General features: G+C 75.1%; 41 protein-coding genes (1 of these 41 running past the window's edge). 25 read left to right on the top strand and 16 right to left on the bottom strand.

Going from position 1 to position 45,189, the window contains the following annotated elements; all coding sequences use genetic code 11:
• Positions 1-116 precede the first annotated feature (116 nt).
• The gene (icmF, locus tag ACI79D_RS16745; RefSeq protein WP_456919575.1) at positions 117-3,362 is read right to left on the bottom strand and encodes a fused isobutyryl-CoA mutase/GTPase IcmF; all 3,246 of its coding nucleotides are present in this window, start codon (positions 3,360-3,362) and stop codon (positions 117-119) included.
• 162 nt (positions 3,363-3,524) lie between these two features.
• Here icmF and ACI79D_RS16740 point away from each other — a divergent pair, with 162 nt between their 5' ends.
• The gene (locus ACI79D_RS16740; RefSeq protein ID WP_456919574.1) at positions 3,525-4,517 is read left to right on the top strand and encodes an NAD(P)H-dependent flavin oxidoreductase; all 993 of its coding nucleotides are present in this window, start codon (positions 3,525-3,527) and stop codon (positions 4,515-4,517) included.
• On the opposite strand, the gene ACI79D_RS16735 is transcribed toward ACI79D_RS16740, so the two are convergent.
• Together ACI79D_RS16735 and ACI79D_RS16730 are read right to left on the bottom strand one after the other, a co-directional pair.
• Positions 4,480-5,631, bottom strand: coding sequence for an acyl-CoA dehydrogenase family protein (locus tag ACI79D_RS16735; protein ID WP_456919573.1), 1,152 nt, complete (start codon positions 5,629-5,631; stop codon positions 4,480-4,482). The two genes, ACI79D_RS16740 and ACI79D_RS16735, sit on opposite strands and share 38 nt — an antisense overlap.
• A 14-nt stretch (positions 5,632-5,645) precedes the next feature.
• Complete coding sequence (locus ACI79D_RS16730; protein ID WP_456919572.1) at positions 5,646-6,185, bottom strand: N-acetyltransferase family protein; 540 nt, start codon at positions 6,183-6,185, stop codon at positions 5,646-5,648.
• A gap of 62 nt (positions 6,186-6,247) precedes the next feature.
• On the opposite strand from ACI79D_RS16730, the gene ACI79D_RS16725 reads away from it, so the two are divergent.
• On the top strand, positions 6,248-7,933 hold the full coding sequence (locus ACI79D_RS16725) for a ribonuclease J (RefSeq protein ID WP_456919571.1): 1,686 nt from the start codon (positions 6,248-6,250) through the stop codon (positions 7,931-7,933).
• 3 nt (positions 7,934-7,936) lie between these two features.
• Here ACI79D_RS16725 and ACI79D_RS16720 read toward each other — a convergent pair whose 3' ends face one another.
• Positions 7,937-8,395, bottom strand: a complete 459-nt coding sequence (locus tag ACI79D_RS16720; protein ID WP_456919570.1) for a GNAT family N-acetyltransferase — start codon at positions 8,393-8,395, stop codon at positions 7,937-7,939.
• A gap of 48 nt (positions 8,396-8,443) precedes the next feature.
• Here ACI79D_RS16720 and ACI79D_RS16715 point away from each other — a divergent pair, with 48 nt between their 5' ends.
• Positions 8,444-8,950: a TVP38/TMEM64 family protein gene (locus ACI79D_RS16715; protein ID WP_456919569.1), complete on the top strand. Its 507-nt coding sequence runs from the start codon at positions 8,444-8,446 to the stop codon at positions 8,948-8,950.
• Positions 8,951-9,215: 265 nt separating this feature from the next.
• Here the strand turns inward: ACI79D_RS16715 and ACI79D_RS16710 are convergent, their stop codons facing one another.
• A complete protein-coding gene (locus ACI79D_RS16710; protein ID WP_456919568.1) occupies positions 9,216-9,506 on the bottom strand; it encodes a hypothetical protein in 291 nt (96 codons plus the stop codon).
• A gap of 175 nt (positions 9,507-9,681) precedes the next feature.
• Between ACI79D_RS16710 and ACI79D_RS16705 the strand changes: the two genes are divergently transcribed.
• From ACI79D_RS16705 to ACI79D_RS16695, 3 genes are all read left to right on the top strand, one after another.
• On the top strand, positions 9,682-9,804 hold the full coding sequence (locus ACI79D_RS16705; protein WP_456919567.1) for a hypothetical protein: 123 nt from the start codon (positions 9,682-9,684) through the stop codon (positions 9,802-9,804).
• Between the two features lie 191 nt (positions 9,805-9,995).
• Positions 9,996-10,811, top strand: a complete 816-nt coding sequence (locus ACI79D_RS16700) for an alpha/beta fold hydrolase (RefSeq protein WP_456919566.1) — start codon at positions 9,996-9,998, stop codon at positions 10,809-10,811.
• Positions 10,812-10,833: 22 nt separating this feature from the next.
• Entirely contained in the window at positions 10,834-12,333 is a 1,500-nt protein-coding gene (locus ACI79D_RS16695) for a flavin-containing monooxygenase (RefSeq protein WP_456919565.1), read from the top strand.
• Positions 12,334-12,437: 104 nt separating this feature from the next.
• Here ACI79D_RS16695 and ACI79D_RS16690 read toward each other — a convergent pair whose 3' ends face one another.
• A complete protein-coding gene (locus tag ACI79D_RS16690) occupies positions 12,438-13,682 on the bottom strand; it encodes an MFS transporter (RefSeq protein WP_456919564.1) in 1,245 nt (414 codons plus the stop codon).
• Positions 13,683-13,808: 126 nt separating this feature from the next.
• Complete coding sequence (locus ACI79D_RS16685; protein WP_456919563.1) at positions 13,809-14,729, bottom strand: LysR family transcriptional regulator; 921 nt, start codon at positions 14,727-14,729, stop codon at positions 13,809-13,811.
• Positions 14,730-14,816: 87 nt separating this feature from the next.
• On the opposite strand from ACI79D_RS16685, the gene ACI79D_RS16680 reads away from it, so the two are divergent.
• From ACI79D_RS16680 to ACI79D_RS16645, 8 genes are all read left to right on the top strand, one after another.
• Complete coding sequence (locus ACI79D_RS16680) at positions 14,817-15,824, top strand: cyclase family protein (protein WP_456919562.1); 1,008 nt, start codon at positions 14,817-14,819, stop codon at positions 15,822-15,824.
• An 11-nt stretch (positions 15,825-15,835) separates the two neighbouring features.
• A complete protein-coding gene (locus ACI79D_RS16675; RefSeq protein ID WP_456919561.1) occupies positions 15,836-16,966 on the top strand; it encodes an FAD-dependent oxidoreductase in 1,131 nt (376 codons plus the stop codon).
• An 89-nt stretch (positions 16,967-17,055) separates the two neighbouring features.
• Positions 17,056-17,994, top strand: a complete 939-nt coding sequence (locus ACI79D_RS16670) for a VOC family protein (RefSeq protein ID WP_456919560.1) — start codon at positions 17,056-17,058, stop codon at positions 17,992-17,994.
• The gene (locus ACI79D_RS16665; RefSeq protein WP_456919559.1) at positions 17,994-18,956 is read left to right on the top strand and encodes a fumarylacetoacetate hydrolase family protein; all 963 of its coding nucleotides are present in this window, start codon (positions 17,994-17,996) and stop codon (positions 18,954-18,956) included. Before ACI79D_RS16670 ends, ACI79D_RS16665 begins: the two co-directional genes overlap by 1 nt.
• On the top strand, positions 18,953-19,705 hold the full coding sequence (locus tag ACI79D_RS16660) for an SDR family NAD(P)-dependent oxidoreductase (protein ID WP_456919558.1): 753 nt from the start codon (positions 18,953-18,955) through the stop codon (positions 19,703-19,705). The genes ACI79D_RS16665 and ACI79D_RS16660 overlap by 4 nt, the downstream gene beginning before the upstream one ends.
• A 22-nt stretch (positions 19,706-19,727) precedes the next feature.
• Positions 19,728-20,894 (top strand): alpha/beta hydrolase family protein, encoded by a 1,167-nt coding sequence (locus ACI79D_RS16655; RefSeq protein ID WP_456919557.1) that lies wholly within the window; start codon positions 19,728-19,730, stop codon positions 20,892-20,894.
• Positions 20,895-20,987: 93 nt separating this feature from the next.
• Positions 20,988-21,425, top strand: coding sequence for a VOC family protein (locus tag ACI79D_RS16650; protein WP_456919556.1), 438 nt, complete (start codon positions 20,988-20,990; stop codon positions 21,423-21,425).
• A gap of 145 nt (positions 21,426-21,570) precedes the next feature.
• The gene (locus ACI79D_RS16645; protein WP_456919555.1) at positions 21,571-23,193 is read left to right on the top strand and encodes a peptide chain release factor 3; all 1,623 of its coding nucleotides are present in this window, start codon (positions 21,571-21,573) and stop codon (positions 23,191-23,193) included.
• A 41-nt stretch (positions 23,194-23,234) separates the two neighbouring features.
• Here ACI79D_RS16645 and pgi read toward each other — a convergent pair whose 3' ends face one another.
• Together pgi and ACI79D_RS16635 are read right to left on the bottom strand one after the other, a co-directional pair.
• Entirely contained in the window at positions 23,235-24,893 is a 1,659-nt protein-coding gene (pgi, locus tag ACI79D_RS16640) for a glucose-6-phosphate isomerase (protein ID WP_456919554.1), read from the bottom strand.
• A gap of 64 nt (positions 24,894-24,957) precedes the next feature.
• The gene (locus ACI79D_RS16635; RefSeq protein ID WP_456919553.1) at positions 24,958-26,406 is read right to left on the bottom strand and encodes an FAD-binding oxidoreductase; all 1,449 of its coding nucleotides are present in this window, start codon (positions 26,404-26,406) and stop codon (positions 24,958-24,960) included.
• A gap of 296 nt (positions 26,407-26,702) precedes the next feature.
• On the opposite strand from ACI79D_RS16635, the gene ACI79D_RS16630 reads away from it, so the two are divergent.
• Complete coding sequence (locus ACI79D_RS16630; protein WP_456919552.1) at positions 26,703-27,089, top strand: DUF5655 domain-containing protein; 387 nt, start codon at positions 26,703-26,705, stop codon at positions 27,087-27,089.
• A 12-nt stretch (positions 27,090-27,101) separates the two neighbouring features.
• On the opposite strand, the gene ACI79D_RS16625 is transcribed toward ACI79D_RS16630, so the two are convergent.
• On the bottom strand, positions 27,102-28,820 hold the full coding sequence (locus tag ACI79D_RS16625) for an RIO1 family regulatory kinase/ATPase domain-containing protein (RefSeq protein ID WP_456919551.1): 1,719 nt from the start codon (positions 28,818-28,820) through the stop codon (positions 27,102-27,104).
• An 80-nt stretch (positions 28,821-28,900) separates the two neighbouring features.
• The gene (locus ACI79D_RS16620) at positions 28,901-30,433 is read right to left on the bottom strand and encodes a DUF4389 domain-containing protein (protein WP_456919550.1); all 1,533 of its coding nucleotides are present in this window, start codon (positions 30,431-30,433) and stop codon (positions 28,901-28,903) included.
• A gap of 182 nt (positions 30,434-30,615) precedes the next feature.
• Here ACI79D_RS16620 and ACI79D_RS16615 point away from each other — a divergent pair, with 182 nt between their 5' ends.
• Entirely contained in the window at positions 30,616-33,027 is a 2,412-nt protein-coding gene (locus tag ACI79D_RS16615) for a phosphatase PAP2 family protein (protein ID WP_456919549.1), read from the top strand.
• 51 nt (positions 33,028-33,078) lie between these two features.
• Here ACI79D_RS16615 and ACI79D_RS16610 read toward each other — a convergent pair whose 3' ends face one another.
• Complete coding sequence (locus ACI79D_RS16610; protein WP_456919548.1) at positions 33,079-34,077, bottom strand: zinc-dependent alcohol dehydrogenase family protein; 999 nt, start codon at positions 34,075-34,077, stop codon at positions 33,079-33,081.
• Positions 34,078-34,251: 174 nt separating this feature from the next.
• On the opposite strand from ACI79D_RS16610, the gene ACI79D_RS16605 reads away from it, so the two are divergent.
• From ACI79D_RS16605 to ACI79D_RS16590, 4 genes are all read left to right on the top strand, one after another.
• Positions 34,252-35,091 (top strand): universal stress protein, encoded by an 840-nt coding sequence (locus tag ACI79D_RS16605; protein ID WP_456919547.1) that lies wholly within the window; start codon positions 34,252-34,254, stop codon positions 35,089-35,091.
• A 119-nt stretch (positions 35,092-35,210) separates the two neighbouring features.
• Entirely contained in the window at positions 35,211-36,104 is an 894-nt protein-coding gene (locus ACI79D_RS16600; protein ID WP_456919546.1) for a universal stress protein, read from the top strand.
• Positions 36,105-36,326: 222 nt separating this feature from the next.
• On the top strand, positions 36,327-36,785 hold the full coding sequence (locus ACI79D_RS16595) for a pyridoxamine 5'-phosphate oxidase family protein (protein WP_456919545.1): 459 nt from the start codon (positions 36,327-36,329) through the stop codon (positions 36,783-36,785).
• 141 nt (positions 36,786-36,926) lie between these two features.
• Complete coding sequence (locus tag ACI79D_RS16590) at positions 36,927-38,582, top strand: GAF domain-containing protein (RefSeq protein WP_456919544.1); 1,656 nt, start codon at positions 36,927-36,929, stop codon at positions 38,580-38,582.
• Between the two features lie 54 nt (positions 38,583-38,636).
• Here the strand turns inward: ACI79D_RS16590 and ACI79D_RS16585 are convergent, their stop codons facing one another.
• Entirely contained in the window at positions 38,637-39,317 is a 681-nt protein-coding gene (locus tag ACI79D_RS16585) for a response regulator (RefSeq protein ID WP_456919543.1), read from the bottom strand.
• 262 nt (positions 39,318-39,579) lie between these two features.
• Here ACI79D_RS16585 and ACI79D_RS16580 point away from each other — a divergent pair, with 262 nt between their 5' ends.
• The 3 genes from ACI79D_RS16580 to ACI79D_RS16570 all read left to right on the top strand — a co-directional run bounded on the left by ACI79D_RS16580 (position 39,580) and on the right by ACI79D_RS16570 (position 41,869).
• Positions 39,580-40,176 carry a hypothetical protein gene (locus ACI79D_RS16580; RefSeq protein WP_456919542.1) on the top strand — a complete coding sequence of 199 codons (597 nt, stop codon included), beginning with the start codon at positions 39,580-39,582 and terminating at the stop codon, positions 40,174-40,176.
• 106 nt (positions 40,177-40,282) lie between these two features.
• Positions 40,283-41,239, top strand: a complete 957-nt coding sequence (locus ACI79D_RS16575; protein ID WP_456919541.1) for a hypothetical protein — start codon at positions 40,283-40,285, stop codon at positions 41,237-41,239.
• A gap of 24 nt (positions 41,240-41,263) precedes the next feature.
• A complete protein-coding gene (locus ACI79D_RS16570; RefSeq protein WP_456919540.1) occupies positions 41,264-41,869 on the top strand; it encodes a dihydrofolate reductase family protein in 606 nt (201 codons plus the stop codon).
• Positions 41,870-41,982: 113 nt separating this feature from the next.
• Here ACI79D_RS16570 and ACI79D_RS16565 read toward each other — a convergent pair whose 3' ends face one another.
• Positions 41,983-42,255, bottom strand: a complete 273-nt coding sequence (locus ACI79D_RS16565; RefSeq protein ID WP_456919539.1) for a hypothetical protein — start codon at positions 42,253-42,255, stop codon at positions 41,983-41,985.
• Positions 42,256-42,325: 70 nt separating this feature from the next.
• Here ACI79D_RS16565 and ACI79D_RS16560 point away from each other — a divergent pair, with 70 nt between their 5' ends.
• Positions 42,326-42,538 (top strand): hypothetical protein, encoded by a 213-nt coding sequence (locus tag ACI79D_RS16560; RefSeq protein ID WP_456919538.1) that lies wholly within the window; start codon positions 42,326-42,328, stop codon positions 42,536-42,538.
• A 66-nt stretch (positions 42,539-42,604) separates the two neighbouring features.
• On the top strand, positions 42,605-44,089 hold the full coding sequence (locus ACI79D_RS16555; protein ID WP_456919537.1) for an FAD-dependent monooxygenase: 1,485 nt from the start codon (positions 42,605-42,607) through the stop codon (positions 44,087-44,089).
• A 7-nt stretch (positions 44,090-44,096) separates the two neighbouring features.
• Here the strand turns inward: ACI79D_RS16555 and ACI79D_RS16550 are convergent, their stop codons facing one another.
• Positions 44,097-44,606: a hypothetical protein gene (locus tag ACI79D_RS16550; protein WP_456919536.1), complete on the bottom strand. Its 510-nt coding sequence runs from the start codon at positions 44,604-44,606 to the stop codon at positions 44,097-44,099.
• 119 nt (positions 44,607-44,725) lie between these two features.
• Positions 44,726-45,189 carry the 3' portion of a class I SAM-dependent methyltransferase gene (locus ACI79D_RS16545; RefSeq protein WP_456919535.1) on the bottom strand. The gene runs 181 nt beyond the window's last position, so only the last 464 of its 645 coding nucleotides appear in the window; the start codon falls outside the window, past its right edge; it ends in the stop codon at positions 44,726-44,728.

Here is a 45,189-nt window from a genome sequence, read left to right as displayed (position 1 = left end):
CCCCCCCCCCCCCCCCCCCCCCCCCCCCCCCCCCCCCCCCCCCCCCCCCCCCCCCCCCCCCCCCCCCCCCGCCCCCCCCCCCCCCCCCCCCCCCCCCCCCCCCCCCCGGGGCGCCATCAGACATTGCGCCGGTACTGGCCGCCCACCTCGAAGAACGCGTCGGAGATCTGGCCCAGCGAGCAGACCCGGACGGCGTCCATCAGCTCGGCGAAGACGTTGCCGCCCTCCATCGCCACCCGCTGCAGGCGGGCCAGCGCGGCCGGGGCCTCGACGGCGTGCCGGGCGTGGAAGTCCGCCAGCCGCTGCAGCTGCGACTGCTTCTCCGCCTCCGTGGCGCGGGCCAGCTCCAGCGGCTTCGGCGGGGTCTGGTCGCGGTGCGGGTCGAGGAAGGTGTTGACCCCGACGATCGGCAGGCTGCCGTCGTGCTTGCGGTGCTCGTAGAGCATCGACTCGTCCTGGATCTTGCCGCGCTGGTAGCCGGTCTCCATGGCGCCCAGCACGCCCCCGCGCTCGGCGATCCGGTCGAACTCGGCCAGCACCGCCTCCTCCACCAGGTCGGTGAGCTCGTCGATGACGAACGACCCCTGCAGCGGGTTCTCGTTGCCGGCCAGCCCCCACTCCCGGTCGATGATCATCTGGATGGCCAACGCCCGGCGGACCGAGTGCTCCGACGGCGTGGTCACCGCCTCGTCGTAGGCGTTGGTGTGCAGGCTGTTGGCGTTGTCGTAGATGGCGCAGAGCGCCTGCAGCGTCGTCCGGATGTCGTTGAAGTCCATCTCCTGGGCGTGCAGCGACCGGCCCGAGGTCTGCACGTGGTACTTCAGCTGCTGCGACCGGGGATTGGCCCCGTATCGCTCCTTCATCGCGACCGCCCAGATGCGGCGGGCGACCCGGCCGATCACCGAGTACTCGGCGTCCATGCCGTTGGAGAAGAAGAACGACAGGTTCGGCGCGAAGTCGTCGATGGCCATGCCGCGGGCGAGGTAGGACTCCACGTAGGTGAAGCCGTTGGCCAGGGTGAAGGCCAGCTGGCTGATCGGGTTCGCCCCTGCCTCGGCGATGTGGTAGCCGGAGATCGACACCGAGTAGAAGTTGCGCACCCCGTGGTCGATGAACCACTCCTGGATGTCGGCCATGCACCGCAGCGCGAACTCGGTGGAGAAGATGCAGGTGTTCTGGCCCTGGTCCTCCTTGAGGATGTCGGCCTGCACCGTGCCGCGGACGTTGGCCAGCACCCATGCGCGGATCTCGTCGGCCTCGGCCGCGTCGGGCTCGCGGCCCTCCTCGGCGCGGAAGGCGGCCAGCCGCTGGTCGATCGCGGTGTTGAGGAACATCGCGAGGATCGTCGGCGCCGGGCCGTTGATGGTCATCGACACCGACGTCGTCGGCGCGCAGAGGTCGAACCCGGAGTAGAGGACCTGCATGTCGTCCAGGGTCGCGATGGAGACCCCGGAGGTGCCGACCTTGCCGTAGACGTCGGGCCGCGGGTCGGGGTCGCGGCCGTAGAGGGTGACCGAGTCGAACGCCGTCGACAGCCGGGTCGCCTCGTTGCCGGCGGAGAGCAGCTTGAAGCGGCGGTTGGTGCGGAACGCGTCGCCCTCGCCGGCGAACATCCGGGCGGGGGCCTCGCCGGCCCGCTTGAACGGGAACACCCCGGCGGTGAACGGGTAGGAGCCGGGCAGGTTCTCCCGCCGCAGGAACCGCAGCAGGTCGGCCTCGTCGGTCGTCCTCGGCAGCGCGACCCGGCGGACGGCGTTGCCCGACAGCGTCTCCCGGGTGAGCGGCGTGCGGACCTCCCGGTCGCGGACGGAGTAGACGTACTCGTCGCCGGAGTAGGCCTCGACCCGGGCCGGCCACTCCTCCAGCAGCGTGCGCACCTCGGGGAGCAGTTCGGCGTCCGCGGCCTCCAGCAGCTCCCGCACCCGGCCGCCGGCCTGGTCGTCGCCCAGCAGGTCGGCGGTGTCGCGCAGCGACTGCCGGCGGCGGACGACGGCGGCCTGCTGCTCGGTCGCCGCGTGGTGGGCGCGCACGGCCTCGGCGATCTCGGACAGGTAGCGCGACCGCTGGGCCGGCACGACCGAGGTCAGCCCGGACGACGCCTTGACCTCCACCCGCGGCAGCACCCCGGCGCCGACCGGCAGCCCCTTGCCCGCGAGCAACCCGAGCAGGTGCTGGTAGAGCGCGGTGACGCCGTCGTCGTTGAACCGGGCGGCGCTGGTGCCGAAGACCGGCATCTGCTCCCACGGCTGCCCGAACGCCTCGCGGTTGCGCACCATCTGGCGGGCCACGTCACGGCGGGCGTCCTCGGCGCCGCGCCGCTCGTACTTGTTGATCGCCACCGCGTCGGCGAAGTCGAGCATGTCGATCTTCTCCAGCTGCGAGGCGGCGCCGAACTCCGGCGTCATCACGTACAGGGCGACGTCGGAGAACGGCACGATGCCGGCGTCGCCCTGCCCGATGCCCGGCGTCTCCACGACCACCAGGTCGAAGCCGGCCGCCTTCACCGCGCACAGCACGTCGTCGAGGTGCTCGGGCGTCTCCGCGCCGGCCGACCGGGTGGCCAGCGAGCGGAAGAAGGTGTGCGACCCGTCGCCGGTGTCGAGGGCGTTCATCCGGATCCGGTCGCCGAGCAGCGCCCCTCCCCCGCGCCGCCGGGTCGGGTCGATCGCCAGGACGGCGACCCGCAGCTTGTCCTCCTGGTCCAGCCGCAGCCGGCGCAGCAGCTCGTCGGTGAGCGAGGACTTGCCCGAGCCGCCGGTGCCGGTGATGCCCAGGACCGGCACCGTCCGCCCGGCCGCGGCCTCCCGCACCCGCGCGGCGAGCTCGGGGTCGCGCCCGGTCTCGAGCACGGTGATCGCCCGGGCCAGCGCCGCCGGCGACCCGGTGAGCAGCGCGTCCACGTCGGGCCCGTCGGCGGCCAGGTCGACGTCGCAGGCGCGGACGAGCTCGTTGACCATCCCGGGCAGGCCGAGGCGCTGGCCGTCGTCCGGGCTGAAGATGCGCACCCCCTGCTCGGCCAGCAGCGCGATCTCCTCGGACACGATCACGCCGCCACCGCCACCGAAGACCTGCACGTGCCCGGCGCCGGACGCGGCCAGCCGCTCCTTCAGGTAGGTGAAGTACTCGACGTGGCCGCCCTGGTAGGAGGAGACGGCCACGCCCTGCACGTCCTCCTCCAGCGCCGCCCGGACGACGCTGTCGACGCTGCGGTCGTGGCCGAGGTGCACGACCTCCGCGCCCTGGCTCTGCAGCAGCCGGCGCATCACGTTGATCGCCGCGTCGTGCCCGTCGAAGAGGCTGGCCGCGGTCACGAACCGGACCGGGTGGGCGGGGACGTGCAGGTCGGACGGCGTGCCGGGCATGCCACTCCCAGGGCTGCGGCCGGGCGTCGTCGCCGGGCCGAGATAGTTGGACGTCCTAGTATCTCGGGTAAGGGAAGCCTGTGTCCACTGCCGACCAAGGGCTCTGGACGGCGTCCCCGGGGGGCGGCACGGTCGGGTCCCGGCGCGGCACGAGGAGGCGCCATGGTCACCACCCGGTTCACCGAGCTCACCGGCTGCTCCGTCCCGGTCCAGCAGTCCCCGATGGGGCCGGTGGCCGGGCCGGCGCTGGTCGCCGCGGTGGCCGGGGCCGGCGCCGTCGGGACGCTGGGTGCGCTGGGCATGACGGCCGACCAGGTGGTGCGCGCGGTGGAGGCGACGCGGGCGCGCACCTCCGGCGTCCTCGCGGTCAACCTGCCCACCGAGGACGTCGACGAGGACGCGGTGGCCGCCGCCGCCGAGCGGGTCCGGCTGGTCGACTTCTCCTGGCTCAGGCCGCGCAGGCGGCTGGTGGAGCTGGCGCACTCCGCCGGGGCGCTGGTCGGCTGGCAGGTCGGCTCGTCGGAGGAGGCGCGCGCCGCGGAGGACGCCGGCTGCGACCTGGTGACGGCGCAGGGCATCGAGGCCGGCGGCCACGTCCGCGGCACGCAGCCGCTGGACGTGCTGCTGGACGAGGTGCTGGCCGCCGTGCGCGTCCCGGTCCTGGCGGCCGGGGGCATCGCGTCGGGCCGCGCCCTGGCCGCCGTGCTCGCCGCCGGGGCGGACGGCGCCCGGATCGGCACCCTGTTCATCGCCACCGAGGAGTCGGCGGCCCACCGCAGCTACAAGCGGGCGGTGCTCGCGGCCGGCCCCGACTCCACCGTGATCACCGGCGCGTTCGCCGTGGAGTGCCCGGTGTGCGCGACGAGCCCCCGTGCCCGGGTGCTGCGCGCCGCCGTCGACCGGCTCGGCGTCTTCGAGGGGGACGTCGTGGGCACGGTGCGCCGGGGCGGCGAGGACGTGCCCCTCCCCCGCGGGGCGGGCCTGCCGCCGGTGGCCGCGGTCTCCGGCACGGTCGACGCGATGGCGCTCTACGCGGGCACGGGCGTGGACGAGGTGACCTCGGTGCGGCCGGCCGGCGAGGTGGTCGCCGAGCTCGGGGCCGCCGCCGACCGGGCGCTCAGATCCGGTGCCGGGCGATCCACTGCGCGGCGATGACGGTGCGCTGGATCTCGTTGGTGCCCTCGCCCAGGATCATCAGCGGCGCGTCGCGGAAGTAGCGCTCGACGTCGAACTCCTTCGAGAAGCCGTAGCCGCCGTGCACCCGCATGGCGTCCAGGGCCACCTGCATCGCCGCCTCGGAGGCGAACAGCTTGGCCATGCCGGCCTCCATGTCGGCGCGCGCGCCGCCGTCGAGCCGCTCGGCGGCGTCGGCGGTGAGCAGGCGGGCGGCGGCCACCCGGGTGGCCATGTCGGCGATCAGGTTGCCCACCGACTGGTGCTGCCAGATGGGCTTGCCGAACGACTCCCGCTGCTGCGCGTACCGGGTGGCCGAGTCGAGCGCGGCCTGCGCGACGCCGACCGCGCGGGCGGCGACCTGGACCCGGCCCACCTCCAGGCCGCGCATCATCTGCGCCCAGCCCGCGCCCGGCTCCCCGCCCAGGACGGCGTCCGCGGGCACCCGCATGCCGTCGAACGCCAGCTCGCAGGCCTCCACGCCGCGGTAGCCGAGCTTGGGGATCTTCGGGCCGACCGTCAGCCCGTCGCCGGGCTCGACCAGGAGCACCCCCATGCCGGTGTGCGGCGGGTTGGCCTCGGGGTCGGTGCGGCACAGCAGCCCGATCAGGCCGGCGTGCTGGGCGTTGGAGATCCACGTCTTGCTGCCGGTGACCCGCCAGCCCGCGCCGTCCCGGACGGCGGTGGTGCGCATTGCCTGCAGGTCGCTGCCGCCGCCGGGCTCGGTCAGCGCCATGGTCGCCCGCAGCGAGCCGTCGGCCATCCGCGGCAGGTACGCCGCGCGCTGCTGGTCGGTGCCGAACGTACGGAGCAGGTAGGCGATCACCGAGTGCCCGCCGATCGCGCCGGCCAGGCTCATCCAGCCGCGCGCCAGCTCCTCGGTGACCCGGGCGAAGCAGGCGGCACTCACGTCGAGACCGCCGTGCTCCTCCGGCACCAGCAGGCCGAAGCAGCCGAGGGCCTTCATCTCCTCGACGAACTCCTCGGGGTAGCGGTCCTCGGCCTCGAACTCGGCGACCCGCGGGCGCACCCGCTCGTCGACGAACCGGGCGGTGAGCGCGACCATCTGCTGCTCGTCGTCGGCCAGCGTCGGCATGGCCCGAGGCTGCCTCAGCGGGGCGGTTCCGGCGCGCCGTCGTCGTCGGTCGCGTCGCCGAGCGGTCGCTGGCACCAGGCGACGTCGTGCCAGCGGCCCAGCTTCCAGCCGACCCGGCGGTAGGTGCCCGACGGCGCGAAGCCCAGCGCCCGGTGCAGGGCGACGCTGGCGTCGTTGGGCAGCACGATGCCGGCCAGCGCCGTCCGGTACCCGCGGGCGGCGAGCCGGTCGAACAGCGCGGTGTAGAGCGCCCGCCCGGCGCCGGGGCGGCGGTGGCCCCGCTCGGTGTAGACGCTGACCGACGTCGACCAGCGGTAGGCCGCCCGGGTCATGAACGGCCCGCCGTAGGCGTAGCCGGCCACCCGGCCGGCGTCCTCCAGCACCACCCAGGCGTGCCTGCCGACGGCGGCCGCGATCCGCGCGGCCATCTCGGCGGCGTCCGGCGGCTCGGTCTCGAAGGAGATCTCGGTGTCGCGGACGTAGGGCCGGTAGACCTCGGCGCACCCGGCGGCGTCCGCCTGCGTCGCGTCCCTGACCAGCCAGCCCTCCGCCACGGGCCCATCCAACCGGGCCGCCCGTGCAGGGGTCCGCCGGGGGACCGCCGTAGCGTTGAGGCATGAGCCACGCGCACCCGGACCTCCGCACTCCCCCGCCGTTGCCGGACGGCGGCCTGCGGGTGGTGGCCCTCGGCGGCCTGGGCGAGATCGGCCGCAACATGACCGTCTTCGAGCACGCCGGCCGGCTGCTCGTCGTCGACTGCGGCGTGCTGTTCCCCGAGGAGCACCAGCCGGGGGTCGACGTGATCCTCCCGGACTTCACCTCGATCCGGGACCGCATGGACGACGTCGAGGCGATCGTGCTCACCCACGGCCACGAGGACCACATCGGCGGGGTGCCCTACCTGCTGCGCGAGCGGCGCGACATCCCGCTGGTGGGCTCGAGGCTCACGCTGGCCTTCGTCGACGCCAAGCTCAAGGAGCACCGGATCCGGCCGGTGACCCGCCAGGTCGGCGAGGGGGACCGGTTGTCCTTCGGCCCGTTCGACTGCGAGTTCGTCGCGGTGAACCACTCGATCCCCGACGCACTCGCCGTGGCGATCCGCACCCCCGCCGGGATGGTGCTGCACACCGGCGACTTCAAGATGGACCAGTTCCCCCTCGACCGGCGGATCACCGACCTGCGCGCGTTCGCCCGGCTCGGCGAGGAGGGGGTGTCGCTGTTCCTCACCGACTCGACCAACGCCGAGGTCCCCGGGTTCACGACGTCCGAGGGCGAGCTGGTGCCGGCGATCGAGACGGTGTTCCGGACCGCGCCCAAGCGGGTCATCGTGTCCAGCTTCGCCAGCCACGTGCACCGCATCCAGCAGATCCTCGACGTCGCGCACGCGCACGGCCGCAAGGTGGCGTTCGTGGGCCGCTCGATGGTCCGCAACATGGGCATCGCCCGCGACCTGGGCTACCTGACGGTGCCCCCCGGGCTGCTCGTGGACATGAGGGAGCTGGAGAAGCTGCCCGCCGACCAGGTGTGCCTGATCTGCACCGGGTCACAGGGCGAGCCGATGGCGGCGCTGTCGCGGATGGCCAACCGCGACCACGTCATCCGCATCACCGAGGGCGACACCGTGCTGCTGGCCAGCTCGCTCATCCCGGGCAACGAGAACGCCGTCTACCGGGTGATCAACGAGCTCACCCGGTGGGGCGCGAACGTCGTCCACAAGGGCAACGCCAAGGTGCACGTCTCCGGCCACGCCAGCGCCGGCGAGCTCGCCTACTGCTACAACGTCGTCCGGCCGCGCAACGTGATGCCGGTGCACGGCGAGTGGCGGCACCTGCGGGCCAACGGCGACATCGCTGTCAAGACCGGGGTCCACCCGCGCGGCGTCGTCCTCGCCGAGGACGGCGTGGTGGTGGACCTGGTCGACAACAAGGTGCGGATCACCGGCAAGGTCCCCGCGGGCAACGTCTACGTCGACGGGACGACGGTCGGCGAGGCCACCGAGGCGCACCTGCGCGACCGCCGCACCCTGGCCCAGGAGGGCGTGATCACCGTGGTGGCGATCGTGGACGCCGACACCGGCCGGCTGGCCGAGGAGCCGGACTTCCTCGCCCGCGGCTTCGTGCACGACGAGGCGACGTTCGAGACGGCCATCCCGGTGATCGAGAAGGCGCTGGCCAAGGCGGCCGAGGAGGGCGTCGGCGGCGCGGTGCAGCTGGAGCAGCTGATCGCCCGCGCGGTCTCCGGCTGGGCGGACAAGACCTACCGGCGCCGGCCGATGATCATCCCGATCGTCGTCGACGCGTGAGCCTCACCCGGCATGCCGGTAGGTGGTGACCCAGAGCCCGGGCGCGACCTCCCGGTCCCCGGTCGGGGTGAAGCCGAGCCGCTCGTAGAGCGCCCGGGCGGGGGTGTTGGCCCGGCCGGTGGCGACGATGACGGGACGCCCGCCGGCCCGGCCGAGGACCGCCTCCACCAGCGCCGTCCCGATCCCCTGCCGGGCGGCGGCGGGGCGCACGACCAGCCGCTCCACGTCGACGAGTGCGCGGTCCTCGGTCCAGGCGATCGCGCCGGCCGGCCGGCCGTCGGCGCCGAGCGCGGCCAGCCAGCTGAGTCCGGCGCCGCGGAGGCCGGCGAGGTCCTCCCGCAGCGGCGGGATCCGGTCGTCGCCGATCAGCCCGGCCTCGACCGCGTAGGCGGCGGCCTGGACGGCGAGCAGCTCGCGGGCGAGGCCCTCGTCGGCGGCGGGGTCGACCGGCTCGATGCGCACGGCGGCGAGCCTGCCAGGGGGTGGCGCCGGCTCGTCGTCCTGGGGCTGGTGCTGGCGGGGGCCGTCGTCCTGGCGCTGACCGTCGAGCGGCCCGGGGTCCCGGCGCTGCGCAGCTGGCTGCACGACGCGGGCCCGGCCGGGTGGACCGCCGTCGTCCTGGCCTGCGCCGGCGCGCTGATGACGCCGGTGCCGCGGACGGCGCTGTCGGTGCTGCTCGGCGCCGCGGCCGGCTTCCCGGCCGGGCTGGCGGTGGCGGTCGCCGCCGGGTGGCTCGGCGGCATGGGCGGGTTCGCGGTGGCGCGCTCCCTGGGCCGGGACGCCGTCGCCCGGCTCGCCGGACGGCGGCTGGCGCGCGCCGACCGGCTGTTCCGGGACCGCGGCTTCCTCGCCGTGCTCGCCGCGCGCATGAGCCCGGTGCCGTTCTGGGTGGTCAGCTACGCGGCGGGGCTGTCCAGCGTGCGGTGGTGGCCGCACGCCCTGGGCACCGCGGCCGGGGTGGTGCCGGGGGCCGTGCTGCAGGTCGGCCTCGGAGCCTCCGTGCTGGGCTGGCTGTAGCCCGCCCGGAGCCGGTCGCGTGACGTCCCGCCCGGTGCGCCTCTCCCTTCGGCACTGCAGCACGGGGGGGGGGGGCGGTCGGGGTGGCGACATGCCCGCCGTCCCGGGGACCAAGCAGACCGACCGCGGCGCGTTCGCCAACGGCGTGCCGTTCCTGCGCTGGGGTGACGGCCCGAGGTCCATGGTGGTCCTCCAGGGCGGACCCGCGAGCGCGACGCCGTCGCCCCGGGAGGCGGACGTCGGCGAGCGCGCCGGGCGTGCCGACTCAGGGGGCGGCCGGGTTGAGCAGGACGAGAGCGCGCACCCGGTCGTCGGGTTCGACCGCGGCAGGGGCCGGCTGCCGGTCGGGGGTCTCGTGCGGGAACGCCCTGGGTCGCCCGCCCGCCACGGCGAGCGCGGTGTAGCCGCCGAGTGAGTGGCCGACGACGCCGCCCCCGGCAGTGAGCGCGTGGTGCCCGCCGACCTCGTCCATGACCGCCCGGACGTGGCCGGGCCGGTTGCGCAGGATCTCCGCGGTGCCGGCGAGGTCGTTGCGGTCGCGGTGGCCCTCGAGCACCTGCGTCCCCGCCGCGTACGCAACCTGGCCTCGCTCGCGCCCCGGCGCAACATGCCAGCCGGCGCGGACACGACGACGTAGTCGATAACGGATCGGTAACGGTTCGGCGGATCCGGACCGGTTCGTGCCGTTGGAGAGGGGAAGGTGAACAACAGGTGAACGAGAGGTGGCTGAGATGCGTACTGATTGCCCGCAGTGTCGTTGGGTCTTCGTGGTGGACGGCTCCGGCCGCCGGCACATGGAGATGCGCTGGACCGCGCCGGCGCCGACCGCCCAGCCGGTGCAGCGCGCCGCCTGACCCGAGAGACGCCAACAGCCCGTCCGGACGCCGTCCGGACGGGCTGTTCGCGTCTCTCGGGGGCCGTTCTGGGACGCGGCCCGGGCCGTCGTGGCGCACCGAGGCGCCGTGCAAGACTCAGCTATCGCCTGTGATCGTCGTCACAACCCCGGTGTCGCTGTCGGGCCGGGGCGGTCGACCCGAGGAGCGTCATGCCACAGCAGGCCGTCCGAACCGGCGTCAGGCTGAACTATGAGGTCACCGGGGAGGGCGACCCGGTCCTGCTCATCATGGGGACCTCGGGATCGATCGGCCTGTGGGCGGAGAAGGTGCCACGGCTGGCCGAGCGGCACCGGGTCATCGCCTTCGACAACCGGGGGCTGGGAGGCAGCGATCGCGGGGAGGGACCGATCACCTCGGCGTCGATGGCCGAGGACGCCGCCGCGTTGCTGGAGGCGCTGGAGATCCCTCGAGCGCACGTCCTGGGCTGGTCCCTGGGATCGGCCGCCGCCCAGGAGCTGGCACTGGCGCACCCACAGCAGATCGCCTCGACCGTCCTGTACGCCACCTGGGGACGCTGCGACGGCTTCCAGCGGAGCGTCTTCACCGCGCTGCGGTTGCCGTACGCGATCCGTGACATGGAGGCTGCACTCGCGATCGCCGGGCTGGCCTTCTCGCCCCGTCTCCTCGACCACCCCGACTTCCTGCAGCTCCTGGAGCCGCTGGCGCCCTTCTTCCCGCAGAACGAGGCCCAGATGCAGGTGACGACGGAGCAGTGGGACGCCGACCTGGCGCACGACACGCTCGACCGGCTCGGCGGGATCAGTGCGCCCACCCTGGTGGTCGTCGGCGAGGAAGACCTGTTGACCCCACCGCGGCAGTCCAAGGCGGTCGCCGACCGGATCCCGGGTGCCCGCTACGAACTGGTGCGTGGTCCCGGCTCCAGCCACTGCCTGCACCTCGAGCGACCGGAGGACCTCGTCTTCCTCGTGAGCGACTTCCTCGCCGAGCACCCGATCAAGCACTGACAACCGAACGAGGGGGAGAGCCGTGGACACGGAGGTCTACGAGGTCGCCATCCTGGGAGCCGGCCTGGCGGGGCTGGGGATGGGCATGAAGCTGAAGATGGCCGGCGAGGAGTCCTTCGTCATCCTGGAGAAGGAGGACCGGGTCGGCGGCACCTGGCGGGACAACAGCTACCCCGGCGCCAGCTGCGACGTGCAGTCCCACCTGTACTGGTTCTCCTTCGACGAGCAGCCGGACTGGAGCCGCGTCTATGCGTTCCAGCCGGAGATCCAGGCCAACATCGAGCGGCTGGTGGCCCGGCGTGGCCTCAACCACCACATCCGGCTGAACGCTGAGGTGACCGAGGCGGTGTGGCTGGAGGACGCCGGGCACTGGCTGATCACCACCCTCAGCGGCGAGCAGGTCCGGTCCCGGGCCTTCATCGCGGCGTGGGGCCAGCTCAACCGACCCAGCTTCAAGGGCATCGAGGGGCGGGAGCACTTCGACGGTGACTCCTGGCACTCGGCGCGGTGGCGGCACGACGTCGACCTGACCGGCAAGCGCGTCGCGAGCATCGGCAACGGCGCCAGCGCGGTGCAGTTCATCCCCGAGGTCGCCCAGGTCGCCGCGCACCTGACGGTGTTCCAGCGCACCCCGAACTACGTCGTCCCCCGGCTCGACCGCCCCTACACCGAGGAGGAGCGGCGGATGTTCCTGGGGGAACCGGCGAAGCTCCAGGAGAGCCGCGACGGCTTCTACTGGGAACACGAGGGGTGGATCGGAGCGATGAAGCTGGAGGACAACCCGGTCGCCCAGGAGTTCACGCGGGTCGCCCGGGAGCACCTCGAGACACAGGTCCCGGATCCCCAACTGCGCGAGAAGCTCTGGCCCGACTACCCCATCGGGTGCAAGCGGATCATCATCGCCGACACCTTCTACCCGACCTTCATGCGGGACGACGTCGAGCTGGTCACCGACCGCATCGAGCGCATTGAGTCCCGCGGAGTGCGGACGGAGGACGGCCGGCTGCACGAGATGGACGTGATCATCTACGCGACCGGCTTCGAGACGCTGTCGTTCATCGGCCACGTCGAGATCATCGGCCGCTCCCCCAAGAGCTGGCCGCCGCGCCGCGGGGAGGGCGTCTCGCTGCGGGACGCCTGGCGTGAGGCTCCGGAGGCCTACCTAGGGATGACCGTGTCCGGCTTCCCGAACCTCTTCATCCTCTACGGCCCCAACACCAACCTCGGCCACAACTCGATCATCGCGATGCTCGAGTGTCAGTTCGACTACGTGCTCAAGGCACTCGAGGTCGGCAAGCAGAAGGGAGCCGCGCTCGACCTGCGCCCAGAGGTCCTGGAGCACTACAACGCACAACTGCAGGACGAGCTCCGGAACAGCTCCTTCGCCGGTAGGTGCAACAGCTGGTACAAGACGCCGGACGGGCGCATCACCAACAACTGGTCCGGCAGCGTCGAGGACTACCGCCGGCGCACCGCCGAGCTCGATGTGGGGGACTACCAACTGGTGCCCGTCGCCGGCTGAGCCGCGCGCCGGGTGGGGTGACAGTGCTCCCCCGGCCGGCGGCAGTCGGCTCCTGGGTGAGGATGCCGACTGCCGCCGGCCGGGAGAAGCGAGCGCGGGAAGCGTCAGTGGGCGAGCGCCGGGTCGGCCGCCGCGGACGGCCGGGCCAGCCGCACACCCACCGCAGCGACCACGGCGAGGGCGCCGATGACCACGAGCGCCGACCCCAGCCCGCCGATCGCACCGCTGAGGCCGAGCACCACGAGCGGGCAGACGAACTGGCCGATGAACATCGCCGAGGTCCAGACGCCGGTGCCGCGGCCGCGCTGCTCGAAGGTCAGCGACCCGAGCGCCCAGCTGAGCATCGCGGGCAGCAGCAGCCCGTTGCCGAACCCGGTGACCACGGCGAACACCACCACCATCGGCACCGAGCTCGCGAGCCCGAGCCCGAGGAGCCCGACCCCGGAGAGGGCGAAGGCCGCCGGCACGGTGACGGCGGGGCCGAGGCGGGCGGCCCGGGCGAACAGGAACCCGCCGACCGCCGTGCCGAGCGAGGCGATGGCGCTGACCGCGCCGATGGTCCCGGTGGACTCCACACCGATGCCGTCCAGGACGAACGACAGCTCGACGATGAGGACGTAGAAGACCAGGCCACCGAAGAGGGTGACGCCGACCGGGCCGGCCAGCTGCCGCCACGGCATCGGCGGCAGCTTCTCGGTCCGCGCGACCGGCGTCGGCTGCCACACGTACTTCGCGGCGAGCACCGCCAGGGGCAGGCTGACCGCGTACAGCCAGAACGGCGTCCGCCAGTCCTGGGCGCCCAGGGCGCCGCCGAGACCGAAGAAGACGGTGGCCGCGACGGTGGTGAACACGACCTGCAGGCCGAAGTAGCGCTCCCGCTGCGAGCCGTGGAAGTAGTCCCCGAGCAGCGTGGTGCAGCAGGTCATGATCGCCGCCTCGGTCAGCCCGACGAGCACGCGGCTGGCCACGATCAGCTGCAGCGAGTCCAGCCACAGCGGCGCGGTGCCGGCGATCGCGTAGACGACCAGGGCGCCGACCAGCAGGCGCTTGCGGCCCACCCGGTCCACGATCCGGCCGGCCACCATCGCGGTCAGGCCGATGACCAGCGCCGGCGCGGTGAGCACGATCGGGGTCAGGGCCTCCACGCCCGGCGTGCCGGCGAAGGCGTCCTGGATGCGGGGCAGCACGGGGGCCAGCAGCACCGACCCCAGAACGCCGAGGCAGCTGGACAGCAGCAGGACCAGCGCCTGCGGCCGGCCGGCCGGTCGCCCCGTGGCGGGGTCGACGGCGACCTCGCCGGCCAGCGCCTCCGCGCTGGGCGCGGGCGAGTTGAGGACACGTTCCGACACGGGGCTCCTCCGGGAGGGCGGGGTGCCGGCCCGGTGACCGGCATCACTGGCGGAGGAGTGTGCGGATGCCGACGTGCATCAGGGAACGGCGAAGTCCTGATGCGCCCTATCAGCGAGGCTGATGCCTCACCCGACCGGGTCGGTCGCCTGGTGCGCCGCCCGCAGCACCAGGTCGCGGAAGAACGTGTGCTCCGGGTCGCCGTCGTACAGCGGGTGCCACCACATCGCCTCCAGCAGCGGCCCCACCTCGAACGGCGGCGCCAGCGCCCGGATGCCGGCGTCCAGCGGCAGCAACCGGACGAGTCGCTCCTGCAGCAGCGCGATCCGGCCGCTGCCGGCCACGAGCCCCGGCACGGTCAGGAAGCTCTCGGTCACCACCTGGACCCTCGGCTCGATGCCCAGCATCCGCATCTGCCGCGCGGCCGGGGTGGACGCCGTCGGCCCGTGGTACGTGGCCACCCACGGCATCGTCTGCAACTGCTCGACGGTGAGCGACTCCCCCACCTCGGCGTTGTCGGAGGAGACGACGAGCACCCACCGGTCGCGGTGCAGGTCGGCGTACGGCAGGTCCGAGAGGAAGCCGCGCGGCAGCACCATCAGGTCGGTGTTGAGCAACGTCTGGTGGGCCTGGTCGACCGCGTCCGGGGTGTTGTGCGCCAGCCGCAGCCGGGCCCCCGGCGCCTCCTCCTCCAGCAGCTGGGCCAGCGTGTCGCCCAGGACGGCGCAGCTGTAGTCGCTGATCAGCACCGAGAACTCACGGGTGGACTCAGCCGGGTCGAAGTCCGGCTGCGCGGTGAACACCCGCTCCACGCCGTCCAGGGCCAGCCGCACCCGCGGCCTGAGCTGCGCGGCCAGGGGCGTCAGCCGGTAGCTGTTGCCCACCCGCGACAGCAGCTCGTCGCCGAAGTGCCGACGCAACCGGGCCAGGGACGCCGACAGCGCGGGCTGGCTGAGCCCCAGCTGCTGTGCCGCCCGCGTGACGCTGCGCTGGCCGAGCAGCGCGTCCAGCGACACGAGCAGGTTGAGGTCGAGGTTGGCCAGGTTCACGGTCGCGCAGCCTATAGATGGCATCGATGACCGGCATCACCCTTTCGGTCTTCCCTGATACCCCGGTCGCCCGCGACCGTGGACGGCGTGACCCGCACCACCACCGACGTCCCGCCGCTGGACCCCGCCGACCCCGAGGGCGCCATCGCCGCCGCCGCCAAGCGCTGCTCCAACTGGGGCCGCTGGGGCGCCGACGACGTCCTCGGCACGCTGAACTTCCTCGACGAGGCCAAGCGGGTCGAGGGTGCCCGGCTGGTCCGTCGCGGCGTCAGCTTCTCGCTGGCGCAGCGCTTCGACACGGACGGCCCGCAGAAGGGCTGGCGGCGGCGCACCAACCCGGTGCACACCATGACCGACACCGGCGTGGACGCCGAACGCGGCAACCAGGGCTTCCCGCACGGGATCGGCGGGGCCGACGACGTCATCTTCATGCCGCTGCAGGCCTCCACCCAGTGGGACGGCCTCGGCCACATCTTCGACCACGGCATGGCCTACAACGGCCGCCGCGCCGGCGACGTCGTCACCAGCGAGGGCGACGCCGTCACCGGCATCGAGACCGTCGCCTCGCTGATCGCCGGCCGCGGGGTCCTGCTCGACGTCGGTCGCGCCCTCGGCACCGACGGCGAGCTGCCCGACGGCTTCGCCATCACCGCCGACCACCTCGAGGCGACGATCGCCGCCCAGGGTGAGAGCGCCCGGGTCGGCCGCGGCGACCTCCTGCTGGTGCGCACCGGCCGGCTCGCGCGCGCCCGCCGCGACATCGCCGAGGGCCGCGGCTGGGGCGACTACGCCGGCGGCGCCTCCCCCGGCCTGAGCTTCACCACCGCCGACTGGCTGCACGGCACCGAGATCGCCGGCGTCGCCACCGACACCTGGGGCTTCGAGGTCCGCCCCAACGAGTTCGACGTCGCCTTCCAGCCGCTGCACCAGGTCGCCATCCCGAACATGGGCCTGTTCATCGGCGAGATGTGGGACCTCGACGCGCTCGCGGCCGACTGCGCCGCCGACGGCCGGTGGGACTTCTTCCTCACCGCCGCGCCCCTGCCCGTGACCGGCGCCGTCGGCGCCCCGGTCAACCCGATCGCCGTGAAGTGAGGAGCACGCCCGTGCCCGCCGTGAACTCGGTCCTCGTGGTCGGCGCCGGCCTGGCCGGCACCGCCACCGCCATCCGCCTCGCCGAGGCCGGCGTCGCCGTGGACCTCGTGGAGATCAAGCCCGAGACCACCGCCCTCGGCTCCGGCATCACGTTGCAGGGCAACGCGCTGCGCGAGCTGCGCACCCTCGGCGTCTGGGAGCAGGTGCAGGCCGCCGGCTACGCCTTCGACGTCACCGGCATCCGCGCTCCCGACCCGGCCGGCACGGTGGTCGCCGAGATCCCGGACGCCAGGACCGGCGGCCCGGACCTGCCCGCCGCCATGGGCATGTCGCGCCCGGAGCTGGCCCGGATCCTCGTCGACCGCGCGGTCGCGGTCGGCGTCAAGGTCCGGTTCGGGACGACGCACACCGAGCTGCGCCAGGACGCGGACGGCGTCGACGTCTCCTTCGCCGACGGCTCGACCGGCCGCTACGAGCTGGTCGTCGGTGCCGACGGCGTCCGCTCCTGGACCCGCCGGGCGCTGGGCATCGACCTCGAGACGAAGTCGGTCGGCATGGGCATCTGGCGGGTCTTCGGCCCCCGGCCGGCGAGCGTCACCCGTACCGACCTGTTCTACGGCGGGCCCTCGTTCATCGCCGGCTACTGCCCCACCGGCGAGGACAGCCTCTACGCGTACATCGTCGAGCCCGCCCAGGACCGCTCTCCCCTGACGCCCGAGCAGCAGCTGGCCACGATGAAGGAGCTCTCGCAGGCCTACCACGGTCCGTGGGACGAGATCCGCGAGACGCTGACCGACCCGAGCCGGGTCAACTACACCTGGTTCGAGACCCACGTCCTCCCGGCGCCGTGGAACCGCGGCCGCGTCGTGCTCATCGGCGACGCCGCGCACACCTGCCCGCCCACCATCGCCCAGGGCGGTGCGCAGGCGCTCGAGGACGCCTACGCGCTCACCGACCTGCTGCTCACCCGCGACGCGGTCGACGACGACCTGTGGGACGCCTTCACCGCCCGCCGGTTCGACCGGGCGTGGACCGTCGTCCAGGCCTCCAACCAGGTCGCCCAGTGGCAGCTCGACCACGTCCAGGGCGACGTCCCCGGCGTGATGCGCCGCATCGCCCAGCTGACCAGCCAGCCCGCCTGAAGAAGGGACCCTCCTGCCCCCCAGCGCTCGCGAGCTCGCGCCGGGCCCCTGCGGGAGGGCCGTCATGATCGGAAGAAAGTGACATCACCATGCCCCAGCGCCTGATCACCCACCTGCGGCACGTCGACCTCGCCGTGCCCGACCTCGCCGTCCAGCGCGAGTTCTTCACCAACACCTGGGGCCTGAAGGAGGAGCACACCGACTCCGGCCTCACCTTCCTCGCCGCCGAGGGCAGCCCCGAGCAGTACGTCGTCCGGCTGCGGGAGTCCGCCGACAAGCGGATCGACCTGATCTCCTTCGGCGCGAAGGACGCCGCCGACGTCGACGCCCTCGCCGGCCGGCTGGCCGCCGACGGCGTGCAGCTGGTGGCCGAGCCCGGCACCCTGCAGACCCCCGGTGGCGGCTACGGCTTCCGGTTCTTCGACAACGAGGGCCGCACCATCGAGGTCAGCTCGGACGTCGCCGTGCGGCAGCACCGCCCGGTCGAGGCGGGCGAGTCGATCCCGGTGCGGCTGTCGCACGTGGTGGTCAACTCCGCCGACCCGGAGGGCACCGTCGCCTTCTACGACAGGCACCTGGGCTTCTCCCTGTCGGACACCCTCATGCACCCGCGGATGGGCAACATGATGTGGTTCCTGCGCACCAACGCCTGGCACCACTCGATGGCGATCGCCCGCGGCCCCCACCCGTCGCTGCACCACGCCAGCTTCGAGCTGCGCGGCATCGACGAGTACATGCGCGGCACCGGCCGGCTGCTGCGCGCCGGCGTCGAGAAGATCTGGGGCCCGGGCCGGCACATGGCCGGCAACAACACCTTCAGCTACTTCCTCGACCCGCACGGCAACACCGTCGAGTACACGACCGAGCTCGAGGTCCTCGACGAGGACACCTGGCACCCGCACGTCTACGACTTCACCCAGCCCGAGGTCTCCGACCAGTGGGGCACGGCCAACGCCATGAACGAGTTCGTCGCCGCGAAGTCGTTCAACGACCCGGACAAGGGCCTGTTCGTGGCCCCGCCGGTCTGATGCGGTTCGCCACCTGGGAGGCGGGCGGGCAGGTCCGCGCCGGCGTCGTGAGTGACGCCGGGCTGCACGAGCTCCCCGCGCGGACGACGGTGCTCGACCTCGTCCGCGCGGGGCTCCCCGCCGCGCTCGACCTCGGCGCGCTCGCCCTGGCGCGGCCGGCCGTGCCGATCGACGACGTCCGGCTGCTGCCGCCGCTGGCCGCACCGACGGTGCGCGACTTCGTCGCGTTCGAGGAGCACGTCGAGGGGATGGTCGCGCCCAGCGGTGAGACGGTCGCGCCGGAGTGGTACCAGGCGCCGACCTTCTACTTCACCAACCCGTACGCGCTCGTCGGCGCGTTCGACGACGTCGCCGTCCCGCCCGGCTCCCAGCGCTTCGACTTCGAACTCGAGGTGGCCGTCGTCGTCGGCCGGGACGGCGCGTCGCTGACGCCGGAGCAGGCCCGCGACCACGTCTTCGGCTACACGGTGCTCAACGACTGGTCGGCCCGCGACCTGCAGTTCCGGGAGATGGCGGTCAAGCTCGGCCCGGCCAAGGGCAAGGACTCCGCCACCACCCTCGGCCCGTGGCTGGTCACCGCCGACGAGCTGGAGCCCTACCGGGACGACGAGGGCTTCCTCGCCCTCGACCTGCGGGTGTCGGTCAACGGCACCGAGGTCGGCCAGGACCTGCTGTCCAACATGGGCTGGCCGTTCGAGGAGCTCATCGCCTACGCCTCGCGCGGCACCGAGGTCCGCGCCGGCGACGTGCTGGGCTCGGGCACCTGCGGCAACGGCGGGTGCCTGGCCGAGCTGTGGGGCCGCCGCGGCGAGGCCGCTCCTCCGCCGCTGCGACCGGGCGACGTCGTGGAGATGACCGTCGAGGGCATCGGCACGATCCGCAACCGCGTCGTCGAGGGCCTCGAGCTGCCCCCTGTCCGCCCCGCCCGGCCGCGGCCGCGCACCCGCAAGCGCCCGGCATGAGGCTGCGGGGCAAGGTCGTCGTCGTCACGGGCGCCGGCCAGGGGCAGGGCGCCGCCGAGGCGCGGCTGCTCGTGGCCGAGGGCGCCACGGTGGTCGGCTGCGACGTGGAGCCCGAGCCGGCCGAAGAGCTGCCGGGGGTCGAGTACCGGCAGCTCGACGTCACGGACGCCGGCGGCTGGGCCGCGCTCGCCGACGACCTGCGCGCCCGGTACGGCGTGGTCCACGGGCTGGTCGCCAACGCCGGGGTCACCTGGCGGGCGCGGCTGGCCGACCTCGACCCGGCCGACCTGGCGCGGGTCGCCGACGTCAACGTCACCGGCACCCTGCTGGGCATCCAGGCGCTCACCCCGCTGATGACCGCCGGCGGGTCGGTCGTCGCCGTCGGCTCGGTCGCCGCGCTGACCGGCCACTTCCCAGTCGCGTACACGGCGTCGAAGTGGGCGCTGCGCGGCCTGGCCAAGGCCGCGTGCCTGGAGCTCGGCCCGCACGGCATCCGGGTCAACACCGTGCACCCCGGCTACATCGAGACGCCGATGACCGCGTCGGCGGCCCCGGCGTTCCGCGCCGCCAACGTCGCCGAGACGCCCCTCGGCCGCACCGGCACCGTCGACGAGGTCGCCCCGCTGGTGGCCTTCCTGCTCAGCGACGAGTCCTCCTTCGTCACCGGTGCCGAGATCCCCGTCGACGGCGGGATGACCGCCCACGGCGGCGTGAAGAGCATCAGCGACGCCGTCCGCGCCGCCTCCTGAACCACCCGAGAGGAACCGCACCGTGTTCGAGTACTTCCCCACCGGCCCCTACACCTGGAACCTCAGCGTCGTCGCGACGCTGAACTCCGGCGGGCTGATCGACGAGGTCGACCGCGCCTGCCGGCCGATCAAGGACGCCGCGAACGCCGGGGAGGACGCCGGCACCCCGGACTTCCTCCGGGCCTGGACGGCGCTGACCGACCAGCTCGTCGGCCAGGCCGAGGAGGCCGAGAAGGCCGGCCACACCCGCACCGCCGGCCAGCTCTACTTCCGGGCGAGCAACTACCTGGCCCAGGCCGAGCGGATGCTCGCGCACTCCGACCCGAACCGGATCCCGACCTACCGGCGGCTGCTGGAGCTGGCGCAGAAGGCCTTCGAGCTGCACAGCCCCCGCGTCTCCCGCGTCGAGATCCCCTACGAGGGGACGACGCTGCCGGCCTACTTCAGCGCCGCGCCGGCCACGGACGACGGACCCGCCCCGGTGATGGTGCTGGTCAACGGGCTGGACTCCACCAAGGAGCACATGTACGCCTCCGACCACTGGGCCGAGCTCGCCGCCCGCGGCATCTCCTGCCTGATGCTCGACCAGCCCGGCACCGGCGAGGCGCTGCGGCTGCAGGGGCTGACCGCCCGCATCGACACCGAGGCCTGGGCCGGTGCGGCCGTCGACTGGCTGGAGCAGCGGCCCGACGTCGACGCCACGCGCATCGGCATCGTCGGCTGGTCCCTCGGCGGCTACTACGCCCCGCGCGCGGCCGCGTTCGAGAAGCGGTTCGCGCTCTGCGTGGCCTGGGGCGCCAACCACAACTGGGGCGCGGTGCAGCGCCGGCGCCTGGAGCGCGAGGGCGAGCGGCCGGTCCCCCACTACTGGGAGCACGTGCTGTGGGTGTGGGGACACGACGACCTGCAGCAGTTCGTCGAGTTCGCCGACGACGTCCACCTCGACGGCGTCGTCGAGAACATCACCGTGCCCTTCCTCGTCGCCCACGGCGCCAACGACCGGCAGATCCCGCTGGAGTACGCGCACCGCTCGTACGACCAGTCGGTCAACTCGCCCAAGCGCGAGCTGCGGGTGTTCACCCCCGAGGAGGGCGCGACCGAGCACATCGGGCTGGACCACCTGCCCTACGTGAGCACGTTCATCGCCGACTGGGTGGCCGACACCTTCGCCGAGCTCGGACGCGGCTGAGCCACGGGCGACGCACCCCGCCGCGCCCGCGGCGGGGTGCGTCGGTCCACCGGACGACGCCGGTCGGGTCCGCGCTCCCCTACGTTGCGGCGCATGACGATCCACCGGATGGACCACGTCGGCGTCGTGGTCGAGGACCTCCCGTCCGCCGTCGCGTTCTTCGTCGCCCTGGGCCTGGAACTGGAGGGCGAGACAGCGGTCGAGGGCGAATGGGTGGACCAGCTCGTCGGGCTGGACGGCGTCCGAGCCGACCTCGCCTTCCTGCGGACGCCGGACGGCTCCGGCCGGGTCGAGCTGTCGGTCTTCCACTCGCCGGCGGCCACCGGCGCTGCGCCGAGGGCGCCGGTGAACACCCCGGGCATCCCCCGCCTCACGTTCGTCGTCGACGCCGTCGACGACGTCCTCGCCCGCCTGCGCGCCCACGGCGCCGAGCTCGTGGGCGAGGTGGCGCAGTACGGGGACGCCTACCGGTACTGCTACGTCCGCGGCCCCGCCGGCGTCATCGTCGGGCTGGTCGAGGAGTTGCGCTGAACGACTGACCGGTCACGGCGCACCCCCGGCACTCCGGCGTGCCGTAACGTCGGAGGGAGGGGCACCCCGGAACTGCGCGCGGTCACCGCGGACCAGCGGTCCGGCGAGGGCAGCCCCGCCCCGCGCGCGTACCCAGGAGTCCTCCGTGAGCACGTCCCCTCTGGCCACCGTCGGCGCACGTCCGGCGGCCGACCCGATCGTCGAGGAGTCCGCCCGGCGGCGGACGTTCGCGGTGATCAGCCACCCCGACGCCGGCAAGTCGACGCTCACCGAGGCCCTGGCCCTGCACGCCCGGGTGATCGGCTCGGCGGGCGCGGTGCACGGCAAGGCCGGCCGGCGCGGCACGGTGTCGGACTGGATGGACATGGAGCGCGACCGCGGCATCTCCATCACGTCGGCGGCCCTCCAGTTCGCCTACCGCGACTGCGTGGTGAACCTGCTGGACACCCCCGGTCACGCCGACTTCTCCGAGGACACCTACCGGGTGCTGACCGCGGTCGACGCCGCGGTGATGCTCGTCGACGCCGCCAAGGGCCTCGAGGCGCAGACCATGAAGCTGTTCGCCGTCTGCAAGCACCGCGGCATCCCGGTGATCACCGTGGTCAACAAGTGGGACCGGCCCGGCATGGACGCCCTCGCGCTGATGGACGAGATCACCGAGCGCACCGGCCTCACCCCCACCCCGCTGACCTGGCCGGTGGGCATCGCCGGCGACTTCCGCGGCGTCCTCGACCGGCGCGACGGCACCTACCGGCACTTCACCCGCACCGCGGGCGGCGCCACCGTCGCCCCCGAGGAGGTGCTGCCCGCCGCGGCGGCGGCCGCGCGCGAGGGCGACGCCTGGCAGCAGGCCGTCGAGGAGTCCGACCTGCTCGCCGAGACCGGCGCCGAGCACGACCAGGAGCTGTTCCTGGCCGGGGCGACCACGCCGGTGCTCTTCGCCTCCGCCGTCTCCAACTTCGGCGTCGGCCAGCTGCTCGACGCCCTCGTCGACCTGGCCCCGGCGCCCGCCGCCCGACCCGACGCCGCCGGCGAGCCGTACCCGCTGGACGCCCCGTTCAGCGCCTTCGTCTTCAAGGTGCAGGCCGGGATGGACACCGGGCACCGGGACCGGCTGGCCTACATCCGGGTCTGCTCCGGCGTCTTCGAGCGGGGCATGGTCGTGACCAACGCGCGCACCGGCCGGCCGTTCGCCACCAAGTACGCCCAGCAGGTCTTCGGCCGCGACCGGGAGACCATCGAGACCGCCTACCCCGGCGACGTCGTGGGCCTGGTCAACGCCGCGGCGCTCGGCGTCGGCGACACGCTGCACGCCGGGCGCCCGGTCACCTACCCGCCGGTGACGACGTTCGCGCCTGAGCACTTCGCGGTCGCCCGGGTCGCCGACACCAGCCGCTACAAGCAGTTCCGCAAGGGCATCGAGACGCTGGCCGGTGAGGGCGTCGTCCAGGTGCTGGTCTCCGAGCGGCGCGGGGACGGCGCCCCCGTGTTCGCCGTCGTCGGGCCGATGCAGTTCGAGGTGGCCGCGCACCGGATGGAGCACGAGTTCGGCGCCCGCATCTCCCTGGAGCCGCTGCCCTACACCCTGGCACGGATCACCGACGCGGCGTCGGCCGCAGAGCTCGCCGCCAACCGCAACGCCGAGGTGCTGCAGCGCCCCGACGGGCAGCTGCTGGCGCTGTTCACCGACAAGTGGTCGCTGCGGGTGCTCGAGCAGAACAACCCGCACCTCACCCTGGTCCCGATGGTCGCCGCCGACCTGGGCTGAACCGCCGGAGGGGCAGAAATCACCATTTCTGCCCTCGACGCTCAGGCGGGGCGGCCGCGCAGCTGCCGGTAGTGCGCGACGAGGGCGACGGTCGAGGGGTCCTGGTCCAGCTCCGGGGCCTCCGCGGAGGTCAGCGCCGGTGCCAGCTCGCGGGCCATGACCTTGCCCAGCTCCACGCCCCACTGGTCGAACGAGTCGATCTGCCAGACGACGCCCTGGGTCATCACCGTGTGCTCGTAGAGGGCGACCAGCTGCCCGAGCGTGGACGGCGTCAGCTTCGGCGCGAGGATCGTGCTCGACGGCCGGTTGCCGGGCATGACCTTGTGCGGCACCAGCGCCGCCGGCGTCCCGTCGGCGGCCACCTCCTCGGCGGTCTTCCCGAACGCCAGCGCCGCGGACTGGGCGAACAGGTTGGCCATGAGCAGGTCGTGCATCTCGCCGATGTCGTGGTTGGGCTCGCCGAAGCCGATGAAGTCCACCGGCACGAGGACCGTCCCCTGGTGCAGGAGCTGGTGGAAGGCGTGCTGGCCGTTGGTGCCCGGCTCGCCCCAGTAGACCTCACCGGTCGACGTCGTCACCGGCTGCCCGTCCCAGCGGACCGACTTGCCGTTGCTCTCCATCGTCAGCTGCTGCAGGTAGGCCGGCAGCCGGGACAGGTACTGGCTGTAGGGCAGGACGGCGTGGGTCTGGGCGCCGAAGAAGTCCGTGTACCAGACGTTGAGCAACCCCTGGAGCACCGGCAGGTTCTGCTCGAAGGGGGCGGTCCGGAAGTGCTCGTCGATGGTGGCGAACCCGGCGAGCATCTCGTCGTAGGCCTCCGGACCGATCGCCACCATGAGCGACAGGCCGATCGCCGAGGTGTAGGAGTACCGGCCGCCCACCCAGTCCCAGAACTCGAACATGTTCTCGGGGTCGATGCCGAACTCGCGCACCGCCTCGGTGTTGGTCGACACCGCGACGAAGTGCTTGGCGACGGCGGACTCGTCGCCGCCGAGGCCGGCCAGCAGCCAGTCGCGGGCCACCTTGGCGTTGGTCAGCGTCTCCAGCGTGGTGAACGTCTTGGAGCAGACGACGAACAGCGTCTCGGCCGGGTCGAGGTCGCGGCTGGCCTCGGCGAAGTCGGTCGGGTCGATGTTGGAGACGAACCGCGCGGTCAGGTCGCGGTCGCTGTAGGCCCGCAGCGCCGTGTAGGCCATGGCCGGGCCCAGGTCGGAGCCGCCGATGCCGATGTTGACCACGGCCCGGATGCGCCGTCCGGTGGCGCCGACCCACTCCCCCGACCGGACCCGCTCGGCGAAGGCCCGCATCCTCGCCAGCACCGCGTGCACGTCGCCGGTCACGTCCTGCCCGTCGACCTCCAGGGCGCGGTCGGCCGGCGCGCGCAGCGCCACGTGCAGGACGGCGCGGTCCTCGGTCGGGTTGACGTGCGCGCCGCGGAACATCGCGTCGATCCGCTCCCGCAGCCCCGCCCGCTCGGCGACCGCGACCAGCAGCCGCATCGTCTCGTCGGTGACCCGGTGCTTGGACCAGTCCAGGTACAGGTCACCGGCGCGCGCGGCCAGCCGCCGTCCGCGGTCGGGGTCCTCGGCGAACAGGTCGCGCAGGGTGCGGCCGGCGAGCGTGCGGTGGTGCTCGGCCACCGCCGCCCACTCCGGCGTCGCCGTGATGTCCACCGTGGTGTCGGTGCCTGTGCTGGTCATGGTGCCTCCGGGCGGTCGCGGTCCCCTCAGCCTGGTAGGCCGGGCACCAGCAGCACAAACGCGGTCAGGTCGCCGGCGTCGTCACGTCCTGTCCCGCCGGCTCACGCGGCGCGGGGACGCCGGCCGTCGGGGGGACGTTGGCGTTGTGCCGGAAGACGTTGTCGGGGTCCCACACGGCCTTGAGCGCGGCCAGGCGGCGATACTTCTCCTCCCCGTAGGTCGCCCGCACCCGCTGCTCGTTGACCTCGCCGAGGAAGTTGACGTAGGCCCCGTCGCCCTGGGCGAACGGCCGCAGCGCCTGCCAGGAGTCGCGGGCCCACTCCCGCTCGGCGGTGAGGGTCACGGCGTCCGGCCCCTGCGCCGCGAAGGTCAGCGACCACCGCGTCGACCGGTTGCCGCCGAAGGCGGTGGCGTCGTCCGGGATCTCCGCGTACCGGCCGCCCAGCGGGAAGACCGGCATGAACGACAGCGGGGAGGTCTTGCGCCCCACGCGGTCGATCATGATGTCGATCGCCTCGTCGGGCAGCTCGTCGAGGTTGAGACCCTTCTCGTAGGCGTGCACGCCCCAGGCCGTGCTCTCGTCGAGGAGCTGCTGCAGGGCCGTGTACGGGATCGGGGTCACCAGCTCGGTCAGCGGGCGCAGGTCGCGCAGCGGCGCGATCGCGGCCGCGTGCGCCTCGGGGCTGCCCCAGTCGGCGACCAGCACGGCCAGCGCCGTCCGCCCGTGGTACCGCTCCGGGATCCCCGGCGCCGGGGGCACCGACAGCCCGGCCACCAGGGCGCCCATGTCCGCGGGGAGCTGCTCGAAGTAGCCGCGGAGAGCACGCAGCGGCTCGCCGGCGTCCTCGATCGCCCAGAAGAACATGCCGAGGTCCGCCATGGGGTCGACCGGGTGGAGGGCGAACTCGAACTCGGTGACGATCCCGAAGTTCGTCCCCGCGCCGCGCAGGCCCCAGAACAGCTCGGCGTCCTGCTCCTCGGACGCGGTCACCACCCGTCCGTCGGCGGTCACCAGCGTGGCTCGGACCAGGTTGTCGCAGGACAGCCCCTGCCGCCGGGTCAGCCACCCCATGCCGCCGCCGAGGGTCAGCCCCGCGACGCCGGTGTGGCTGACGGTGCCCCCGACGACCGCGAGCTCGTGCACCGCGGTGGCGGCGTCGACCGGTGCCCACGTCGCACCCCCGCCCACCGTGGCCCGCCGGGCGTCCGGGTCGATGCGGACCCCGTCGAGCCGGGACAGGTCGATCATGACCGCGCCGTCCTCGACGGCGTTGCCCGCGACCCCGTGCCCGCCGCCGCGCACGGTGAGGTCCAGTTCGCTCTGCCGGGCGGCGGTGACGGCGACGGCGACCTCCTCGGTCGTCCGCGGCCGGGCGATCAGTGCCGGCTGACGGGTGATGTCGCCGTTCCAGACGGCGGCGGCGCGGGCCGCGGCGAACCCCGCGTCGTCGGGGCGCACCACCTCACCGCCGAAGGCGTCCAGGAAGCGGGTGGTCGCTGCGTCTATCGACATGTCGGCTCCTCGGGCCGGGAAAGCGCGCTCCCCGGGGACCCGGCTGGGAGCGAGGGCATGGTGGCCTCCCCCGGCGCCGTCGTGGAACCGGACGGTCCCCGCTGCGCCCGGGGGGCGGCGCGTGGTGACTCCGGGGTCGCCGCGGGTGCCCGCCCGGTCAGCTGCGGCCGCCGGGTCCGAAGTCCCTCCGCCGAGCGCCTTCCGACCGCGTCCGGCGTGGGTCGGAGGGACGATCGTCTGCGCTGCAGGGGGACCGCACCGGGACGGAGGTCCGCAGTGGGACGGGACCGCGGAACGTGACGCCGAAGCAGCGGGCCGCGGGGACCGGGACGCCCGAGGAGTTCTTCGCCGGCTCCCCGCTGGGCCTGGCGGTGTACGAGCGGGTCGCCGCGACGGTGGACGCCGCCGGCGCGGCCGAGGTGCGGGTGACCACCAGCCAGGTGGGTTTCCGCCGCCGGCGCGGGTTCGCCTGGCTGTGGCGGCCGGACCGGTACCTGCGCCCGTCCCCGGCGGCGGTCGTGCTCACCGTCGCGCTCGGCCGGCAGGACGGGTCCCCGCGGTGGAAGGAGGTCGTCCACCCCACGGGGGACCACTGGGTGCACCACCTGGAGGTGCGCGACCCGGCCGAGGTGGACGACGAGGTCGCCGGCTGGCTGCGGGAGGCCGCCGACCGCGCCGGGTGAGGCGACCCGAGCTCAGAGCAGCCCGCCGGCGCGGAGGTTGAGCGCGAGCAGCACCACCGCCAGCACCGCTCCCCCGGCGGTGGCCAGCGTCAGCAGCACCCGGCGCGGACTCCAGCGCTGCACCCGGATGCGCGGGGCGGGCGGCAGCAGCGAGCGGAACTCCTCGAGCAGGTCGCCGTCCGCCTCGTCCAGCCGCCGGGCCAGCTGGGTGGGCACGGTGAGCGAGCCCGTGGCGGCGAAGGCCTCGGCCAGCTCGTCGCGGTCGAAGAACGCCAGGGCGCGCTCGAGCACCCGCGGCACGCCCGCGACCAGCGCGAGGGTCAGCAGCACGTTGGCCAGGTCGGCCGCCTGCCGCCAGCGCGTCGGCCGCAGCTCGCCGAACGAGACGTCGACGAGGACCACCCGGTCGCCCTGCACGAGCACGTTCGACGGCTTGAGGTCCCGGTGGGCCACGCCGGCGGCCCAGAGCCGGCGGACCTGGCGGAGGGCGTCGTCGACCACCGCGTCGGGCACCCCCGACTCGAGGACCTCCACGGCGTCCGGGACGAGCTCGGTCACCAGCAGGTACTCCCGGCCGGGCTGCACCTCGACCACGCCCACCGGCTCGGGCACCTGCACGCCGCCGTCGCGCATCAGCCGGAGCATGTAGTCCTCGTGCTGGACCAGCTGGCGCACCGTGGCGAACGGCGCCTCGTCCTCCAGCCGGCCGTACCGGAGCACCCGGGCCAGCTTGTACCAGCGGTCCGAGCGCAGGTGGGGCGTCGCGCAGAGCTTGCCGAACAGGTGCTCCGGAGGGCCGGCCACCAGCCGCAGCCGGCAGGGCGTGGAGCCCGCCGAGCCGTCCAGCCGGTACGGCTCGATCGCGGCGACCTCGATGCCGAGCTGGTCCCGGACGGCCTGCAGCACCCGCGCGCTGCGGTCGTCGTCGAGCTCCAGGTGGGCCTTGTCCGCCCGGCGCAGGGTGACCGGGAAGCGGTCCTCGGGTGCCAGCAGGCCGAACAGCAGCCCGGCGGCGCCGCACCCGAGCACGGCGCCGACCACCGCGTTGGACGCCGTGTCGACCCCCAGCGCCACGCGCACCGCCGCCAGCCCGCCGACGACGAGCACCACCACCGCCCAGCCGCAGCGGCGCAGCCGGCCGGACGGGGTCAGCACCAGCAGGTCGGCGGTGGCCACGGTGGACAGCACGATCACCGGCCACGCGGTGAGGCTCAGCTCCCCCGGCGAGCCGGTGACCCCCTCGCGGAGCAGCCGGTGCAGGTCGGACTCGCCGGTGGCCAGCTGCGCGGCCGCCGCGACCGCGCTGATGCTCCCGGCGTAGACCAGCAGGTGCCGCCAGCGCGCCGTCCACACGAGGACCGCGACGACGGGCACCCACAGCACCGGGTAGCCGAGCAGCACGCCCACCCGGCCGAGGTCGGCGGCCCAGGCCGGCGGCGCGCCAGCAGGCGCGAGCAGGTCGTGCACCCCCCGGTCCAGGGCCGGCAGCCCGCCGGGCCGCCCGCTCCACAGCACCAGCAGGGCGACCGCACCGGCGAACGCCGCGCCGTACGCCCACACCGACCGCGACACCACCCTCGGGACGTCGCGCTCGCGCCCCGACGGGCGGCGGGAGCCGCTCCCGGCCGGCCACACCGGACGCCGGGCCCGCACCGCCGGGACCCGCGCGTGCCGCACCGCCGGAGCGGCTGCCCCGGACAGTTCCCCGACCGGCGTCCCGTCGGCGGTCACGCGCGCATCATGCGCCCGCCCCCGGCCGAGCGGCGCGCATCGCCGCGCCTACGGGACCGTGCGGGACCACCGGCGGCCGGTCAGCGCTCGCTCCCCGGCGCGGGGGTGCCGGCCGGGCTGCCGGGAGCCGGCTCGGGCCGCGGGGCCGGCATCGCCGGGGCCGGACCGGGCGGCGGACCGGTCGGGGCCGGCACACCGCCGGGCGGCACACCCCCGGGGGGCACGGCCTGCGCCCGCTGCACGGCCACCGCCACCAGCAGGACACCGGCCACCAGGAACAGCCCGCCGAGCACCAGCAGGCCGGCCCACAGCCAGGGCAGCGCCGGTGCGGTGATCCCGGCGCGCGCCGCGACGTCCACACCGGCGCTGCCGTCGGCCCGCAGCACCACGACGGTCCAGGCGCCGTCGGACGGCGTCCAGGTCAGGGTCTGCGTCCCGGGGCCCTGCGCCTGCGCGGTCCAGATGTCGAGGTCGCCCGGGGGCTGCGCCGGCGGACCGCCGCGCACCTCCACGCCCGGGTCGCCGCCCTGGGGACCGACCTCGGCGACCACGCGCCGGCCGACGCCGTCGAGGTACCGGGCGACGTCCCTGCTGGGCGCCACGCCGAGGAACAGCTCGGTCGACGGGTCCTCGGCGGTGACCTGGAGCCGGGCGTCGCCGAGCACGTCGTCGACCAGCCACTCCTCACCGGCGGTGTCCAGGGTGATCGCGGTGGTGGCCAGCGCGTACTGCTCGGTGCTGAGGTCCTCGGTCGGCGTCCAGACGTAGCCGCCCTCGCGCTGCGTCGCGTCGGCCCAGGCCAGCCCACCGCCCCCGGCGAGCAGGCCGGTCGAGGCCAGCAGCAGCACCGCGCCGGCGACGACCACGACCACCCGGCCGGCCGACCACCCGGCAGCACGCCCCGACGGTGCGGCCGGCGCCGGCGGCGGGGCGCCGGGCGCCGACGCGGGGTCGGTGCCGCCCGTGTCGAGGCGGAACGGCGGGTAGCGGTCGGTCATCAGCGCGACGTAGGCGGCGACCCGCAGCACCCAGCGGTCCATGCCGAGGACGAAGTCGTAGACCGGCTCCGGGTAGCGGCCGGTGAACAGCAGGACGACGCCCGCGACGAGCACGAGCAGGCCGACCAGCCCGCCGGCGGCCCACCAGGAGTCGTCCGGCCCCTGCCGGCCGGCCAGCCAGGTGCCGCCGCCGGCGAACAGCGCCACGACCAGCAGGTGCGGGATGGCCAGCAGCCAGGACTTCACCAGCACCAGGCCCCGGGAGAGCCGCTCGGGGTACGGGACGTCCAGGCGCGCCGGGTAGTCCGGCACGTCGGCGAGGGTGAACGGCGGGTACCGGTCGGTGCCGAGGGCCGCGTAGCCGTAGTAGTGCACCCGCCAGCTCCAGCGCAGCACGCCGACGTCGAAGTCGAACAGCGGCCGCGGGTAGCGGCCGGTGACCAGGATGGCGAACCAGGCGACGACGGTGAGGACGACGAAGGCGATCCAGAGGAACGCCAGCACGATCGCGTGCGGGACGAGCAGGAGCCACTTGACCAGCCACAGCCAGCGCGAGAGCGGCGACTCCAGGGCCGCGTCGACCCGCACCGGGTAGAGGTCGTGCTGTTCGGTCACGGCGTCGGTCCTCCGCGCTCGCCCGCCCGGCCTCCGCGGTCGCGCCGGCCGCCGGCGGGGTCCCTCCAGCGTCGGGGGGCCGCGGTCGGCCGGACACCGCCCTCGGTCGGTGTCCGGCGGGACGGAGTGCTCGGGCCGGAAGACCCTGAGCGGGCCGGGCGCGGACGGTGTGGACTCCCCGCATGACCTCGCGCGTCGCCGCGCCCGCCGGCCGGGAGCTCCCGGCTCCGCGGCCGGGCCCGGGTCGCCGGCCGGTGCAACGGCACCCGGTCGACCTGGTGCGCGCCGGGCTGGGGCTCGCCGTCCTGGGGCTGGGCCTCCTCGTCGCCCAGCGGGGCGTGCTGCCGGTGCTCGAGCGGGACGTGTTCCGCCTCGTCAACGACCTGCCCGCGGCGGTCTTCCCGGTCGTCTGGGCGGTCATGCAGCTGGGCAACGTGGTGGCGGTGCCGGTGCTCGCCGGCCTGGCCGCCCTGACCCGGCGGTTCCGCCTGGCGCGGGACCTGCTGGTCTCCGGCGGCCTGGCCTACCTCGCCGCCGACCTGGTCAAGAACCTGGTGCAGCGGGAGCGGCCGGGTGGCTTCGAGCTCGAGGTCAACTTGCCCGAGGGGCCGGTGGGCGGACTCGGCTTCGTCTCCGGGCACTCCGCGGTGGCCGCGGCGCTGGCCACCGCCGTCGTGCCGTACGTGTCCCGGCGGGGACGGCGGTGGGCGTGGGCCCTGGCCTGGACGGTGGCCCTGGCCCGGGTGTACGTCGGCGCGCACCTGCCGCTGGACGTCGTCTGCGGCCTCGCGCTGGGCTGGGCGATCGGCTCTCTGGTCCACTGGGCGTTCGGCGTGCCGCGGCGGGAGGTGGGGACCGCACCGGTCGGGCGGCTGCTGGAGCGCTACGGCCTGCCCGTCCGCGAGCTGCGGCCGGCGGCGGTGCGGGCGCGCAGCTCGCACCCGTTCGAGGCCGTCGACGAGCGCGGCGGCCGGCTCTACGTCAAGTTCCTGGAACCGGACCGCTTCGAGCGCGACTGGCTCTACCGGCTGTGGCGGCTGCTGGCGGTGCGCGACGTCAAGGACGCCGACGCCGTCGCACCGCTGGGGCAGCAGGCCGAGCACGAGGCGGTGGCGGCGATGACCGCGCGGGGTCGCGGCGTCCGCGTCCCGCTCGTGCTGCTCGCCCGGGGCAGCGAGCGCGGCGCGCTCGTCGTGCAGGAGTTCGTGCCGGGGCGCGGGCTCGACGAGCTGCCGGCCGACGAGCTGACCCCCGCGCTGCTCACCCGCGTGTGGCACCAGGTCGCGCTGCTGCGGGAGGCCCGGGTGGCCCACCACGACCTGGTGGCCGCCAGCGTCCTCGTCGACGCCGCCGGGCGGGTGTGGGTGGTCGACTTCGGCAACGCCCTCACCGGTGCCGACGACGACGCGATGGCCGGGGACGTCGCCGAGCTGATGGCCTCCCTCGCGCTGCGCACCGACCCGGCGCTGGTCGTGGACACCGCCGTCGCGGTCCTCGGCGGCGACGTCGTGGCGACCGCGCTGCCCGGGCTGGCGCCGCTGAGCCTGTCGTCGGCGACCCGCGCCGAGGTCCGGGCGGACCGCCCCCGGCTGGACGCGCTGCGCACCGCCGTCCGCCGCCGGCTGGACCTGCCCGACCCGGACCGGCCGGAGTTCGGGCCGCCCGGCGCCGCCGCGCGCCTGGCCGTCGCCGCCGGGTGCGTGCTGGTCCTCGTCGGGGTGCCGCTGCTCGCCGGCGCACCCGGGCTGGTCGACGCGGTGGAGGACGACGGGTGGCGCTGGCTGGGCGCCGCGGTGGCGCTGGCGGTGCTCGCCCGGGCCGGGCACGCGACCGCGGCGCTGCTGACCGTCGAGCGCCGGCTGGCCCTCGGGCGGACCTACGGCGCGTCGATGGGCGCCGAGGGGGCGTCGCTGCTGCACGGCGGTGAGGGGTGGCGCCGGTCGGCGGCGCGCTTCCTGGAGCGGGCCGGCGTGCTGCCCGACGCGGCCCGGCGGGCGGTCGCCCGGTTCGTCACGGGCGAGGTCGTCGCGGCGGTCCTGGTCGCCGCGGGCACCCTCGCGCTGGCGCTGCAGGAAGGCCGCCTGGGCAGCTGGCGCACCCCGGCGGCGCTGGTGCCCGCCGTCGCGCTGGGCCTGGGTGCCTGGGCGCTGGTGATGGCCGGCCAGTGGCTGGCCCGCCGGAACGACACCGGGCCGCACGTGCGCCGGCAGGTCGTGCGCACCCTCGGCCGGGGCCCGGGCCGGGACGGCGCCGGGTGGCCGTGGCACCGCGGCGCGCAGGTGGGCTGGTCGGTCGTCGGCGTCGCCCTCGAGGCGGCCGCGCTGGCCGCCGCGATGCACGCCGTCGGGGCGTCGGTGCCGGTGCTGGCCACCGCCACCGCCTACGCCGGCCTGCACCTGCTGTGGGCGCTGCTGCCCGCCGCCGGCGCCCCCGGCGCCGCGGAGGTCACCCTGCTGCTGGCGCTCACCGCCCTCGGCGCGCCGCTGGCCGACGCCTGCGCGGCCGCGCTGGCCTTCCGCCTGCTCGTCTTCTGGATCCCGGCCGTCCTGGGGACGCTGCTGTCGGCCCGCTTCGAGCACCGCTTCGGCGCCTGACGGCTCCCGGCGGAGTGCGAGGGGCGCGGGAACCGCGCCGTGGCACTCCGCTCAGCGGTGCAGGACCGCCGCGCCGCCGAACCGGCCGTGCGCGAGGTCGGCCAGCGCCCGCGGGGCGTCGTCCATCGGGTAGGCCACCGTCGTCGCCCGGACGCCGAGCCGCGCCGCGAGGGTCAGGAACTCCTCGCCGTCGCGGCGGGTGTTGGCCGTGACGCTGCGCAGCCGGCGCTCGCCGAACAGCTCGGCGGCGTAGTCCAGCCGCGGGACGTCGGAGAGCCAGATGCCGGCGACGGCGAGGGTGGCGCCACGGTCGAGGGCCCGCAGCGCCACGGGCACGAGGTCGCCGGCCGGGGCGAAGAGGATCGCGCCGTCCAGCGGCTCGGGCGGGGCGTCGCGGGCGTCGCCCACCGAGTCCGCGCCGAGCTCGCGGGCCAGGGCGCGGTTGTGCTCGCCGCGGGTGAGCACGTGCACCCGCAGCCCCTGGGCCAGGGCCACCTGGGCGGTGAGGTGCGCGCTGCCGCCGAAGCCGTAGACGCCCAGCCGGCCGCCGGGCGGGACCTCGGCCAGCCGCAGCGCGCGGTAGCCGATGATCCCGGCGCACAGCAGCGGCGCGGCGTGCTCGTCGTCGACGCCGTCGGGCAGCCGGTGGGCGAAGCGCTCGTCGACCAGGCAGGCGTCTGCGTAGCCGCCGTCGACGTCCCAGCCGGTGAAGACCGGTGCCGTGCAGAGGTTCTCCCGGCCGTGCCGGCACCAGCGGCAAGTGCCGTCGGTGCGGCCCAGCCAGGCCACCCCCACCCGGTCGCCGAGGGCGAACCGGCTGGTCCCGGGACCGAGCGCGGCCACCCGGCCCACCACCTCGTGGCCGGGCACGACCGCGGGCCGGTGCGGCGGGAGGTCGCCCTCGGCGACGTGCAGGTCGGTGCGGCAGACGCCGCAGCAGACCACGTCGACGCGCACCTGGCCGGCCCCCGGTTCCGGGAGCGGGCGCTCCACGCGGACCAGCGGTCCCTCGTCGATCGGCGCGGGCTGCTCCACCACCCAGGCGTGCACGGCCGTCCCCTCGAGCGTCCGGGCCGGTCGACCGGCGTCCCGTCGGATCGTGTCGGCGGCCGGCGCCGGCAGGGAGGGACGTTGGTCGGTGGCGCCCGGGACGCCCGGCCCGGGTCTTCCGACCCCGCTCCGGTCGATGCTGAGAGGCGCACCCGCAGACCGAGGGAGCTCCCCATGTCCTCGTCCGCCCGCCGGTTCCGCCCCGTCGTCGTCGGAGTCGACGGGTCCGACGCCACCACCGCAGCCGCCCGGACCGCGGCGACCGAGGCCGCCCGGCGGCTGCTGCCGGTGCGCATCGTGCAGGCCGTCCCGTCGCGGACGGCCGTCCCCGCCGGGCCCGAGCTGGAGCGGGCCCGCGCCGCGGCGGTCGAGGCGCTGCCCGCCGGCTCGGTCACCGTCGTCGTCCGCGACGGGCCGCCCGACCTGGTGCTGGCCGACGAGTCCCGGCAGGCGGAGCTCGTCGTGGTCCGGGGGACGGCGGGCCGGCTCGACCCCGGGACGGGGGCGCTGCTGCGGCGCGCGGCCTGCCCGGTGCTCGTCGACCGCCCGCGACCGGCGGCCGGCTCCGGGGTCGTGGTCGGGGTGGAGGGCGGACCGGGCACCGCCGACCTGCTGGACGCCGCGGTGACCGCCGCCGCCCTGCGCAGCACCGGCCTGCACGTGCTGCACACCTGGACCCGCCGCCGGGAGGTGCCCGGCGGGGCCGAGGACCGCCACCGGGACGCGGTGGACGCCGCCGAGCGGGACCTCGTCGAGCAGTACGTCGCCCCGCGCCGGGAGGGCCACCCCGGCGTCCCGGTCACGGTGGAGGTGCGGCACGGCGACCCCGCGGACGCCCTGCTGATGGCGTCCCGGACGGCCGACCTGCTGGTGGTGGGGCGCGCGCCGAACTCGCCGGCCACCCTGGCCGTGGCGCTGGCCGGCGCGGCCGCCTGCCCGGTCCTGGTCGTCCCGGTGCCCCGGCCGCTGGTCCCGTCCCAGCGGCAGCCCGGCCGGACGGCGGCGGTGCGCTGAGGGACCTGCGGCGGGCACCCGCAGGGACGGAGGTCCCCGGGCCCTGCGCCGCGTGACCCTGGGGGGCCTCCCCCGGCCCGCCCTAGCGTCGGCGGAGTCCGCGCCAGCGAGGAGGAGCCGTGACCTACTCAGGGACCCGACCGGTCGTCGTCGGCGTCGACGGCTCCGCCGCTGCCGCCCGGGCGGCGGACTTCGCGCGGGACGAGGCGCGGCTGCGGGAGGCGCCGCTGCTCCTCGTCTCCGCGGTGGCCTGGCCGCGGGGCGGCATCGCCGCACGCCCCGCGCAGGACGTCGACCTCCCCGGCCTGCTGCAGAGCAGCGCCGAGGCGGTGCTGCGGGCCGCGGCCGCGCAGGCGGAGGAGGCGCTGGGCGCCGGCCGGGTCTCCTGGTCGGTGGCCGACAGGGGGCCGGCGGAGGCGCTGCGGGAGGCCGGGGCGGGAGCCGCCCTCGTCGTCGTCGGCAGCCGGGGCGTCGGCGGGGTCGCCGGCCTGCTGGTCGGGTCCACCGCGAACGCGCTGGCCCTGGACGCCCCGTGCCCGGTGGCGGTCGTCCCCGACGAGACCGCGGCCGTCGTCCGCGGCCGGCGGTCGGTGGTCGCCGGCGTGGAGGGCCGGGCCGGTGACGAGGACGTGCTGGCGTTCGCCTTCGCCGAGGCCGCCGCGCGCGGCACCGACCTCGTCGCGGTGCACGCCTGGCAGGACGTCGACCTGGACACGGCCCTGCAGTCGGTCGCCCCGCTGATCGACTGGGCCGGCGTGCTCGCCGACGAGCAGCGGCTGCTCGCCGAGGCCCTGGGCGGCTGGCCGGACAAGTTCCCCGACGTCGCGGTGCGCGAGGTCGTCGTGCGCGACCGCACCGCCCGCGCCCTGGTGGCCGCCGGGCTCACCGCCGAGCTGCTGGTGGTCGGCCACCGGCGCCGCCGTCTGGCGCGGCTGGGCTCGACCACCCACGGCGTGCTGCACCGCGCCGCCTGTCCGGTCGCCGTCGTCCCCCTGGCGGACGACGCCCGGTGAGCGGTGCCCGGGTGTTGGCCGCCCGCCCGCCACCTGCCCGCGCCGGCCGGGTCGCGTCCCGGCCGGTGCCGTGCGACGGTCGTGCAGGACGGTCGACCGTCGGTCTCAGGACCTCCGTCCCTGCGCACCGCCATCGGCCTCCGCGGACAGTGAGGCCGAGCCGTTGACCAGGTGCGGCCCCCCAACCCCGGGTGTGCCGCCCACGGCTGCGAGAGGACCCCCGTGCCGACCACGGACCAGGACCGCGTCGTCGAGGTGCTGGCCGAGCAGGAGTGCCGCGCCCTCATCGGCACCGTCCGGATCGGCCGGCTGGCGTTCAGCCTCGACGCGCTGCCGACCATCCAGCCGGTCCCCTTCCACGTGTACGACGGCCGCGTGGTCATCTCCGCCCGGGACGGCAGCCCGCTGCTGTTGGGGACCCGGGGCGCGGTCGTCGCGTTCGAGGCGGACTGCCTCGACGAGCACAGCCGGACCGGCTGGGCGGTCACCGTGGTGGGCCCCTCCCGGGCAGTCACCGACCCGGCGGAGGTCGCCGCCCTCGACGGGTTGCCCTGGGCCGGCCCGGGGCCGTGGCCGGACCGGCGCTACGTCACCGTCGCGATGGACCTGGTGCGCGGCTGGCGCGCCGTTCCGCTGCCGGCGGGGCGGGTCTCCCCCTCCGCCATCCCCTACCCCGCCTGATCGGCGCGATCCGCAGGAATCCGGTTCCCTTCGCATTCCGGACGTGGAAGTCTCGGTTGTGCGAAGAGGGGGTCGCACATGTCGCCTGCGCCGTCCGAGCCGGGGAGGCACCCAGAGGCCACGGAGTCCCCGCTGGCCGGCATGCGCCTGACCGAACTGCTGCAGGAGGTGCAGGACCGGCTGACCGCCGTCGCGCGCAGCCAGGCCCGGGTGCAGCACCTGCTCGACGCCTTCCTCAACGTCTCCACCGGGCTGGACCTGGAGACGACGCTGCACCGGCTGGTCGACGTCGCCGCCGACCTCGTCGACGCCCGCTACGGCGCGCTGGGCGTGCTGGCGCCCGACGGAGGGCTGGCCGCGTTCATCACCGTGGGCATCGACGACGAGCTGGCCGCCCGGATGGGCGCCCTGCCCGAGGGAAAGGGCGTGCTGGGCCAGCTCATCACCGATCCGCGGCCGCTGCGGATCCCGGACCTCCGGCGGCACCCGGCGTCGGTCGGGTTCCCCCAGCACCACCCGGCGATGCGGTCCTTCCTGGGCGTGCCCGTGCTGGTCCGGGGCGAGGCGTTCGGCAACCTGTACATGACCGAGAAGCGGCAGGGGGTGTTCACCGCCGAGGACGAGGCGGTGCTCACCGCGCTGGCCGGCGCCGCCGGAATCGCGATCGACAACGCCCGCCTGTACGAGGAGGGCGAGGCCCGCCGGCGGTGGACGACGGCAGTGTCCGACGTCCGTGCCTGCCTGCTCAGCGCCTCCACCCCGGACGACGCCCTGACGCTGATCGCCGCGCGGGTGGCCGAGCTGACCGGGGCCGACACGGCGTGGCTGTTGACGGGGCCGGATGCCTCGGACGGCTGCCACGTCGTCCGGGCGCGGGCCGGGGAGGGCGGCGCGGACGGCGTCGACGCCCGGGTGTCCGCCTGCGACCACCCGGTGCTGGCGGCGATCGTGGCGGCGGAGTCGGTGGTCACGCTGGACGCGACGGAGCCGGGGCCGCCGGGGCGGGTGCTCGGGCCGGCCGGGGGGCCGTGCATCGGCGTGCGGCTGCCCGGGGCCAGCGCGCAGGACGTCGTCGTCCTCGCCGCCCGCCGTCCCGGGGCGCCTCCCTTCCCGGCGGACCTGCCGCCGCTGCTGGCCTCCTTCGCCGACCAGATCGCCGCGGCGCTGGACATGGCCGCCCGGCAGCGGCTGGCCCGCCGGCTGGACGTCTACGCCGACCGCGACCGCATCGCCCAGGACCTGCACGACCACGTCATCCAGCGGGTGTTCGCCGCCGGGCTGACCCTGCAGTCGGTGCTGCCGCGGGTCCCCGACCCGGAGGCCCAGCGACGCATCGGGCAGGTGGTCCACCAGCTCGACGAGACCGTGCGCGACATCCGGACGACGATCTTCGACCTGCACGCCACCGACGCCGACCCGTCCACGAGCCTGCGCCGCCGGGTCCTCGACATCGTCACCGAGACCGCCGGCCGGGACCTGCGCCCGATCGTGCGGATGTCCGGCGCGGTCGACAGCCTGGTCACCGGTCAGCTCGCCGCCGACGTCGAGGCGGTCGCCCGGGAGGCGGTGAGCAACGCCGCGCGGCACTCCGGCGCCGGGCACGTGACCGTCACCGTCGACGTGGGCGACGAGGTCGTGCTCGAGGTCGTCGACGACGGCCGCGGCATCGAGCCGCACGCCGCGCGCAGCGGGCTGCGCAACCTCGAGGCGCGCGCCCGGGCCCGCGGGGGCGGGTTCAGCGTGGGGTCGCTGCCCGACGGCGGCACCCGGGTGCGCTGGTGGGCGCCGACCCGCTGAGGTCGGTGCCGAGGCCGGCGCCGAAGCCGGGGCTGAGGCCGGTGCCGGGGCCGGTCAGGCCTGGCGGGAGGCCGGCGGGGCGGAGCCGCGCAGCTCGGTGGCGAGGACGGCGGCCTGCGTGCGCCGCTCCAGGCCCAGCTTGGCCAGCAGGTGGGAGACGTAGTTCTTGACCGTCTTCTCGGCCAGGAACATGCGCTCCCCGATCTGCCGGTTGGTCAGCCCCTCGCCGATGAGGTCGAGCACGGTGCGCTCCTGCTCGCTGAGCTTCGCCAGCGGGCCGACCGGCTCGGCGGCGCGGCGCAGGCGCTCCAGCACGGCGGTGGTGGCCGTCGGGTCCAGCAGCGAACCGCCGGCGGCCACGGCCCGGACGCCGCTCACCAGGTCCTGCCCGAGGATCTGCTTGAGCAGGTAGCCCGAGGCGCCGGCCATGATCGCCTCGAACAGCGCCTCGTCGTCGCTGTAGCTGGTCAGCATGACGACCTTCAGCTCGGGCATCCGCGACCGCAGCTCGCGGCAGACGGTGACGCCGTCCCCGTCCGGGAGCCGGACGTCGAGGACGGCGACGTCCGGGCGCAACGCGGGGACGCGGGCGAGGGCCTCGGCGGCGTTCTTCGCCTCGCCGACGACGGTGATCCCCGGGTCGCTCTCCAGCACGTCGGCCACGCCGCGCCGGACCACCTCGTGGTCGTCGAGGAGGAAGACCCGGATCCGGGGGCCCTGCCCGTTCGCGCTCACCAGCACCCACCCACCCTCCGTCCACCGCCGTGCGACGGCACCGGTCCGGCGGTCGGGCCCGCCGTCGGCACAGGTTAGGGGCGGCCGGGCCGGGCGCGGGCAGGGTCGAAGGTCCCGCGTCGCGTGGTGCAGAGCGCGCCGGTGTGGGCGAGGCCTGGCTCGGATCCCGCAGCCGGTCGACCGCGCGGAGGCGGGGTCGTGCTGCGACGTCTTCGCTGGTGAGAGGCCGGGAAGTGTCGTACCCCCGGCCTGGGTTGAGGGCATGTTCGGTGGCAGCGGGTTCGGGGTGGGGCTGACGGTGGCCCCACTCGAGCTGCCGGCCGGCATGCCGGTGGACCCGGTGCCGGTGCAGCTGTCCGACGCGTTGCCGGTGCACGCCCGCAGTCCGGAGGAGAAGGCGGCCGAGCTGCAGCGGCTGCAGCAGCTGGAGGCGATGCTGGCCGCCTACGAGCTGGACCTGGTCGCCGGGCTGGCCGCCGACCGCCCGGACACGTTCGATCGCACGCCGGGCCAGCCGGGTGCCGCCGCGGCCGACGCCGAGCGGGGGCCGGGGCAGCCGGCGGGGGTGTCGGAGTTCTTCGCCGACGAGCTGGCGTTGGTGCTCAACACCTTCCGCGCGGCGGCCAGCGCGCTGATCGACCAGGCCGCGGCGCTGAGCGGAACGTTGCCGGGGACGCGGGCGGCGCTGGCCGAGGGGCGGCTGGACTGGCCGCGGGCCCGGGCGATCGCCGCCGAGCTGGGCTGGAAGGCGCGGGCCACCGACCCGGCGATCCTGGCGGCCGTGGAGGCCGCGGTGCTGCCCCGCGCGCGGGGGAGCTGTCGATCCGCCGGCTCAAGGCGGTGGTGGCCGCGGAGCTGACCGCCCGCGACGCCGCGGCGGCCGACCGCCGCCGCACGGATGCCGAGCGGGGGGTGAACGTGGTGGTGCGCCCGGTCGGGGACGGCATGTCCGAGCTGGTGGCACGATGCCGCACGAGCTGGCCACCGCCTGCCGGGCCGCGGTCGACGGCCTGGCCCGGGCGGCCAAGTCCGCCGGTGAAGACCGGCCCCTCGGGATGCTGCGGACCGGTGCGCTGGCCGACCTGGTGCTGCGCCCCTGGGACGATCGGGAGCCGGTGACCGCGCAGCTGACCGTCACCGCCCCGCTCGACGCGCTCACCCCCGCGAGGTTCCTGGCCGACGGCGGCCCGGCGCCGGCGGCGTGGGCGCGGCCGGGCGCGGTGGCTGCGCCGACCGGCGAGGTCGACGGGCAGCCGATCACCGCCGCCCACCTGCGGGAGCTGCTGGCCCAGCTGGACGCGGTCTGCCCCGGCGGGCTGCAGGCCCCCACCGGCGGCACCCTGACCGTGGCGCTCACCGACGCCGCCGGCGGGCTGCTGGCCACCACCACCCGCGCCGAGATCGAGCGGCTGGCCCGCCGCGGCTGCCCCACCCACCCCGACGGGAAGTGCGGGTGCCCGCTGCTGGGCCGGCCCCCGGCGACCGACGCCTACGCCCCCACCGCCGCCCAGCGCCGCTGGCTCCAGACCCGCGACCACACCTGCCGCCACCCCGGCTGCGCCGGCCGACCTGGACCACGTCGCCGCCTACTCCTGCGGCGGACGCACCGCCTGCGAGAACCTGTGCTGCCTGTGCCGGCGCCACCCGACCGGCGTGACACCGGAGGCGGTGGCCTCGTGGGCGGCACTGCGGACCGCGACCTCCACGATGTCGGCGACGAGGCGGGCGCGCTCGCGGTCGTCCAAGCCATAGCCGTCGGCGAAGTGCCGCAGGTGTCGTGCGCGTGCTGTCGGGCCGGGGAGCCCGTGCCCATGTCGGGATCTACCTGCTGGAACTCGGGACGTTGCAGCGTCATGGCTCTCCTCGTTGCCCCACAGCGCCGGCCGATGAGTTCGTGGCTCCCGGCCGGTCCACGCTCGTGACACCGAGGAAAGGACGCCGCCGCCATGTCGGAGCTTCTCGTCGACTTCATCACCTCCCTCGACGGCTACGCATCGGGAGAGGGATGGCCCGGGTTCTGGGGCCTCGAGGGCCCGGAGTACCTCGCGTGGCTCGGCGAGCAGCCCGAGGTCACCTACCTGATGGGAACGAACACCTACCGCCTCATGTCGGGCTTCGCCGCCGGCGAGGTCCCGGATGGCCAAGACGAGTTCAGGCCCGAGGAAGAGGCGTCCGTCGACGAGCTCACGCAAGCGTCCAAGGTGGTGTTCTCCTCCTCACTCGAGGAGCCACTGACGTGGGCCAACTCCACGCTCGTCCGCGGCGACGCCGTCGAGGCGGTCCGCGTCATGAAGTCGACTGGCTCGGGGCTCCTCAGCACGATCGGCAGTCTCAGCCTGTGCCGGTCCCTGCTACGAGCCGGACTCGTCGACCGCTTCCGGGTCGTGATGTTCCCGGTGATCACCGGGGCCACGGGCGAAGAACGCATCTACGACGGCTATCCGGACGTCGCCCTCGAGATGATCGAGCACCGCACCTTCGACGGCCGCATCCAGCTGGTGGAGTACAAGCCCCGCGTGCTCGAACACCCGCCGCTCGGCGCCCCCGCGTGACGTCGTCCCGTCCGCCGGTCTGGACGGCCGCCCGAAGTACAGACCGCGGTCGACCGGCTTGGTCATGGAGACAGCCCAGCGGTCGGGCGGCCCGCCTGTACCCGTCGGAGGACCTACGGCACCGGCACCGACTGCGGCGGGTCATCGCGCTCGCCCAGCGAGTACCGCACCCGGTGGTTGAGGTCGTTGAGCACCTGCCGGACGTCCCTGTCGGTCGCGCCGTCGGGCAGCAGCCCCGCCGAGGCGAACCGCCGGGCGAGGTGGGCGACGAACGCCGGGTCGAACGTGCCGGCCATCGCCTGACCCTCCACGACGGCGAGCAGGCCGATCAGAGCCCTCGCGTCGCGCTGGAGCAGGGCACGAGGGCACGTCGAATCGGCGTCCATGGGCAGAGGATGGACTAGGCACCGAGGTCAGCGACGCTGCACACTGCCCTTCCCAGCAGGAGGAGCAGCCATGAGCCTCATCGGCATCGTCGTCGCGGTCGTGCTGCTGCTCGCCCTCGTGGTGTGGGCGCGGCTGCCCGAGCCGGACCGCCGCCAGCGCGGCGCCGGCTACGTCGACCCTGCCCAGTACGACACCCGACTCGCCCCGACGTCGACGTCGACTGCCGCCGGCAGCACCTGGGGTGGCGGCGGCGCGTGGGGTGGCGGCAGCGGCGGCTGCTGAGGGGGTCTTGCGGCAAGGCCCTCCCCGTCCCTCAGACTCCCCCGGTCCTGCCCGCCGGGAGTCTGCGTGGAAGTGGTGCTGATGGTCGACGTGCTCGTTGCCGGTGCGGGTCCCACGGGGATGATGCTGGCGGGAGAGCTGGCGCTGGCCGGGGTCGACGTGCAGGTCGTGGAGCGGCGCTCCACGCCGGGTCTCGTGGGCATGCGCGCCCGCGGTTTCCACTCGCGCACCATCGAGATCCTCGACCAGCGGGGCATCGCCGACCGCTTCCTCGCCGCGGGGAAGGTCGTTCCAGCGGTCGCCTTCGCAAACGCGTCGGTGGACGTCAGCGACGTCCCGACCCGGCACCCGTACACGCTGGCGCTGGTCCAGAGCCGCATCGAGGAGATCCTGGCCGGCTGGATCGGCGAGCTGGGCGTGCCGGTCCACCGGGGCCGAGAGGCGGTCGGGTTCGCCCAGGACGCTGACGGGGTCGACCTGCACCTGGCCGACGGCGCCCCGATGCGCGCCCGGTACCTGGTGGCGGCCGACGGCGGGCGCAGCGCCATCCGCAAGGCCGCCGGCATCGGGTTCCCGGGGTGGGACGCGACCAGGACCACCCTCATCGCCGAGGTGGAGGTCACCGAGGAGACGCCGAAGGGCGTCCGCGTCGACGCGACGGGAATCCACGGACTCACCCCCCTGGACGACGGTCGGACGACGCAGGTGCTCGTCACCGAGCAGCAACTGGGTCCGGCGACCGAACCCACCCTGGCCGACCTCGGCAGGGCGCTGGTCGCGGTGTACGGCACCGACTTCGGGGTGCGCGCCCCCCGGTGGATCTCGCGGTTCAGCGACGCGACCCGGCAGGCGGCCGCCTACCGCGCCGGGCGGGTGCTGCTGGCCGGCGATGCCGCCCACGTGCACGGCCCCACCGGCGGGCAGGGGGTCGGCCTCGGCGTCGAGGACGCGGTGAACCTGGGGTGGAAGCTCGCCCTGGTGGTCGACGGCGTCGCACCGGACACCCTCCTGGACACCTACCAGGCAGAGCGCCACCCGGCCACGGCCCGCGTCCTGAAGCACACGATGGCGATGTCGGCGACGCAGCGGACCGACTCCCGCGTGAGCGCCCTCGCCGACGTCGTGGCCGACCTGCTGTCCGTGGACGGCGCCCGGCAGAGGCTGGCCGCCCTGCACCTCGGCCTGGACGTCCGCCACGAGACCGACGGCGGACACCCGCTGGTGGGCCGCCGCATGCCCGATCTCGACGTGGGAACCGCGGCCGGTCCGCTGCGGGTGTCCACGCTCCTGCACGATGGCCGCCCGGCGCTGCTGGACCTGGGCGAGCCGGGCAGCATCGCGGTGGGACCGTGGGGCGATCGCGTCCAGCTGGTCGACGCCTCCTACGACGGGCCCTGGGAGCTGCCGGTCGTCGGTGTCGTCGAGCCCCCTGCCGCCGTCCTGGTCCGGCCCGACGGGCACGTCGCCTGGGTCGGGGACGGTACCGACGCCGGCCTCGAGGAGGCGCTGACCCGCTGGTTCGGCCCTGCGGCCGCCCGGCAGGTCGGGTGACGGGCGATCAGGCGACCAGGGACTCCAGCGTCACGGCGGCCAGCAGCCGCGCCCACCACGGGCGCCGCCTGGCCGGCGGCGCCGGACGGGTGCGGCGCCACAGCCGGCGGGCCGGACGCACCGCCACCGCGCCGCCCTTCATGCTGACCCAGCCCCCGGGCCCCATCCGCACCACGGCCCTGGCCCCGCTGGGCCGCGCCGCCAGCCGGCGGGCGACCAGCACCCCGCCCACCACGACCTCCGCGGTGGTGATCACCCGCGTGACGTCGACCGCCGGACGCCAGCGCACCCGGCCGTCGCGCACCACGAACGCCCCCAGCGGCCGCGCTCCGGCCATCCGGGCGTCGAACCCGCCGTCGCCCGGCACGTCCGAGGCGCGGCGGGTCGCGGTGTGCGCGCGGGAGGCGGTCGCGGTGATGACGGTGACGCCGTCCCGCTCGTAGGGCGGGGCGAAACCGACCACCTCGTCCCGTCGGGGCGCGGGTTCGAACGGGTCGGCGGTGCGCAGGCGGTCCACGGGCGGCCTCCGGAGAAGGGCTCGGCGTCGGGCCGGACCAGCCTGGCAGCGGCGGGTCGCGGCCGGCCCCGGGTCCAAGGTCCTCCGACACCCGCCGGACGACTCGACTCCGCCGCAGGTCAGGTGCGGACGGCGGTCCCCAGCACCTGCGGCGCCGTGGGCATCGGCGGCACCGCGTCGGGGAACCGGAACCGGTCCACCCGCTCGACGCGGAACCCGGCGCCCTCGACCGCTGCGAGGGTGTCCCGGCTCGCGTGGCAGCCGCCGCACAGGGCGGGCCAGACGGTGCGGTCGAGCCCCCGCTGCACCCGCGCGAGCGTGCCGCCGTCGGCCCGGACGTGCTCCCAGAAGTACAACCGCCCACCCGGCCGCAGCACCCGGGAGATCTCCCGCAGCGCGCCGTCCGGGTCGGGGACGCTGCACAGCACCAGGGTGACGACGGCCGCGTCGAACTCCGCGTCCCCCGCCGGGAGCCGGTCGGCCACGCCGTCGACCACGGTCACGGGCACGCGGGCGTGCCGCGCGGCCTCCGCCGCCCGGGCCCGCAGGTACGCCTCGGGCTCGACGGCCACCACCTCGGTGA

The organism is Geodermatophilus sp. SYSU D00708 (assembly GCF_054050115.1).
The sequence above is the reverse complement of the archived record's forward strand: the minus strand, read 5'-3'. Positions and strand labels throughout refer to the sequence as shown.

Excerpts from the sequence above, each read along its gene's own strand:
- ACI79D_RS16700 (WP_456919566.1), top strand. The coding sequence starts at position 9,996 with ATGCCACAGCAGGCCGTCCGAACCGGCGTCAGGCTGAACTATGAGGTC.
- ACI79D_RS16665 (WP_456919559.1), top strand. The coding sequence starts at position 17,994 with ATGCGGTTCGCCACCTGGGAGGCGGGCGGGCAGGTCCGCGCCGGCGTC.
- ACI79D_RS16705 (WP_456919567.1), top strand. The coding sequence starts at position 9,682 with ATGCGTACTGATTGCCCGCAGTGTCGTTGGGTCTTCGTGGTGGACGGC.
- ACI79D_RS16725 (WP_456919571.1), top strand. The coding sequence starts at position 6,248 with ATGAGCCACGCGCACCCGGACCTCCGCACTCCCCCGCCGTTGCCGGAC.
- ACI79D_RS16565 (WP_456919539.1), bottom strand. The coding sequence starts at position 42,255 with ATGGACGCCGATTCGACGTGCCCTCGTGCCCTGCTCCAGCGCGACGCG.
- ACI79D_RS16575 (WP_456919541.1), top strand. The coding sequence starts at position 40,283 with ATGCCGCACGAGCTGGCCACCGCCTGCCGGGCCGCGGTCGACGGCCTG.
- ACI79D_RS16605 (WP_456919547.1), top strand. The coding sequence starts at position 34,252 with ATGTCCTCGTCCGCCCGCCGGTTCCGCCCCGTCGTCGTCGGAGTCGAC.
- pgi (WP_456919554.1), bottom strand. The coding sequence starts at position 24,893 with ATGACCAGCACAGGCACCGACACCACGGTGGACATCACGGCGACGCCG.
- icmF (WP_456919575.1), bottom strand. The coding sequence starts at position 3,362 with ATGCCCGGCACGCCGTCCGACCTGCACGTCCCCGCCCACCCGGTCCGG.
- ACI79D_RS16670 (WP_456919560.1), top strand. The coding sequence starts at position 17,056 with ATGCCCCAGCGCCTGATCACCCACCTGCGGCACGTCGACCTCGCCGTG.
- ACI79D_RS16735 (WP_456919573.1), bottom strand. The coding sequence starts at position 5,631 with ATGCCGACGCTGGCCGACGACGAGCAGCAGATGGTCGCGCTCACCGCC.
- ACI79D_RS16570 (WP_456919540.1), top strand. The coding sequence starts at position 41,264 with ATGTCGGAGCTTCTCGTCGACTTCATCACCTCCCTCGACGGCTACGCA.
- ACI79D_RS16580 (WP_456919542.1), top strand. The coding sequence starts at position 39,580 with ATGTTCGGTGGCAGCGGGTTCGGGGTGGGGCTGACGGTGGCCCCACTC.
- ACI79D_RS16740 (WP_456919574.1), top strand. The coding sequence starts at position 3,525 with ATGGTCACCACCCGGTTCACCGAGCTCACCGGCTGCTCCGTCCCGGTC.
- ACI79D_RS16660 (WP_456919558.1), top strand. The coding sequence starts at position 18,953 with ATGAGGCTGCGGGGCAAGGTCGTCGTCGTCACGGGCGCCGGCCAGGGG.
- ACI79D_RS16590 (WP_456919544.1), top strand. The coding sequence starts at position 36,927 with ATGCGCCTGACCGAACTGCTGCAGGAGGTGCAGGACCGGCTGACCGCC.
- ACI79D_RS16650 (WP_456919556.1), top strand. The coding sequence starts at position 20,988 with ATGACGATCCACCGGATGGACCACGTCGGCGTCGTGGTCGAGGACCTC.
- ACI79D_RS16560 (WP_456919538.1), top strand. The coding sequence starts at position 42,326 with ATGAGCCTCATCGGCATCGTCGTCGCGGTCGTGCTGCTGCTCGCCCTC.
- ACI79D_RS16635 (WP_456919553.1), bottom strand. The coding sequence starts at position 26,406 with ATGTCGATAGACGCAGCGACCACCCGCTTCCTGGACGCCTTCGGCGGT.
- ACI79D_RS16615 (WP_456919549.1), top strand. The coding sequence starts at position 30,616 with ATGACCTCGCGCGTCGCCGCGCCCGCCGGCCGGGAGCTCCCGGCTCCG.